This is a genomic window from Micromonospora sp. CNZ296 (assembly GCF_007827635.1).
Genome location: NZ_VISW01000003.1, coordinates 226,652 through 284,322, shown reverse-complemented (window position 1 = coordinate 284,322; position 57,671 = coordinate 226,652). Strand labels below are relative to the sequence as shown.

The window sequence follows — 57,671 nt, the reverse complement described above, 5'->3', positions numbered from 1 at the left end:
CTTGGCCAGCGGCAGCAGCACCTCACCTGCTGCGGTGAGTGTGATGTTGCCCCTTACCCGCTCGAACAGCGGTGCCCCCAGGTCGGTCTCCAGCGCGTGAATTTGCTTACTCAACGAGGGCTGGGTTATGCCGACAAGATCGGCCGCCTGGGTGAAATGTCGTACTTCGGCGACCGCCACGAAGTACCGAAGCTGATGGAGCTGCATCTACATAGCCTACGGCTATCAACGCTGCGATTTCGATGCATTGGACGCCTGATCGAAGTGCTCCTAGCGTCGACCGCGTGGTAATCACGAAAACTCGGTCGCCCATCCGCTCGAACGTCGGCCTCAAGGCCGTCATGGCGGTGACGGGCATCATCCTCGTGCTGTTCCTGATCGCGCACATGCTCGGCAACCTGAAGATCTTCACGGGTGAGACGTCGTTCGACCACTACGCGCACTGGCTGCGGGACATCGGCACGCCGCTGCTGCCGACGACGTGGTTCCTGTGGATCCAGCGCACCGTGCTCACCGTCGCCGTCCTCGGGCACATCGGCGCGGCCACCGTGCTCGCGATGCGGTCCCGGGCCGCCCGCCCGGTCCGGTACGCGCACCGCCGCAAGATCCACGTGAACTACGCGGCCCGCACGATGCGCTGGGGTGGTGTGATCATCCTGCTCTTCGTGATCTACCACATCCTCGACCTGACCACGGGTCACCTGAACCCGCAGGGCGACCCGGCCAACCCGTACGGCAACGTGGTCGCCGGCTTCGCGCCGGAGCGCTGGTACGTCACGCTCTTCTACACCCTCGCGCTGGTGACCCTCGGCTTCCACCTGCGCCACGGCGCCTTCAGCGCGTTCCGCAGCCTCGGCCAGCAGACGCCGAAGGGCGAGCGCCGGGCCCGGATCGCCGCGCTCGTCTTCGCCGTCGCGCTCGTCGGCGGCTACCTGCTGGTTCCGTTCGCCGTGATCACCGGATTGGTGTCCTGACATGGATCTCTACACCGAGGGCGACCCGATCGCCGACACCCGGGCCCCGGACGGCCCGATCGAGACGCGGTGGGACCGCCACCGCTTCGAGATGAAGCTGGTCAACCCGGCCAACCGCCGGAAGATGACGGTGATCGTGGTCGGCACCGGCCTGGCCGGCGGCTCCGCCGCCGCCACCCTGGCCGAGCAGGGCTACCAGGTGCGGTCCTACTGCTACCAGGACAGCCCGCGCCGGGCCCACTCGATCGCCGCGCAGGGCGGTATCAACGCCGCCAAGAACTACCGCAACGACGGCGACTCGGTGCACCGCCTGTTCTACGACACGGTCAAGGGCGGCGACTTCCGCTCCCGCGAGTCGAACGTGCACCGGCTGGCCGAGATGTCGGTGAACATCATCGACCAGTGCGTGGCCCAGGGCGTGCCGTTCGCCCGCGAGTACGGCGGCCTGCTGGACACCCGCTCCTTCGGCGGCGCGCAGGTGCAGCGCACCTTCTACGCCCGGGGCCAGACGGGCCAGCAGCTGCTGCTCGGCGCGTACCAGGCGCTGGAGCGGCAGATCGGCCTGGGCAACGTGGAGATGAACGCCCGCCACGAGATGCTCGAACTGGTCCTCGTCGACGGCCGCGCGCGCGGCATCGTGGTCCGCGACATGGTCACCGGCGAGATCAGCACCGAGATGGCCGACGCGGTCGTGCTCGCCTCCGGCGGCTACGGCAACGTCTTCTACCTCTCCACCAACGCCAAGGGCTGCAACGTCACCGCCTCCTGGCGGGCGCACCGCAAGGGCGCGTACTTCGCCAACCCCTGCTACACGCAGATCCACCCGACCTGCATCCCGGTCTCCGGCGACCACCAGTCGAAGCTGACCCTGATGAGCGAGTCGCTGCGCAACGACGGCCGGGTGTGGGTGCCCAAGGCCAAGGGCGACCAGCGCAGCCCGCGGGAGATCCCCGAGGACGAGCGGGACTACTACCTGGAGCGGATCTACCCGTCCTTCGGCAACCTGGTCCCCCGCGACATCGCCTCCCGCGCCGCGAAGAACGTGTGCGACGAGGGACGCGGCGTCGGCCCGACCGGCCTCGGCGTCTACCTCGACTTCGCCGACGCGATCAACCGGCTGGGCCGCAAGGCCATCGAGGCCAAGTACGGCAACCTCTTCGAGATGTACGAGCGGATCACCGGCGAGGACCCGTACGAGGTGCCGATGCGGATCTACCCCGCCGTGCACTACACGATGGGTGGCCTCTGGGTCGACTACGACCTCCAGTCGACGATCCCCGGCCTGTTCGTGATCGGTGAGGCCAACTTCTCCGACCACGGCGCGAACCGGCTCGGCGCCTCGGCGCTGATGCAGGGCCTGGCCGACGGCTACTTCGTGCTGCCGAACACGCTCGCCAACTACCTGGCCTCCAACTCGCTGGACAAGGTCGACGCCAGCCACCCCGAGGCGGTCGCGGCGCGCACCGAGGTCGAGGACCGGATCAAGCGGCTGCTGGCGATCAACGGCGACCGTACGGTGGACTCGTTCCACCGCGAGCTGGGCCAGATCATGTGGGAGCACTGCGGCATGGAGCGCTCCGAGGCCGGGCTGCGCAAGGCGATCGACGAGATCCGCGCGCTGCGTGAGCAGTTCTGGCAGCGGGTGCGCGTGCCGGGTGACGGCGAGGGCCTCAACCAGTCGCTGGAGAAGGCCGGCCGGGTGGCCGACTTCTTCGAGCTGGCCGAGCTGATGTGCATCGACGCCCTGCACCGCGAGGAGTCCTGCGGCGGCCACTTCCGGGCCGAGCACCAGACGCCCGACGGCGAGGCGCAGCGCGACGACGACCGGTTCGCCTACGTGGCGGCCTGGGAGTTCACCGGCACCGGTGAGCCCGTGCTGCACAAGGAAGACCTGACCTTCGAATACGTCCACCCCACGCAGCGGAGCTACAAGTGAACCTGACCCTGCGCATCTGGCGCCAGACCGGCCCCGAGGACAAGGGTCGGATGGTGACCTACCCGGTGCAGGACGTGTCCCCGGACATGTCCTTCCTGGAGATGCTCGACGTGCTCAACGAACGGCTCATCCTCGACGGCGAGGAGCCGGTGGCGTTCGACCACGACTGCCGCGAGGGCATCTGCGGCATGTGCAGCCTCATGATCAACGGTGAGGCGCACGGCCCGCAGCGCGGCACCACCGCCTGCCAGCTGCACATGCGGCAGTTCTCCGACGGCGACACGATCGACATCGAGCCCTGGCGGGCCCGCGCGTTCCCGGTCGTCAAGGACCTGGTGGTCAACCGCAACGCGTTCGACCAGATCATCGCCGCCGGCGGCTACGTCACCGCGCCGACCGGCAGCGCCCCGGAGGCGCACTCGGTGCCGGTGCCGAAGGCCGACGCGGACGCCGCGTTCGAGTCGGCTGCCTGCATCGGCTGCGGCGCCTGCGTGGCGGCCTGCCCGAACGGCTCCGGCATGCTGTTCACCGCCGCGAAGATCACCCAGCTCTCGCTGCTGCCCCAGGGCCAGCCGGAGCGCTACACCCGGGTGATCGGCATGGTGGACGCGCACGACGAGGCCGGCTTCGGCGGCTGCACCAACATCGGCGAGTGCGCGGCGGCCTGCCCGAAGGGCATCCCGCTGAACACCATCGGCCGCCTCAACCGGGACTACCTGAAGGCGACGGCCAAGCGCTCCGGCTCCTGACCGGACACCGCACGACCCCACGCGACCGCCGCGCCCCGCTTCCGGGGCGCGGCGGTCGCGCTTGTCCGGGGGTACGCCCCGGCGATTGGTACGGTGAAGCACCAACCGCGTCACCGTCTCTCCCGGGAGGGCACCCATGGCCCGGACCGCTCCCGCGCAGGCGTCCTCCCCCGAGGCGGGTCACGACGAACCGGCCGGCCGGCCCGAGTCGCTGCTGGAACGCGCCTTCACCGAGGCGTTGCACAGCGCCGACGACAGCGACGAGGTGGCGACCCGGATCCTCGACGCCGCCTACGAGCAGTTCTGCCGGATGGGCATCCGCCGCTCCACGATGGAGGACGTGGCCCGGCGGGCGGGCGTCTCCCGGATCACCGCGTACCGCCGGTTCGCCACCAAGGACCGGCTGGTCGAGCAGGTGGTCCGCCGCGAGTTCCGGCGCTACTTCGACCGGTTCCTGGTCGACATCCAGCAGGCGGCCACCGTCGGAGACCGGTTGGTGCTGGGCTTCGTCAGCGCGCTGGACGCGATCCGCCGCAACCCGCTGATCGGCGGGCTGATGAGCGTCGAACCGGACGTGCTCATCCCCTCGATGATCAGCGACGGCGGGCGGACCCTGGCCACCGTGCAGCGGTTCGTCGCCGGGCAGCTGCGCCGCGAGCAGCGCGCCGGCACCATCGCCGCCACAGTCGACGTGGAGGTGGTCGCCGAGCTGATGACCCGGCTGTCCTGTTCCTTCCTGCTCACCCCGAGCCACGTCATCGACCTGGACGACGCCGACGAGCTGCGGACCATGGCCCGCCGGTTCCTCGTACCCATGCTGGAGCCCGGCTCACAGGCCGAGTGACCGGCCGATCACCTCCTTCATGATCTCGGTGGTGCCGCCGTAGATGGTCTGGACGCGGGCGTCCAGGTAGGCGCGGGCCACCGGGTACTCGCGCATGTAGCCGTAGCCGCCGTGCAGCTGGAGGCACCGGTCCACGACGCGCTGCTGCAACTCGGTGCACCACCACTTCGCCATCGCCGCCGTCTCCGCGGTGAGGTCCGGCGCGACCAGGCAGTTGTCGACGAAGACCCGGCCCAGGCGCAGCTCGGTGGCGAGTTCGGCGAGTACGAACCGGTTGTGCTGGAAACTGCCGATGGGACGGCCGAACGCCTGGCGCTGCTTGCAGTAGTCGAGCGTCTGCGCGAACACCGTCTCGGCGCCGGCGAGCGCCGCGACGGCTATCGACAGCCGTTCCAGCGGCAGGTTGCGCATCAGGTAGGCGAAGCCCTCGCCCTCCGCGCCGAGCAGGTTCGCCGCTGGTACGCGGACGTCGGAGAAGAACAGCTCGGCGGTGTCCTGCGCCTTCTGCCCGAGCTTGTCGAGGTTGCGGCCGCGCTCGAACCCCGGCATGCCGCGCTCGACCACGAGCAGGCTGATCCCCCGCCGCCCGGCGCCGGGATCGGTACGGGCCACCACGACGACCAGGTCGGCCAGGATGCCGTTGCTGATGAACGTCTTCTGCCCGTTGAGGACCCAGTCGTCGCCGTCGCGTACCGCTGTGGTGGTGATGCCCGCCAGGTCGCTGCCCGCGCCCGGCTCGGACATGGCGATGGCGGTGACGATCTCGCCGGAGCAGAAGCCCGGCAGCCAGCGCTGCTTCTGCTCCTCGGTGGTCAGGTCGGTCAGGTACGGGCCGATGATGTCGTTGTGCAGGCCGAACGCGGGCCCGCTCGCACCGGCCCGGGCGAGTTCCTCGGTCAGGACGGCGTGGAAGCGCCGGTCGGTGACCCCGGCGCCGCCGTACCGTTCGTCGACGAAGAGGCCGAGCAGTCCGGCGGCGCCGGCGGCCCGCCACACGCCGCGGTCGACGATGCCGTCGGCCTCCCAGCGCTCGTGGTGCGGGGTGATCTCCTTGTCGATGAAGGCGCGCACCAGTTCGGCGAACGCGAGGTGGTCGGCGGTGAAGATCGCGCGGTCCATGTGTGTGGGCTCCTCCCCTGCGCTACCGGGCCATGTCCGCGACGGCGGCGACGAGGCGCCGCGGGTCCTCGCCCAGCGGCGCGACGTTGAGGATCGTCACGCCCGCGTCGCGGTACTCCTGGACCCGGTCACGCACGTAGCTCTCCGGTCCGATCAGGCTGGTGCGTTCCAGCAGTTCCGCCGGCACCGCGGCGGCGGCCTCGGCCTTGCGGCCGTCCAGGTAGAGGTCCTGGATGCGGTCCGCCTCGGCTTCGTAGCCGTAGCGGCACAGAAGGTCGTGGTAGAAGTTGCGGCCCTTGGCGCCCATCCCGCCCACGTACAGGGCGATCAGCGGCCGGGCGAGGTCGCGCAGCCCGGTCACGTCCGGGCCGATCGCCAGCGGCCCGCCGGCCACCACCTCCAGCGGCCCGAGGTCAGCCGGCCGTTTCGCCCGGCCGGCCGCCAGCGCGGCACCCCAGACGTCGCCCGCGCGCTGCGGATCGTAGAGGAACGGCAGCCACCCGTCGGCGATCTCGGCGGTCATCCGGACGTTCCGGTCACCGAGGCTCGCCACGTGGATCGGGATCCGGTCGCGGACCGGGTGGGTGAGGATCTTCAGCGGCTTGCCCAGCCCGGTGCCCTCGCCGGGCGGCAGCGGCAGCCGGTAGAGGCCGTCGTTCGTCAGCGTCTCGCGCCGCCACACCCGCCGGCAGATGTCGATCACCTCGCGGGTGCGGGCCAGCGGCCTGTCGTACGCGACGCCGTGCCATCCCTCGATCACCTGCGGTCCGGACGCGCCGAGGCCGAGGATGGCCCGGCCACCGGACATCGCGTCCAGGCCCGCGGCGGTCTGCGCGAGCAGAGCCGGGGTACGCGAGAAGATCGGCAGGATCGCGGAGCCGATGTGGACCCGGCTCGTCCGGGCGGCGAGGTAACCCATCACGGTGGGCGCGTCGAAGCCGTACGCCTCGGACACCCAGACCACGTCCAGGCCGTCCTGTTCCCAGGCGGCCACGTCGTCGGCGCCGCTTCTGGGGTCGGCGGCGTACGCCAGTGTCGTCCCGATACGCATCAGTGCGCTGCTCCCTGCTTCCGGCCGACGACGCCGTCGTCCAGCCATCGCGGTAGGTGTGCGCCCAGTCCCCAGTCGGTGAGGACGGGCTCGGTGTCGGCGCCGGGCGCGGGCGGCGGGCCGCCGACCCGGCCGGGTGTCCCGGACAGGCGGGGCGCCACGGCCGGCTGCCGGACGCCGAAGTGCTCCTCGTACGTGCCGCGCGCCGCCAGGTGCGGGTGGCCTGGCGCCTCGGTGAGCGACAGCACCGGCGCGACGCAGGCGTCGGTGCCGTCGAACACCGCTGTCCACTCGTCGCGGGTACGGCCGGCGAACACCTCGGCGAAGCGGGCTCGCAGCACCGGCCATCCGGCCACGTCGTGCTGTGCCGGCAGGTCCGCGCCTGCGAGCCCGAGCAGCCGCAGCAGTTCGGCGTAGAACTGGGGTTCCAGCGCGCCCACAGCCATGTGCCCGCCGTCGGCGGTGGCGTACACGTCGTAGAACGGTGCGCCGCCGTCGAGCAGGTTGCGGCCCCGCTCGGGTCGCCAGGTGCCCTGCGCGAGCATCCCGGCGAACGGGGTGGTGAGGTGGGCCGCGCCGTCCACGATGGCGGCGTCGACGACCTGGCCCCGGCCGGTGGCGGCGGCGACGTGCAGCGCGGCCAGGATGCCGACGACCAGGTAGAGCGAGCCGCCGCCGAAGTCGCCGACCAGGTTGAGCGGGATCTGCGGCGGCCCGCCGGCGCGGCCGATCGGGTGCAGCGCCCCGGCTACGGCGATGTAGCCGATGTCGTGGCCGGCGGCGCGGGCCAGCGGCCCGTCCTGTCCCCAGCCGGTCATCCGCCCGTACACCAGGCCCGGGTTGCGGGCCAGCGCGGCCTGCGGTCCGACGCCGAGCCGTTCGGCCACGCCGGGGCGCCAGCCCTCGATCAGGATCGCGGCCCGGCCGGCCAGCGCGAGGACCACCTCGGCGCCGTCGGGGTGCTTGAGGTCCACCACGATCGAGCGTTTGCCCCGGTTGAGCAGGTTCCGCCCGGGGTCACCGGCCGGGAGCGCGCCGGGCTCCGGCCGGTCGACCCGGACCACGTCGGCGCCGAGGTCGGCCAGCAGCATGGCGGCGAACGGGCCGGGTCCGATCCCGGCCAGTTCCACGACCCGGACGCCGGCGAGCGGGCCGCTCACGCGCCGCCCCGTGGGGCGAAGCGGGGTGCGCGGCCCTGGGCCCGGCTGAGCAGGGCCTCGCCGAAGTCGGCGCCGGCCAGGGACTCGACCATGAGCCGGATCGCGTCGGTGGCGGCCTCGGCGGCGCCGGTCTCCGAGCCCGACCACACCTGCCGCCGGATCACCGCCATGGACGCCGGTGAGCAGTGCTCGGCCAGGGCCACGGCATAGGCTTGTGCCTCGGCCAGCACCTCGTCGCGCGGGAGCACGCGTTGCACAAGTCCGATCCGGAACGCCTCCACGGCGTCGACCTTGCGGCCGGACAGCAGCAGGTCCAGCGCGGCGCCGACGCCGATCAGCCGGGGCAGCAGCCAGGCGCTGCCGTACTCGGCGACGAGGCCGAGCCGGCTGAACGAGGTGGACAGGCGCGCCTCCGCCGCCATGAACCGCACGTCGGCGTAGAGCGCGTGGACCAGGCCGAGGCCGGCCGCGCCGCCGTTCATCGCGGCGACGATCGGGGTGCCGAGCGTCAGCGGCAGGTGCGGTGGGTGGCCGAACTCGCCGGCGAGCAGGTCGCGGTTGCGTTCGTCGAGCAGCGCGGCGAGCGCCTCCGGGTCGGCGCCGGAGCAGAACCAGTCACCGGAGCCGGTGACCACGACCGCCCGGACCTCCGGGTCGGCGTCCGCCGCCACCAGGGCCGCGTAGTAGTCGCGGAACATCTCCAGCGACATCGCGTTGCGCCGGTCGGGCCGGTCGAACCAGATGGTGCGGACGCCGTCGCTGGTGGCGGCCCGCAGTCCGGCGCCGGCCGGTTCGGACTCCGGCACGGTCGAGCTCATCGGCGCTCCTGTTCTGACATTTGACATTTGATACTCTGGGCTGGTGGCGGACCGCGGCAGGATCCAGAACGTCTCTCAGCCCCAGCTCTCCGAGACCGTGGCGAGCCTGCTGCGCGACCGGATCATGTCCGGCCAGCTGCGCCCCGGCGAACGCATCCGGCTCGAGGAGGTGGCCCAGGAGACCGGGCTGAGCATCACACCGGTACGCGAGGCGCTGCTGATGCTGCGCGCGGAGGACATGGTCGAGCTGCAACCGCGCCGCGGGCACGTGGTGGCGCCGCTGTCGCGGCAGGACATCATCGACGTGTTCAGCCTCCAGGGCCACATCGCCGGCGAGCTGGCCGCCCGGGTCGCCGTCAGCATCACCCCGGAGCAGCTCGACGACCTGCGGCAGCAGCACGAGCGGCTGCGCCGGGCCGCCCAGGCCCGGCAGGTCAGCCGGGTCGAACAGCTCGAATACGAGTTCCACCGCCGGATCAACCGGCTCGCCGACGCGCGCAAGCTGTCCTGGCTGCTGCGCACCGTGACCCGCTACACGCCGTCGCGGTTCTACGCCGCGGACGCGGAGTGGCGGGCCGGCATGGTCGCCGATCACGAGGCGCTGCTCGACGCGCTCGCGGCGGGCGACCCGGAGGCGGTCCGGCCGGTCATGGCCCGGCACTTCACCGACGGCGCGGAGCGGCTGGTCAAGCACCTGGACGGCCTGGGCGTGTGGAACGAGTGAGTCACCGGCGGCCATGACGCCACGCGAACATCGCCAGCGAGCGCTTCATCGCGGCGGCGGACGGCTGAAGCGTCATCACCTCGATCAGCGGCCGGAACCGCTGCCACGTCACCGATCGCGCCCGGGCGAACTCGCGCAGGCCGTCCGCGCCGTGGACCCGCCCGAACCCCGAGTCGCCCACGCCGCCGAAGGGCAGTGACGGCACGCCCGCGTACCCCAGCACCGAGTTGACCGACACCGCGCCGGCCCGCAGCCGCCCGGCGAGCGCCAGGCCACGACGGCGGTCGCGGGTGAAGATCGAGCCGGAGAGGCCGTAGCTGGTCGCGTTCGTGCGGCGGACCGCCTCGTCCGCGTCGGCCACCGGGTTGACCACGAGCACCGGGCCGAACGTCTCCTCGGTGACGGCGGTGCTGTCCTCGGGCACGTCGGTCAGCACGACCGGCTCCACGAACGGGGGCCGGACCGAAGCCGCGTCACCGACAACCGCCCGGCCGCCCCGGTCGAGCGCGTCGGTGACGTGGCGCCGCACGACCTCGGGCTGGGTGGGCGTGGTCATCGGCCCGTACGGCGCGTCCGGCTCGGCACCCGGCCGGACCTGCCGCGCCAGTTCGGTGAGCGTGGCCAGGAACGGCTCGTAGACGGACCGTTCGACGTAGACGCGCTCGACGCCGGCACACGTCTGCCCGGCGTTGCCGAGTCCGCCGAAGACCGCCGCCTGCGCTGCCGCGTCGAGGTCGGCGTCGGCGGTGACGATCAGCGCGTCCTTGCCGCCGCCCTCGATCACCACCGGCGTCAGGCTCTCGGCGCAGGCGGCCATGACGGCGCGCCCGGTCGCTGCCGACCCGGTGAACGCGATCTTGTCGACCGAGGCGCGGCACAGCGCGGCGCCGGTCGTGCCGTCGCCGGTGACCACCTGGAGGACCGGGTGGTCGGGAAGCAGCTCGTGCCAGCGCTCGGCCAGCCACACCCCGACGCCCGGGGTGAACTCGCTGGGCTTGAACACCACCGCGTTGCCGGCGGCGAGCGCGTGCGACACCGCACCCATCGGCGTGTAGACGGGGTAGTTCCACGGCCCGATCACGCCGACCACGCCGTACGGCACGTACTCGACGGAGGCGGCCTGGTTGAACGCGAGCAGGCCGGAGGAGACCGACCGCCGCCTGAGCACCCGTGCGGCGTGCCGGGCCGCCCAGTCCAGGTGCTCGACGGCGAGCATCACCTCGAGTTGAGCCCCGGCGAGGCTCTTGCCGGTCTCGCTCCGGACGATGCCGGCCAGCTCCTCGATGCCACCGGCGACCGCCGCCTTGTACGCCAGCAGGTGCCGGCGGCGCTGCCTGGCGTCCAGACCGGCCCACCAGCCGGCCGCCTCGCGGGCCCGCGTCACGGCGGCGCGTACGGCGGCGTCGTCGGCGATGTCGTAGTCGGCGCGGTGCTCACCTGTCACCGGGTCGACGACGCGCAGCCGGCGGGGGTGCTCAACGAGGGACGTCATCGGCGGCCTCCTGACATTTGATATTCGATAGTTTAGCCTTGCTGTCAATCCCTCACGATGCGCTGGAGGTACCGCGGTGGAGTGGAGCGACGAGCAACTGTCACTTGTCGAGGCGGTGCGGGACTTCTGCCGCCGCGAGGTCGGCACCCGCGAGCAACGGCACCGTCTCACCGACGGCGGGCGGGAACCGCACAGCCCGGAGCTGTACCGGAAGATGGCCGAACTCGGCTGGCTCGGCCTGTCGCTGCCGGAGGAGTTCGACGGCGGCGGCGCCGGCATGACCGAGCTGTGCCTGTTCCTGGAGGAGACCAGCCGGGCGATGGCGCCCATCGGCGGGTTCACCACCTCGATCATCGTCGCCGCCACCTACCAGCGGTTCGGCACGCCGGAGCAGAAGAAGCTGATCCTCAGCGGCGTGGCCCGCGGCGTGGTCGAGGCGGTCGCGATGTCCGAGCCCGAGGCCGGCTCCGACGTGGCGAACCTGAGCTGCCGGGCCGAGCGGCGCGGCGACGGGTGGGTGGTCAACGGGCAGAAGACGTGGTGCTCCAACGCCCACCTGGCCGAGCACATCCTGCTCGTCGCGCGCACCTCGGGCCGGGCCGGCGACCACCAGGGCCTGACCATGTTCCTGGTCCCGGCCGGCGCGCCCGGCCTGACCGTGTCCGGCATCGACACCATGGGCGGCCGCGAGGTCAACGACCTCTACTTCACCGACTGCGTGCTCCCCGCCGACGCGGTGGTCGGCCGGGTCGACCACGGCTGGCGGCAGCTGATGGCCGGGCTCAACATGGAACGGCTGATCCTCGCCAGCGTGGTGCTCGGCATCGCCCGGCGCGCGTTCGACGACGTGGTGGCGTACGTGAAGGACCGCCGCCAGTTCCGCCGGCCGATCGGATCGTTCCAGGTGATCCGGCACCGCCTGGCCGACCTGGCCACCGAGATCGAGTGCGCCCGGCTGCTCGTCTACGACACCGCCGCGAAGGTCGACAAGGCACCGGACACGGTGCTGCCCCGGGAGAGTTCGATGGCGAAGCTCAAGGCCACCGAGACGGCCCGGCGCGTCGCGCTGGACGCGATGCAGATGATGGGCGGCTACGGCTACACCACCGAGTTCGACATGGAGCGTCTGGTCCGCTCGGCGATCGTGTCCACCGTGTACGGCGGCGCCAGCGAGATCCAGCGCGAGATCATCGCCAAGACGTACGGCCTGTCCGAGCAGATGTCCTGACCCACCCGGCCCTTCGGTCGATCGGAGGCACCGTGCACCTGTCCGACCGCCAGCGCGCCGCCCTGGCGAGCATCTGCGACACGTTCGCGCCGGGTGACGGCGCCGGGATCCCGTCGGCCAGCCGGCTCGGCGCGACCGAGGTGATGGCCGCACTCGTCCTGCACAATCCGCGCGCCGCCGAGGTCCGGCAGTTCCTGCGGCTGCTGGACCGGTGGGACTCCCCCGCCACCCAGTTCGTCCTCGGCGGTTCCGCGCGGCCGTTCTCCCGGCAGTCGCAGGAGCGCCGGGAGAAGACGCTGCTCGCGCTGGCCCACTCGCGGATCACCGCCAAACGGGCGCTGTTCCAGGCGCTCAAGGGCGCCGCCACCCTCTCCTACTACCTGACGCCGGGGCCGGCCGGGCACTCGCCCGTGTGGGACGCCATCGGCTACCCCGGACCGCTCGGGGTCCGGCCCGACGCGCCCGCGCCGCCGCTGGCCCCGGTCCACCCGTCCGCGCCGACCACGCTGGACTGCGACGTCGTCGTCGTCGGATCCGGCGCCGGCGGCGGCACTGCCGCCGCGGTCCTCGCCGGGCACGGCCTGGACGTGGTCGTCGTCGAGAAGGGCGGCTACTACGACGACCGGGACTTCGACGGCGGGGAGCTGTCCGGACTGTCCCGGCTCTACGCCCCGGGCCCCGCCGCCACCGCCGAGGGCCAGCTCAGCCTCCTCCAGGGGCAGTGCCTCGGCGGGGGCACAGTGGTGAACTACACCACGTCGTTCCCCACCCCGGCCCGGGTACGCGAGGAGTGGGCCGCGCTCGGCGTGCCGCAGTTCGCCACCGACGAGTACGACAGCTGCCTCGACGCGGTGTGGTCGAGGCTGGGCGTCAACCGCGAGCACGGCCGGATCTCCTCCCGGGACGCGCTGATGGAGCGCGGACTGAACCGCCTGGGCTGGCACGTCGACGAGATGCCCCGCAACGTCGACGGCTGCGACACCGGTGTCGAGTGCGGGCGCTGCGGCCTGGGCTGCCGGATCGGCGCCAAACGGTCCGCGACGAAGACCTGGCTGGCCGACGCGGAGCGCGCCGGTACGCGGCTCGTCGTCGGCGTCGACGTGCGGACCGTCACCGTCGAAGCGGGCCGGGCGACGGGCGTGACCGGCCATACCGCGAACGGCCACCCGGTCGCCGTACGCGCCCGCGCCGTGGTGGTCGCGGCCGGCAGCGTGCAGACACCCGCCCTGCTCCGCCGCTCCGGGCTCACCAACCCGAACATCGGCCGGCACCTGCACCTGCATCCGGCGACCGGCGTGTGGGGCGTGTTCGCCGAGGAGGTGCGGCCGTGGGAGGGCGGGATGCAGACCCGGTACTCCACCGAACACGCCGATCTCGACGGCCGCGGCTACGGCGTCATCTACGAGACCGCCGCCACCAACCCGGCCACCGCTGTGTCGTTCATGAGCTGGACGGGCGGACGGGCGCATCTGGACCGGATGCGCGCGCTGCCGCACCTCGGCGGGGTCGGCGTGATCACCCGCGACCGCGACAGCGGTGAGGTCCGGGTCGGCCGCGACGGCGAGCCGGTGGTGCACTACCGCCTTTCCCCGTACGACGCGGCCCATCTGCGAGCAGGGATCGCCGGCGCGGCCCGGATCGTCGAGGCGGCCGGAGCGCTGCGGCTCTGGTCCGGACACCAGCGCGGCCCGGTCTGGGAACGCGGCACGGGTTCCATCGACGAGTTCGTCCGGCACGTCGAGACGCTGGGGACCGCGCCCGGGCAGGTCGCCATGGCCGCCCTGCACATCATGGGCGCGGCCCGGATGGGCGGCAGCGCGGCGACGTCGGTGGCCCGGCCGGACGGCGCGACGTGGGAGGTCCCCAACCTGGTCCTCGCCGACGCGTCGACCTTCCCGGGGTCGCTGGGCGTCAACCCGATGATCTCCGTGGAGGCCATCGCGTACATGAACGCCCAGCGACTCGCCGCCGCGCTCTGACCGCCGCTACTCGAACCGTTCGCCCCGCTCGGCCATCGCCGTCAGCAGCGGCGGCGGGTCGAACCGCTCGCCGTAGCGCTCTGCGAGCACCCGGGCGCGGGCCACGAAGCCCGGCAGCCCGCCGTCGTACTGGTTGACGTACTGCAGGACGCCGCCGGTCCAGCTCGGATAGCCGATCCCCAGGATCGAGCCGACGTTGGCGTCGGCCACCGAGGTCAGCACGCCCTCGTCCAGGCACCGCACCGACTCGATCGCCTCGATGAAGAGCATCCGCTCCTTGAGGTCCTCGAAGGGCGTGTCCAGGTTCGTGCCGCCGAACTGCTCCCGCAGCCCCGGCCAGAGCCCGGCCCGCTTCCCGTCGCGGTAGTCGTAGAAGCCGGCACCGCCGGAGCGTCCGGTCCGGCCGCACTCGTCGATCATCCGGTCGATCACCGCGTCGGCGGCGTGCGGCTGCCAGGTGCCCCCGGCGGCCACTGTCGCGGCGGCCGTCTCCTGGCGGATCTTCCGGGGCAGGGTGAGGGTCAGCTCGTCCATCAGCGCGAGGACCGGCGCGGGATAGCCGGCCTGGCTGCTGGCCTGCTCGATGGTGGCCGCCGGGATGCCCTCGGCCAGCATCGCCACGCCCTCGTTGGTGAACGTGCCGATGACCCGGCTGGTGAAGAAGCCCCGGCTGTCGTTGACCACGATCGGCGTCTTGCGCAACTGGCGGACGACGCCCAGCGCGCGGCCCAGCGTGGCCTCGTCGGTCCGCTCCCCGCGGATCACCTCGACCAGCGGCATCTTGTCCACCGGGGAGAAGAAGTGCAGCCCGACGAACTCCTCCGGCCGGCTGACGCCCTCGGCCAGCAGCGTGATGGGCAGCGTGGAGGTGTTGGAGGCGATGAGCGCGTCCGGCGCGACCTGCTCGATCTCGGCGTACACCTTGTGCTTGAGCGCCGGATCCTCGAAGACCGCCTCGATGGCGAGGTCGACGCCGGCCAGGTCGGCGAGGTCGCCGGTGGCGTGGATGCGGCCCAGGATCTCGTCCCGCTTCTCCGGCGTGGACCGGCCCCGCGCGACCGCCTTGTCGAGCAGGCCCGCCGAGTACGCCTTGCCGCGCGCCGCACCCTCGGCGGTGACGTCCTTGAGCACCACCCGCATCCCGGCGCGGGCGCAGACGTACGCGATGGCTGCGCCCATCATGCCCGCGCCGACGACGGCGACGCTGCGTACCGGCTCGTGGTCGCCACCGGCGGTGCGGGACCGGGCGGTCTGGAGGTCGAAGAAGAGCGCCTTGATCATGTTCTTGGCGACCTGGCCGGTCGCCAGCTCGGTGAAGTACCGCCCCTCGATGACGAACGCGGTGTCCAGGTCCACCTGGGCGCCCTCGACGGCGGCGGCGAGGATGTTGCGGGGCGCCGGGTAGGGCGCGCCCTTGAGCTGCTTGCGCAGCAGCGCGGGCATGGCCGGCAACTGCACCGCGAGGCCGGGGCTGGACGGGGTGCCGCCGGGCATCCGGTAGTCCTTGCGGTCGTACGGCTGGGTCGCGTCCGGGTGGGCGGCGATCCACTCACGGGCGGCGGCCATCAGGGCGTCCCGGTCGGCGGCCAACTCGTCGACCAGCCCGTGCGCGAGCGCGTCCTGCGGCCGGCGGCGCTGGCCGCGCAGCAGCCAGTCGGTCAGCGCGGCGGTGACGCCGAGCAGCCGGACGGTACGCACCACGCCGCCGCAGCCGGGCAGCAGGCCGAGCGTGACCTCGGGAAAGCCGATCTCGATGGCCGGGTCGTCGAGCACGACGCGGTGGTGGCAGCCCAGGGCCAGTTCCAGTCCGCCGCCGAGGGCCGATCCGTTGACGGCGGCGACGACCGGGCGGCCGAGCGTCTCCAGCCGGCGTACGGCCTGCTTGAGCGCGGCCGCGTCGGCCGCTGACGCCTCGGCGTCGGCGGGCGTGAGCCGCACCAGGGTCTCCAGGTCGCCGCCGGCGAAGAACGTCTTCTTGGCCGAGGTGACGATCACGCCGGTGATCCGGTCACGCTCGGCTTCGAGCCGGTCCACGGTGGCCGCCAGGCTCGCGCCGAACTCCGCGTTCATCACGTTCGCCGAACGGCCGGGGTGGTCGAGGGTGAGCAGCACGATGCCGTCGTCGCCGTGCTCCCACCGGATGGTGTTTGCCATTCGTGCTCCTCAGATTCGTTCGATCACGGTCGCGATGCCCATGCCGCCGCCCGCGCAGAGCGTGGCCAGGCCGTAGCGGCCGCCGCGTCGTTCCAGTTCGTCGACGAGCGTGCCGAGGATCATGGCGCCGGTCGCGCCGAGCGGGTGGCCCATCGCGATCGCCCCGCCGTTGGCGTTGACGATGTCCGGGTTCAGGCCGAGGTCGGCGACGAACCGCAGGACCACCGCGGCGAACGCCTCGTTGATCTCCACCAGGTCGAGGTCGTCGACGCCGAGACCGGCCTTCGCGAGCGCCTTACGGGCGGCCGGGGCCGGGCCGGTGAGCATGATGGTGGGGTCGGCGCCGCTGAGCGCTGTGGCCACGACGCGGGCGCGCGGGGTGAGACCGGCGGCGGCGCCTGCCGCCTCGCTGCCGATCGCGACGAGCGCGGCGCCGTCCACGATGCCGGAGGAGTTGCCCGCCGTGTGGACGTGCTCGATGCGCTCGACCCAGTGGTACTTCTGCAACGCGACCGCGTCGAAGCCCGCCTTCTCACCGATCTCGGCGAACGAGGGGCGCAGCGCGCCGAGGCTCTCCGCCGTCGAGTCGGCCCGGATGTGCTCGTCCCGGTCCAGCACGGTCAGCCCGTTGCGGTCGCGGACCGGCACCACGGACCGGGCGAAGTAGCCGTTGGCCCACGCCTTCGCGGCCCGCGCCTGCGACTGGAGCGCGTACGCGTCGACCGTCTCCCGATCGAAGCCGGCGATGGTGGCGATGAGGTCGGCGCTGATGCCCTGCGGCACGAACCCGGTGGTGAAGTTGACCTCCGGGTCGAGCGCCCAGGCCCCGCCGTCGGAGCCCATCGGCACCCGGGACATCGACTCGACGCCACCGGCGAGGACGAGATCCTCCCAGCCGGAGCGCACCTTCTGCGCGGCGATGTTCACCGCCTCCAGCCCGGAGGCGCAGAAGCGGTTGAGCTGGACCCCGGCCACCGTGTCGGGCAGGCCGGCGGCGACGGCGGCGGTCCGGGCGATGTCGGCGCCCTGGTCGCCGAGCGGGGACACCACCCCGAGCACGATGTCGTCGATCAGCGCCGGATCGAGGCCGGGCATCCGCCGCAGGGTCTCCTCGATCAGGCCGGTGATCAGCGAAACAGGCTTCACCCCGTACAGCGATCCGGTCGGCTTGCCCCGCCCGCGCGGCGTGCGCAACGCGTCGTAGATGAACGCATCGGTCGTCATGCCAAGCTCCTCATTGCTCACCCGCATGCGAATTTCGCCTAACTTTTCTTGAGCCTGCCGCCGCTTGTCAAGACGCGTTCCGCGCTGTCCGGCTCCGACCCCGCCGGGGAAACGGCCGAGGGGCGTCACCGGATGCACGCGAGGGGGCGCTAACGTGTAGCTGTGCGACAAGCAGCCAGCGACACCGCCCCGGCACCGGTCAGACGGCCCAAGGACCGCAAGGCCCGGATCGCGCTCGCCGGGGCCGAGTTGTTCTGCGAGCGGGGCTACCACGGCGTCTCGGTGGACGAGATCGCCGCCGCCGTCGGCATCAGCGGGCCGGCCGTCTACCGGCACTTCCCGAACAAGTACGCGATCCTGGTGCACGCCACCCGGGAGGTCGTCGGCGCCCTGCTCGCCGCGACCGGACAGCCGGCGGCGAGTAACGCCGACGAGCTGCTCGACGAACTGCTGCGCGCGCTCGCCGAGGTCGCGGTGAGCAGGCGGCGGGTGGCCGGGCTGTACCAGTGGGAGGGCCGCTACCTGACGCCCGAGCACCGGCAGGAGTTCGCCGTCTCGATGGCCACGCTCGTCGGCCGCGTCGCCGCGCCGCTGCGCGAGTTGCGTCCCGAGCTGACCACCGCGCAGGCCGACCTGCTGGTGAATGCGGCGCTGAGCGCGTTCGGCAGCGTGACCACGTACCGGGCCGCGGCCACCGGCGCCGACACCGAGCACCTGCTCACCCGGGTCGCCTGGACGCTGCTGCGGACCGACGCGCCGACGGTGCCGCTCCGGCGGCGTACCGCGCCGCAGGACATGCCCGCCACCGGGCCGGTGCGTCCGGCGTCGCGGCGCGAACTGCTGCTCATCGAGGCGATGCGCCTGTTCCACAGGCACGGCTACCACGCAGTCGCGGTCGAGGACATCGGCCGCGCCGCGGGCATGCAGGCGTCCAGCGTGTACCGCTACTTCCCCGGCAAGGCCGACCTGCTCGCGGCCGCCTACTACCGGGCCACCGACCGGCTCACCGGGGCCACCACCGCGGCGATCGCCGAGGCGAGCGACCCGGCCGACGCGCTGCACCGGGTGGTGCGCGCCTACGTCGACTTCGCGTTCGGCCAGAGCGACCTGGTCGCGGTGTACCTGGCGGAGAACAACAACCTGCCGGACCGGGACCGCCACCAGTTGCGCGGCGCGCAGCGGCTGCACGTCGAGGAGTGGGTGGGCCTGGTCCGGGCGGTACGACCGGACCTGCCGGCCGCCGACGCCCGCGTGCTCGTCCACGCCGCGCTGAACGTCGTCACCGACGTCGGGCGGCTCGGCCGCTTCGACCGCACCGCCGGCTACGACGATCAGACCGCCCGGCTCACGCTCGCCGTCCTGCACGCCTGACCGGCGTCACCGCGAGCGCGCGGGCGGCGTGAGGCGCTGTGGTTGACTGACACCCATGGTCCCGTGCCCGTCCGCGTCCGCCCGGACGATCCGGTGACCACCGGGCCGGCCGCGGCCACCCGGCCCCGCAACCGCAGACAGGTCATCGTCGAGTCGGCCGGGCAGGTGTTCAGCGAGCGCGGCTACCACGGCGCGTCCATGGAGGAGATCGCCGCGGCGGTCGGGATCAGCGCGCCCGCGCTGTACCGCCACTTCCCGAACAAGTACGCGTTGTTCGCCGAGTGCGCCAACGTCATGGTGGACAACCTGGTCGGGGCCATCGACGAGTGGCCGCCGGACGCGGCGCTGGCCGACGTGCTGCTGGCCCTCACCCGGGTCACCGTCGCGCACCGCGCCTCCGGCGGCCTCTACCGGTGGGAGGCCCGCTACCTCGGCCGCGCGGACCGCCACCTGCTCCGCGCGAAGTTCGGCCACGTCGTGGGCCGGGTGACCGAGATGGTACGGCGGGAGTACCCGCTGCCCGACGAGCGCCTGCGGGCGGTGGCCGCGCTCGGTGTGATCGGTTCGGTCACCATGCACCACACCTCGATCGCCCAGCGCCGGATCGAGGATCTGGTGCTGCGGTCCGCGATGCGGGTGGTGGCCACCGATCCGGCCACCGCTGCCGGGACGGCGCGGCTGGTCGAGCTGCCCGCCCAGCCGGTGCCCCGGACGCGGCGTGCGGAGATCCTGGCCGCGGCCGTACCGCTGTTCGCCCGGGACGGGTTCGCCACAGTCACCAACGCGCAGATCGCCCAGGCGGTGGGGCTCGCACCGTCCGCGATCTACCGCCACTATCCCGGCAAGGTGGACATCCTCGTGGCCGCCTGCCTCCAGGCGGCGGAACTGCTCGCCCAGGCGGTGGACCGCAGCCTCCAGCGGGCGGCCGACCCACGGCAGGCGGTGGTCGCGCTGGCGGCGGCGTACGTGGCCTACTGCTTCGAGCACAACACCCTCAACAGCGTCGCCGAGGCGGAGGTGGCCGGCCTGCCGGACGACGTACGGCGTCCCCTCATCCTCGCCCAGCGGGAGCACATCGCGGTCTGGGAGCAGCAGTTGCGCGCGGTCCGGCCGGACCTGGACCGGCGGCAGGCCCGGCTGCTCGTGCACGCCGGGTTCGGCGTGGCGGTGGAGGCCGGGCGCGCCCTGCGCTGGCAGGACTCGCCCGGCCACCGGGACGCGGTCACCGCGCTGGTCACCGGCGCCCTGACGCTCTGAACCGGCACGGACTCAGGTGCCCGGCCGGTTCATGACCGGAATCGTGATCGGGGTGTGCGACGCGGACGAGCCGTTGTTGAGGAACAGCATCGCCAGCCCGCGGATGAACCTGTCGAACAGGCCGAACGTCTCCGGCATGAGCGGCGAGAGCCCTTCGCGGAACATCACGTACGTCGGCCAGCCGGCCTCGATCACGCCCCGGGAGATGTAGTCGCGGGGCAGCCGCAGCCAGTCGCCGATCCGGTCGGTGAGCACGTAGCGCGCGAACTCCCGCTGGAACCCCCGGGTGACGCCCAGGTCCACCGAGGACGTCAGGTTCAGCAGGATGTCGGCCAGATCGATGCCCTCGGGTGTCGGCGCGAGCAGCGGGGACAGCGCGTACCGGGACTGCTCCTCGGCGGCGGCCCAGCTGTTCGGGATGAACTCGTCGCGCACGCCGAGCAGGTGCAGCGCGACCTGCCACATGTGCAGGTAGGCCTCCTCCTCCGCGGCCGACATCCGCAGTCCCCAGCGACGCCAGTCGAGCAGCTTGCGGTGCACGTACGTGCCGAGGCTGTGGAAGGTGATGAGGATGTCGCCGTTGCTGATCGGGATCGGGTGGTCGGTGACGCCGCGCCACGGCGCGGACTGCGGCAGCAGGTGCCGCACGGCAGCGTGGGTGAGGCGCGTCTTGTGCGAGGTGACCACGAAGCTGCCGGTGGCCTTGAACGCGTCGGGGGCGCTCAGGTCGTACCCGTAGGTGAAGGTCTTCGCGGCGCGCGACTTCATGTCCGCGCCGCCCTCGGACCAGTAGACGTTGCGGGCCTCGCGCGGGATCACCGTGCTCATGATCCCGCTGCCCAGGCCGTAGAGCAGGAACAGGTACATGCTCATGCGCTTGTTGAACTGGGCGGCGCGGTCCAGCTTGGCCTGGTCGGCCCAGGACGGCAGCGTGTTGACCCGCCGCAGGTAGGTGGTGAGCGCCGGGGGCAGGCCGACGGGCAGCGCGTCGCCGTTGCGGATCCAGGACGCGAACGCGGTGTTCACCGCCGGGATCTGACCGGCGTCCAGCATCGAGGCGACGAGCGGGTCGGTGTCGTCGTCCCAGACGTCCCACGGGTCGGTGACCGTGTCGGTCCCGGCGATCGAGCCGGACGACGACCACGCCCACGCCTTCGGGGCGTCCGCCACCGCTACCAGTCCCAGCGCGGCGCCGAGCGTCAGGACGCTTCGTCTACTGAGATTCTCCATTAGCACCACTTCCCGGTTCGACCGGACATCGCCCTGAACACCGGCCCGTGAGGTGCGCACAAGCAGGTTTCGAGTTATCCGGGGATGTGATTTTCTATTAACATAGAGGAGCTTGACTGCATCGGCAAGGGTGGACGGTGGGGGTGGTGGCGATGGCTCGTGAGGGGCGGTACCGCTGGTTGCGCCGGATCGAGACGCTCGATCCGGTCCGCGACCACCACGAGATCTACCGGCTCTCCGCCGGCTACGAGTTCCCCTTCGACTACCAGCGGGCACTGGAGCTGGCGCTGCTGCGCACGTTCTGCGTGCCGAGCATCTCCGTGCTGCTCGACGCGACCGGCGAGTTCCGGCTGCGGGCGCAGCAGCGCTACGACGACACCGCGCTGCTGATGGCCGAGCTGCTGGAGCACGGGTACGACTCGCCGCGCGGCCGGGAGGCGCTGCGGGTGGTCAACCGGGCGCACGGCCGGTACGCGATCTCGAACGACGACATGCGGTACGTGCTGTCGACGTTCGTCTACGAGCCGATCGACTGGCTGGACCGGTACGGCTGGCGCCCGCTGCACGAGCACGAGCGGCTGGCCGCGTTCCACTACTACCGCGCGGTCGGCGCGCGCATGGGCATCCGAGACGTCCCGGCGGACTTCGACGCGTTCCGGGCGTTCAAGGACGCGTACGAGCGGGACACGTTCCGCCGTACGCCGAGCAACGAGCGGGTCGCGGCGTACACGCTGGACCTGTTCGCGTCCTGGTACCCGGCGCCGCTGCGCCCGGCCGCGCGGCTAGCGGTGCGCGCGCTGCTGCCGCCCGAGATGCGGGCCGCCTTCGGGCTGCCGGCCGCGCCGCGACCGCTGACCGCGCTGGTCGGCGGCGCGCTGCGCGCCCGGGCCGCCGTGGTGCGGCTGCTGCCCGCGCGGACCGTGAGCCGGCTGACCCGCGCGCCGCGCAACCGCACCTATCCCGGCTACCCGCGGGGGTACCGGCCCGCCGACCTCGGCGCGCCGCCACCCCCGCCCGGCATCGACCCGGCGCTACTCCGTGACGGGCTCCGCCACCGCGTCGCCCGGCCGGTAGAGGGCGTCGATCCGGTCGCCGTACCTGTCGACGATGACCCGGCGCCGTAGCTTCAGCGTCGGGGTCAGCTCGCCCGACTCCGGCGTCCACGCCGACGGCAGCACCTGGAACGTCTTGACCTGCTCCGGCCGGGCGAGGCGCGCGTTCGCCGCGTCCACGGCGGCCTGGATCTCGGCCAGCAGCACCGGGTCCGAGGCCAGCGTGGGCAGCTGCGGGTCGCTGACGCCGTGCGTGCGCGCCCACTGCGGCGCCACCTCCTCGTCCAGCACGATCAGCGCCGTGACGTACGGCCGCCGGTCGCCGATCGCGACCGCCTGACCGATGAGCGGGTGCGCCCGCAGCAGGTTCTCGATCTGCGCCGGCGAGATGTTCTTCCCGCTGGACGTGATGATGAGTTCCTTCTTGCGGTCGGTGATGGTGAGGAAGCCGTCGTCGTCGAGCGTCCCGACGTCGCCGGTGGCCAGCCAGCCGTCCGCGTCGACGACCGGCTCGACGCCGCCGTCCTCGCGCAGGTAGCCGGAGCACACCAGCGGACCCCGGACGAGGACCTCGCCGTCGTCGGCGAGGCGTACCTCCATGCCCACGTTCGGGCGGCCGACCGTCCCGGTGCGGAAGCGGTCGGGGGTGTTGAGGGTGGCGGTGCCGGTGGTCTCGGTCAGACCCCACACCTCCAGCACGTCGACGCCGAGCCCGGCGAGGAACCGCAGCACGTCCACCGGGATCGGGGCGGCGCCGCTGCCGGGCCAGGCCATGTTCTGCAGGCCGAGGGTGGCCTGCAACGGCCGCAGCACGGTGTCCCGGGCCTGCGCCACCCGGGCGGCCAGCTCGTCCGGCACCGGCTCTCCGGCCGCGCGCAGCTCGTACGCCTCCAGTGTGACAGCGCTCGCGGCGGCGACGGCGGCGCGGACCGCGGGCTCGGCGGTGGCCAGGTGGGCCTGGACGCCGGCGGCCATCTTCTCCCAGACCCGTGGCACCCCGAAGAACGAGGCGGGGCCGACGGTGCGCAGCGCCGCGACGAGCTGCGTGGCGTCGGGGCAGATGGTCACGTGCCCGGCGCGGTAGATCGGGTTGTAGATGCCGAGGAACCGTTCGGCGATGTGCGCGAGCGGCAGGTAGGCCACCGTCGGCGCGTGGTCGGGGACGGAAACCATCGCGTCCAGCGCCACCGCCTGGTGGATCACGTTGTGGTGGCTGAGCACGACGCCCTTCGGGTTACCAGTCGTGCCGGACGTGTAGAGCAGCGTCACCGGCTGCTCGGGCCGGATCGTGCGCCAGCGCCGCTCGAAGGCGTCCGGGTCCGCCTCGCGTGCGGCCCGGCCGAGGGTACGCACGCGCGACAGCGGCACCGCGTCGCCGGCCGGTTCGGCGGGCTCGTCCACCAGCACCACCCGCAGCAGGTCGGGCAGGTCGGCCAGGATCGGCCGCCAGCGCTCCAGCTCGGCCGGCCCTTCCAGCACGAGCACCTGGGCGGCGCTGTGCCGGGCCAGGTAGCGCATCTGCTCGGCGCTGAGCGTCGGGTAGATCGTGGACGGCACCGCGCCCAGGTGGACCGCCGCGAGGTCGACGAGCCAGTGCTCGGTGCGGCTGGACATCATGATCAGCATGTGCCGCCCGGCCTCCAGGCCGATCTCGGCCAGACCGGCGGACAGCTCGGCGACCTCGTCGCGCAGCGCGGCCCAGGTGCGGGTGTCGTCCCGGCCGAGCGTGGTCAGCGCGGGCCGGTCGGCGTACTCGGTGGCGTTGCGGTGCAGCAGCGCCGGGACGGTCAGGTCGGCGGCTTTCTTGGCGCAGTCCTCGGCGAGGACGTGGGCGGGGTCCATGGGCTACTCCTTCACACGCAACCGGGCCTGGTGGTGGCAGGGCTGGCCGCACCCCTCGCCGTGGTGCCCGCGCGGGTTCCGCAGCCGATGGCAGCACTGTAAACGAGGGTTAACTTCCTGGGAAGGAGTGGCCGTGATCTGGCGCGATATCGCGTCGTGACGGCAACCTGGCGACGAACGCCGACTAACCAAACGGCCCGCCGGTCACTGCGCGGTCCAGCCACCGTCCACGTGCAACACGCTGCCGGTGACGTAGCTCGCGGCGTCCGAGGCCAGGAACAGCACCGCGCCGACCACCTCCTCGGGACGGCCGAACCGGCCCATCGGGATACGGTCGCGCAGCCGCTTCGACCACTGCTCGTGGCCGCGCAACCCTTCGGTCATCGGGGTCTCCAGGTAGCCGGGCGCCACCGCGTTGACGCGTACGCCGACCGCCGCCCACTCCAGCGCCAGCGTGCGGGTGAGCTGCTCGACGCCGCCCTTGCTGGCGCTGTACGCGGCCAGGCGCGGGAAGCCGACCTGACCGTGCACGGAGGACATGTTGACGATGCTGCCCGCGCCCTGCTCGACCATGAGCGCGCCGGCCGCGCGGGCGCAGACGAACACCCCGGACAGGTTGGTGTCGATCACCTGCTGCCAGTCACCGAGGCTGAGCCGCTCGCTGCGGTGCAGCGCCGGGCTGATGCCGGCGTTGTTGACCAGGACGTCGAGCCGCCCCCACCGCCGCCGCGCCAGGGCCACCACGGCGTTCGCGGCCGACTCGTCGGCGACGTCACCGGCGACCACCTCCGCCGTGCCGCCGCCGGCCGTGATCCGGTCGCGCACCTCGTCCAGCGCGTCCGGCCGCCGGGACTGGAGGATCACCGACGCGCCGGCCCGGGCCAGCCCCTCGGCGACCGCCGCGCCGACGCCCTGACTGGCGCCCGTCACCCACGCCACCTTGCCCGACAGCATCCCCTCGACCAGCGCCACCGTGGACTCCCCTCATCGCAAACCATCGACAGTTGTCGTCATGAGCCTTGTGGACACCGTTACCACGTGCTCTCATGTGATACACGGGCGCAACATTCGTTTCACCGTATCAGCGGCCTCGACCCCGAGGAGTGAACGTGGAACCGGTAAGCAGGCGCAAGATGTTGAAGGCCGGTGGGGCACTGGGCGCGCTCGGCGCGCTCAGCGTCGCCGCTCCGGCACAGGCCCGGTCGGCGTGGACCTGGTCTCCGAAGGGATCAGTGGCCGGCGCCGGCGCGGGCGTGGACCCCCGCTGGGTGTGGGACGAGGAGGCCGACCCGCTCGTCGCCTCCCTCCTGGACCGGGGCGAGGCGCCACTGGTCAACCAACTGCTGCGGACGTGGACGAAGAACGGCCAGCCGCTGCCCTCCGGCCTCCCGGCGGACGTCCGCGCGTTCATCGAACGCGCACGCGTGCTGCCGTCCTGGGTGGACCAGGGCAAGCTGGCCACCGCCGTGCGCTTCAACGAGAAGCGCGGGCTCTACCTCGGCGTGCTCTACGGCCTGGCCAGCGGCATGATGAGCACAGTCATCCCCAAGGAGGCGCGCGCCGTCTACTACTCCAAGGGCGGCGCGGACATGAAGGACCGCATCTCCAAGACCGCCAAGCTCGGGTACGACATCGGCACCGCCAACGCGTACCAGCCCGACGGCTCGATGATCGTGACCGCCGTCAAGACCCGGCTCGCGCACGCCGGTGTGCGTCACCTCCTGCCGCAGTCGCCCGAGTGGGCCGACGTCGCGCCCGAGGACATCCCGATCAGCCAGCGGGACATGATGGTCACCTGGCACAGCCTGCCGACCACGGTCATGCGGAAACTGACCGACTGGCGGGTGCCGATCCCCGCCGCCGAGTCGACGGCCTTCCTGCACCTGTGGCAGGTGGCCGCGCACATGCTCGGCATCAGGGACGAGTACATCCCGGCCACGTGGAGCGAGGCGAACTCCCAGGCCGGCGAGGTCCTCGACCCGATCCTCGCGCCCACCCGCGAGGGCAACGCGCTCGCCGACATCCTGCTCGGCCTCGGCAAGGAGATCGACGCCGGGCTGCTCAGCAAGCCCATCCTCGGCTCGTTCACCCGGTTCATGCTCGGCAACCAGATCGCCAACTGGCTGGAGATCCCGCGCGACCTGCTCTGGGACACGCTGCTGCGGACGAGCTGGGGCCCGTTCATCGCGGTCCGGGAGGCGCTGCTGCCGTTCCCGCTCGCACCGGAGTGCTACTGGCTGTTCGACGAGTTCCTGCGCAAGCTCGCCCTGCTGTTCCTGTCCGAGGGGCAGTCCATCAACATCGAGATCCCGCTCGGCAACCGCGAGTTCTGACCACCGCGTCGCAGCCGGGGCACCTCCCGTCCCCGGCTGCGACGACGAGCGCCCGGGTGAGCACCATGACCGTGTCCCTCCCTCCGTTCCTGGGGTACGTGCTGGCCGCGCCGGTCCTGGTGGCCGCTGCCGAACTCACCGCCGCGTACCCGGCTGCCCGGACGCCGTCGCCGGACGTGGCCGGGCTGCTCGGACTCGGCGAGATCATGACGGCCACGGCCCTGCCCGGGGCGGCCCTGATCTCCGTCGAGGTCGCCCCGGACGGGACCGTGTCGTTCACGCTGCCGCCGGACCGGTACGACGGCGACACCTCGGCCGCCGAACTGATCGCCGACGGGCTCTCGGTGCCGCGCCGGCGCGTCCGTGTGCCACCGCCACGACCGGCAGCCGGCCGGACACGTGGCGCACCCCATCCGGCCGTCGGAACCCGTACCCCGCTCCGGGTCGCCGTGGCGGTGGCCCGGCGGCGGCTGCTGGAGGCCGCGTCGGCGACGCTCGGCACGCCCGTCGCCGGCCTGCAGCTCGCGGCCGGCGCCGTCACCGACCGCGCCGGCCGCCGCCTCGACATCGGCGCGCTGGCCGCCACCGCCGCCAGCACCAGCACAATCGCCGTGGCTGTCGACCTCACGCCACGGTGACCGGCGCCGCCGATTCAACGGCCCTCTGCCGGGTAGCAGTCCGATGGACGGCACCGGAGAGGGGACAGACAGGCATGAAGGCACTGACCTGGCACGGCAAGCGGGACGTCCGCGTGGAGGACGTCCCGGACCCCCGGATCGAGGAGCCGACCGACGCGATCGTCCGGATCACCTCGACCGCCATCTGCGGCTCCGACCTGCACCTGTACGAGGTGCTCGGGCCGTACCTGAAGCCCGGCGACATCCTCGGGCACGAGCCGATGGGCGTCGTCGAGGAGGTCGGGCCCGGCGTGACCCGGCTCAAGAAGGGCGACCGGGTGGTCGTCCCGTTCAACATCTCCTGCGGCTCGTGCTGGATGTGCGAGCGGCAGCTCTACGCGCAGTGCGAGACCACGCAGGTGACCAGCCAGGGCAAGGGCGCGTCCCTGTTCGGCTACACCTCGCTGTACGGCTCGATCCCCGGCGGCCAGGCCGAGTACCTGCGCGTGCCGCAGGCCCAGTTCGGCCCGATCACGATCCCGGACAGCGGCCCGGACGAGCGCTGGCTCTACCTCTCCGACATCCTGCCCACCGCCTGGCAGGCGGTGAAGTACGCGGACACCCCGCCCGGCGGCACGCTCGCCGTGTTCGGGCTCGGCCCGGTCGGGCAGTTCAGCGCCCGGATCGGCCGCCACCTCGGCGCCGGCCGGGTGATCGGGCTGGACCTGGTCCCCGAGCGGCTGGAGATGGCCCGCCGCCACGGCATCGAGGTGCTCGACGTCAGCCAGCTCGACGACGTACCCGGCGCGCTCATCGACCTGGTCGACGGACGCGGCCCGGACGCCGTGATCGACGCGGTCGGCATGGAGGCGCACGGCGCGCCGCTGGGCAAGATGGCCCAAACCGCCGCCGGGCTGCTGCCGGACAAGCTGGCCCAGGCGATGACCGACAAGGCCGGCGTGGACCGGCTCGTGGTGCTGCACGCCGCGCTCAAGGCCGTACGGCGTGGCGGCACCGTGTCGATCTCCGGCGTGTACGGCGGCGAGCAGGACCCGATGCCGCTGATGGAGATGTTCGACAGGGGCATCCAGCTGCGCATGGGCCAGTGCCACGTGCGGCGCTGGGTCGACGAGATCATCCCGCTGCTGGAGCGCGACGACGACCCGCTGGGCGTCGAGGACCTGCGGACCCACCGGCTGCCGCTGACCGACGCGCCGCGCGCGTACGAGATGTTCCAGAAGAAGGAGGACGGCTGCGTGAAGGTCGTGCTCGCGCCGTGACCCGGACGGTGGTCGTCACCGGCGCGACCAGCGGGATCGGCCGGGCGACCGCCAGGGAGCTGGCGGGCCGCGGGGACCGGCTGGTCCTCGCGGCCCGCTCCCCCGCCACGCTCGACGAGGTACGCGACGAGTGCCGGGCGGCGGGCGCGCGGGCGATCGCCGTACCGATGGACGTGACCGAGCCCGGCGCGGTGGCCGCGCTCGCCGACGCGGCGCGGGCCGAGTTCGGCCGCGTCGACGCCTGGGTGCACACCGCCGCGGTGATGTCCTACGGCCGCTTCGACGAGACCCCGGCCGAGGTGTTCGAGCAGGTGGTCCGCACCGACCTGCTGGCCGCCGCGGCGGTGGCCCGGGAGGCGCTGCGCCGTTTCCGGACCACCGGCGGCGGCACGCTCGTGCTCACCGGCTCGGTGCTCGGGCACATCACCGCGCCCTACATGAGCGGCTACGTGGCCGCCAAGTGGGGTCTGCAAGGGCTGGCCCGCACGCTCCAGCAGGAGGCGCGGGAGACACCCGGCGTCGCGATCTGCCTGGTCAACCCGGGCAGCGTCGACACGCCCGTCTACCGGCAGGCGGCCAACTACCTGGGCCGCGTCGGCCGGCCGCCGCCCCCGATCGCCTCGCCCGAACGGGTGGCGCGGGCCATCGTCCACTGCCTCGACCGGCCCCGCCGGGAGGTGTCGGTGGGCCGGCTCAACGTGGTCATGCGCTTCGGCTTCACAGTCCTGCCCGGCGTGTACGACGTGCTGGTCGGGCCGCTGATGCGCCTGGCCGGACTGACCCGGACGCCGGTCGCCGCGCACCAGGGCATCGTGTTCACGCCCAACCCGGCCGGTGAGGCGGTCCGGGGCGGATGGCTGCCCGACGTGTCCCAGGTGGTCCGGGCCGTGGGCGGACGCGCGTCGACCGTGGCGTCCGCGGTACGCCGCCGGCTGCCCTGACGTCCTGTGGGTGGCTGTCGTGCGGGCGGGCCGCCCCGTGGGCGGGCCGTCGCGCGGGCGGACCGGGACGAGGGTCGTTACCGTGTACGACGGGACACGGCGGAGGGACGAGCATGCGGGAACCAACGGGGCGGGAACCGGACCGGACGCGCGGCGGGCGGGTGTGGAAGCTCGCCGGGCTGGCCGCCGTCGCCGGGATGGCCTGGGCGGCGCGGGACGTACCGGCCCAGCTCGGCGGCCGGCTCACCGGCGCCCGGGCGGAACGGGCGGCCCGGTCACCGCGCTTCCGCGACGGCACGTTCCACAACCCGGCCGGCGCCAGCGCCACGATGGTCGCCGACCCGGGCCGCAACCTGCTCCGGGAGCTGGTCTTCGGCAAGCAGAAGCGGCGGCCGGGCAGCCCGGTGCCGCTGCTGCACCCCGGCGCCGCGCCGGCCGGCGACCAGGCCCGCGAGCTGAACGTCGTCTGGTACGGCCACGCCTCCACGCTCGTCGAGATCGAGGGGCACCGGGTGCTGCTCGACCCGGTGTGGAGCGACAGGTGCTCCCCGTCCGGGCTGGTCGGCCCGCGACGCATCCACGAGCCGCCGGTCCGCCTGACCGACCTGCCCCCGCTCGACGCGGTGCTGATCTCGCACGACCACTACGACCACCTCGACATGGAGACCGTCCGCACGCTGGCCGACCTCCAGTCCGCGCCGTTCGTGGTGCCGCTCGGCGTCGGCGCGCACCTGGCCCGCTGGGGCGTACCCGAGCACCGCATCGTCGAGCTGGACTGGTCGGAGAGCCACCGGGCCGGCGGGCTGACACTCACCGCGACCGCCGCGCAGCACTTCTCCGGGCGCGGACTGCGCCGCGACGGCACGCTCTGGAGTTCCTGGACGATCACCGGTACGCACCGGAAGGTCTTCTACACCGGCGACTCGGGCTACTTCGACGGGTACGCCGCGATCGGCGCCGACCACGGCCCGTTCGACGTGACGCTCATGCAGATCGGCGCGTACGACAGGGCGTGGCCGCACATCCACATGTTCCCGGAGGAGGCGGTCGCCGCCCACCTCGACGTGCGCGGCGGACTGCTGGTGCCGGTGCACTGGGGCACGTTCAACCTGGCCCTGCACGACTGGTCCGAGCCGGTGGACCGGCTCTGGGCCGAGGCGAAGGCGCGCGACGTACGGCTGGCCGTGCCGCGTCCCGGCGAGCGGGTCGTGGTGGACGAGCCGCCGGCGGTGGACGGGTGGTGGCAGTCGGTCGCCTGACGCGGCGCGGTCCCTGGGTGGCGCGGTCGCCTTCGTGCTCCGCGCCGGCTCAGAGCACGAAGGCGTCCGTCCACAGCGCGCCCGAGCGTCCCGACAACGCGTCGAGCATCGCCACCGCCTGACCGTCGGTGAGCTGCGCGACGAAGTCGATGATCGCCCGGCCCCGGGCCCGGCCGATCCGGTCCGGGGTACGCGGGTGCAGCTCCGCCTCGGCCAGCTCCACCAGGTCGTGCAGGCGGCGCGGCAGCCGGGACTCCTCGTCCGGGTCCAGCAGCCACTCCCACAGCGCCTCCACCAGCGTGCCCAGCAACCGGGCCTGGCCACGCTGGTGCAGGGCCAGGTCCGGGCGGGCCAGCACGAACCGGTGGTGCACGAACTTGAGCACCTGCACCTCGTGCCACTGCGCCTTCGCCAGCAGCACGTATCCGGAACGGACCCCCGGGTCCGGCGTCACCGCGATGGCGTCCACGAAGCGGGTCGACCAGCGGGCGGAGAACCGGGCCACGTACTGCTCCGCCTCGATCGAGCCGTCGAACGGCAGCGCCAGCAGCCCTTCCACCAGCTCCTCGCGGACGTGCTCGACGGCGGCGGCGAACGCCTCGTCGTCGGCGATCCAGCCGTCCTTGCGGTGCAGTTGTCGGCGCAGCCGCTCGATCGCGGCTCCCGGCCGCCGGCCCGCCCCCTCCAGCGCCGACGCCGTGATCGACCGCAGGTGCCCGCACTCGCGCTGCCAGGCCATCAGCTCGGCCGCCACGGCGCCCTGCTGGAGCACCCCGACGCGGTAGAAGTCCTCCACGTCGTGGATCGCGTACGCGATGTCGTCGGCCGTGTCCATCACCGACGCCTCGGGCGTCTGCTGCCAGTCCGGGATCCGCCCGGCGAACGGCTCCCGTGCCTGCCGCAGGTCGTCCAGCTCGGTGCGGTACGCGCCGAACTTCACCGAACCGCTCTCCGGGTCCTCCGGCGGCGCAGCCGCGCCCCGGGGCGCCGGGTCCAGGTGGCGCGGGTGCGGATCAGGATGGTCCAGCCGGGTCCACGGGTACTTCAGCATGGCCGCCCGGACCGCGGCGGTCAGGTCCAGCCCGGTGGTCGCCGCGCCGCGGATCTCGGTGCTGGTGACGATCCGGTACGACTGGGCGTTGCCCTCGAAGCCGTCGGGCAGCCCGAGGCGCTGCCGGGCCAGCCGGTCGAGCACCCGCTCCCCCAGGTGCCCGAACGGCGGGTGCCCGAGGTCGTGCGCGAGCGCGGCGGCCTCCACCACCTCCGGGTCGCAGCCGCCGAGCTTCTCCAGCAGGTCCCGGTGCGCCGGGTCGGCCGTCAGCCGCTCCGCGATCGCCCGGGCCACCTGGGCCACCTTCAGGCTGTGGGTGAGCCGGTTGTGCACCAGCAGCCCGGAACCACCAGGGCTGATCACCTGGGTCACGCCGCCCAGCCGGGCGAAGAACGGCGACCCGACGATCCGGTCCCGGTCGGCCCGGAACGGGCCGGCGGCCAGGTCGCCGAGCGCCCGGGCGCTGCCGCCGAACAGCCGCCGGGCCCGCGGATCCGCAGGTGCCTCCATGATCGCCACGCTAGCGCAGCCGGCGGCGGGGCGGGCAGGGTGTGCCTAGAGGCGCTCGACCACCGGCCCGGAGCACCGGTTGCGGGCGTCGAACACGTAGCGGGCGCGGCGGGAGACCATCTCGTAGTCGAAGACGTCGTGGTCGGTCGTGACGACCACCGCATCGGCCGCGTCGACCTCCTGCTCGGTCAGCGGCACGACGAGCACCCCACCCGGGATCTGGTGCGCCTCGGCGTACGGCTCGACGGCGCGGACGTCCGCGCCGAGGTCGCACAGCCGCCGGGCGACGTCCACCGCCGGCGAGTCCCGCATGTCTCCGGTGTTCTTCTTGTACGCCAGGCCGAGCATCAGCAGGCGCGCGCCGTTGACGGCACGGCCGGTGCGGTTCAGGCCGGTCATCACCCGCTGCGCCACGTGCTCGGGCATCTCGTGGTTGACGTCGTTGGCCAGCTCGATGAACCGGAACTGACGGCCGAGACGCCGCTTGACCTGCCAGGACAGGTAGCAGGGGTCGATCGGCAGGCAGTGTCCGCCGACACCGGGTCCGGGCCGGAACGGCATGAACCCGAACGGCTTCGTCTCCGCGGCGTCGATCGCCTGCCAGACGTCGATGCCCAGGTGGTGGGAGAGCACCGTGAGCTCGTTGATCAGGCCCAGGTTCACCTGACGGAAGGTGTTCTCGATCAGCTTGGTCAGCTCCGCGACCCGGGTGGAGGACACCGGAACGGTCCGCTCCACGATGCGGCGGTAGAAGCCGTCCACCCGTTCCAGCGCGGGCGCGTCAACGCCGGAGACCACCTTGGGCGTGTTCTCCAACCGCCAGGTCGGGTTGCCGGGGTCGATGCGTTCCGGGCTGTACCCGAGGTGGAAGTCGCCCGGCGCGTGCAGCCCGCTGGCCGTTTCGAGCAGCGGACGCAGCAGTTCCTCGGTGGTGCCTGGGTACGTCGTCGACTCCAACACCACGGTGCTTCCCGGCCGCACGTGCGGGCCGATACCCCGGCCGGCCTGCTCCACGTAGCTCAGGTCCGGCGTGCCGTCGCGCAGCGGGGTCGGCACCGTGATGACGCAGACGTCGAAGCCCTCGGCGTCTGCGTACTCGGTGCTCGGCAGGTAGCGGCCGCTGCCGAGCGCCCGCCCCAGCCGGTCGGCGGGGATGTCCTCCACGAAGGATTCACCGGAGGCGAGCCGCTTGACCCGGTCGGCGTCGACGTCCAGCCCGACCACGTCGAAGCCGGCCTCGACGGCCCGCATGGCCAGCGGGAGACCGACGTACCCCTGACCGATGACGACCACTTTCTCAGCGCTCACCCGGGCTCCAGACAACCGTAGGAAATCACCTGATTGGAGGCTAGAGGGGTTTCTGGGGCCGGAAGTCCGTTTTCGGGATATCGGCCCGGACCCGCCGTCCGGCCGGTGCGGCGCGTACGACGGCAACCGGCAGAATGCACGACGGAACCCACCCGAGAAGGCGGATCAGATCGTGACCCAGTCTGTGCACCAGCGGATCGCCGAGGAACTCGGCGTCGCCGAACGGCAGGTACGGGCGGCAGTCGAGCTGCTCGACGGCGGCGCCACAGTGCCGTTCATCGCCCGCTACCGCAAGGAGGCCACCGGCCTGCTCGACGACGCGCAGCTGCGCACGCTGGAGGAGCGGCTGCGCTACCTGCGTGAGCTGGACGAGCGGCGCGCGGCCGTGCTGGAGTCGATCCGGAGCCAGGGCAAGCTCGACGAGGCGCTGGAGGCGCAGATCCTCGCCGCCGACTCCAAGTCCCGCCTGGAGGACATCTACCTGCCCTACAAGCCGAAGCGGCGCACCCGCGCGCAGATCGCCCGCGAGGCCGGGCTGGAGCCGCTCGCGGACACGCTCCTGGCCGATCCGGCCCAGGACCCGAAGACGGTCGCCGCCGGGTTCGCCGACCCGGACAAGGGCGTCGCGGACGCCGCGGCCGCGCTGGACGGGGCGCGGGCCATCCTGATCGAGCGCTTCGCCGAGGACGCCGACCTGATCGGCACGCTACGCGAGCAGATGTGGTCGCGGGGCCGGCTGGTCTCCCGGGTACGCGACGGCCAGGAGACCGCCGGCGCGAAGTTCGCCGACTACTTCGACTTCGCCGAGCCGTACCCGAAGCTGCCCTCGCACCGCATCCTCGCCGTGTTCCGGGGCGAGAAGGAGGGCGTGCTGGACCTGACCATGGACCCGGAGGCCGAGGGCGACGCCGACGCGGCCACCGGGCCGAGCCGCTACGAGGCCGCCGTGGCCGGACGCTTCGGCATCAGCGACCAGGGGCGGCCCGCCGACCGGTGGCTGGCCGACACGGTGCGCTGGGCCTGGCGTACCCGGATCCTGATCCACCTGGGCGCGGACCTGCGGATGCGGCTGTGGCAGGCGGCGGAGGAGGAGGCCGTGCGGGTCTTCGCCACCAACCTGCGTGATCTGCTGCTGGCCGCGCCGGCCGGGGCACGGGTGACGATGGGCCTCGACCCGGGCCTGCGTACCGGCGTGAAGGTGGCGGTGGTCGACGCCACCGGCAAGGTGGTCGCCACCGACACCATCTACCCGCACGAGCCGCGCCGGCAGTGGGACGCGTCGCTGCACACGCTCGCCACGCTGGCCGCCGCGCACGGCGTCGAGCTGGTCGCGATCGGCAACGGCACCGCCAGCCGGGAGACCGACAAGCTGGCCGGCGACCTGATCAAGCAGCACCCGGAGCTGAAGCTCACCAAGGTGGTGGTCTCCGAGGCCGGCGCGTCGGTCTACTCCGCGTCCGCGTACGCCTCGCAGGAGCTGCCCGGTCTGGACGTCTCGCTGCGCGGCGCGGTGTCGATCGCCCGCCGTCTCCAGGACCCGCTGGCCGAGCTGGTGAAGATCGACCCGCGGTCGATCGGCGTCGGGCAGTACCAGCACGACCTGTCCGAGGTGAAGCTGTCCCGCTCGCTCGACGCGGTGGTCGAGGACTGCGTCAACGCCGTCGGCGTGGACGTCAACACCGCCTCCGCGCCGCTGCTCACCCGGGTGTCCGGCATCGGCGCCGGGCTGGCCGAGAACATCGTGCTGCACCGTGACGCCAACGGGCCGTTCCGCACCCGCGCGGAGCTGAAGAAGGTGCCCCGGCTCGGGCCGAAGGCGTTCGAGCAGTGCGCCGGCTTCCTGCGCATCCCCGGCGGCGACGACCCGCTGGACTCCTCCAGCGTGCACCCGGAGTCGTACCCGGTGGTGCGCCGCATCCTCTCCTCCACCGGGCAGGACCTGCGCGCGCTGATCGGCAGGTCGGCCATCCTGCGCGGCCTGCGCGCGACCGACTTCGTCGACGACACGTTCGGTCTGCCCACCGTCACCGACATCCTGGCCGAGCTGGAGAAGCCGGGCCGCGACCCGCGGCCGGAGTTCCGGACCGCGACGTTCGTCGAGGGCGTGGAGAAGATCAGCGACCTGACGCCCGGCATGGTGCTGGAGGGGGTGGTGACGAACGTGGCCGCGTTCGGCGCGTTCGTCGACGTGGGGGTGCACCAGGACGGACTGGTGCACGTCTCGGCCATGTCGCACACCTTCGTCAAGGACCCTCGCGACGTGGTGAAGTCCGGCGACGTGGTCAAGGTCCGGGTGCTCGACGTGGACGTACCGCGCAAGCGGATCTCGCTGACGCTGCGGCTGGACGACGAGGCGCCGGCCGGTGGCCGTCCCGCGGCCGGGGGGCCGGGCGGCGAGGAGCGCGGCGGCCGGCGCGGTGGCGGGCAGCGCGGCGACGGTGGCGGGCAGCGCGGCGACCGTGGCGGGCAGCGCGGCGACGCCGGCGCCCGGCGTGGCGGCCAGGGCGAACGGGGCGGCTCGCGCGGTGGTCAGTCGCCGCGGCAGGGACGAGGTGGCGGAGCGGCGGCGCCGGTGAACGACGCGATGGCGGAGGCGCTGCGCCGCGCCGGTCTGGCCTGACGGTCTGCGGCCGCCGGTCGGGCTGACGTCACGAACGAGTCAGCTCGACCGGTGCCCGCCCGACGACGGATCGGTCCGGGCGGACGCGGGGTCACGGTCGGCCCGCTGCCGGGGCACCGGCTGCCGGGACCGCCGCGCCACACGCCGCCACCAGGAGCGCTGGACCAGCAGCGTGAGCAGACCCGCCAGCACGATTGCGGCCAGGTTGACGACCAGCTGGAGCGCGGAACCGGCCGCCTCGTGCCAGACGCCGTACGCGGCGGCGACCGCCACGTTCGCGGCCGCCGGCACGGTGGTCACCGAGATCAGGACGCCGACCAGGGAGCCGGACTTCTTCGAGGTCAGCGACAGCATCCCGGCGATGCCGGCGAGCAGGCCGACCACCCACGACAGGGCGTCCGGGCGCCAGATGAAGTCCGTCAACGGCCGCTCGGCCAGCAGCATCTCCCGGCTCACCAGACCGGCCGCGTCCAGCGCCCAGGTGCTGACCACGGTGGCGAGCATCGCCGCCACGAAGCCGACGACGAGCGCCTGCACCGACCGGACGACGACACCCCCCTTGCCGCGCAGCAGCGCCACGCAGAGCGCCGCGAGCGGGCCGAACTCCGGGCCGACGACCATCGCACCGACGATGAGGATGGGCTGGTCGAGCAGCACGCCGATGCCGGCGATCATGGTGGCGACGACGATCAGCGCCAGGAAGATGCCGGTGAGCACGGTCTGCTCACCCGTCTTCGCGGCGACCTCGTCCCAGATAAGCGCGTCGTCACCGTGGCCCGGAGCGGCCTCGGCGGCCCGGTCCGCGGCGGCCGAGAGGGTCAGCTCCACGTCGTCGGCGGCGATCGCCCCGCGCGCCTCGACCCCCATCTCCCGCAGCCGGCGCAGGACACCGTCGGCGCTCTCCCGGACCACGTCGCAGGTGATGTAGTCGCCGGCCGGCTGACGCGCCGCGCCCGGCAACACCACCAGGTGGGTCACGCCGGGGTCCGCGGCAAGCATGTCGGCGATGTCGGACGAGCGGTCCGCTGGTGCGATCACCCGGATGTGCAGCACGAACCAGGCTCCTCGATGGACGCGACGGACGTCAGCACTCTAGACGATCAGCGCGAGGGCGGCAGGTGGTCGCGCGACGGCCCGGCACGCCCTTCTCCGCCCGGCCCGGGAGCGGCCGGGTCGGGCGGGCGCGGCGGTGGGCGTACCCTCGCGGTCGTGGGTGCCGACGACGACGAGCGGTGGCGGGAGCGGCGACGCCACGCGGTGCGGGCGCACGCCGAGGCCGACGCCCGGCAGCGCGCCGCGGAGCAGGCCGAGGCCGCGGAGCTGGTCGCCCGGTTCGCGGCCGAGGCCGCCGGGCGCGGCCTGCGCACCGAGCGGCTCGTGGCCACGCCCTACAGCGGACGCGGCCGCTACCGGACCCCGCTGGTCGGGTGGTACGTGGACCGGGCCCGGAGCCGGGCGGTGGACACCGAGGGCCGCTACTACCTGCTGACCGTGCCGGCCGGGCTGCGCGCCCGGCTGCTCGGCGCCCGGCCGGAGCCGTCCACGCCCTCACTCGTCATCGGCCGCGGCGGACGCGACGGGGAGTCCCTTCCGCTGACGGCGCTGCTCGGCGCGCGCCTCGAAGCGGGCGACGACTGGCCCTGACCCGGCCCGGCCACCTGTCGACACCGTCCCGGCCGATCCTCGTTACCCAGAACGGACGACACGTGGCCGGCCGCCATCGGGGCGGCCGTGGCCAGGCGACGGGGAGCGCAGATGCGACTGGAGATCCTGGACGCCCGCAAGCCGGCGGACGACGAGCGCTGGCGTGCTCTGCACCGGGACTGGGACCGGCGTGAGGTCTTCGCCCACCCGGCCTACCTCCGGCTGTTCGCCGGGCCGCAGGACGAGCCGCTGGCCGCGTACGCCCGGACCGAGCACGGTTTCGTGCTGTATCCGTTCCTGCTCCGCCCGGTCGACGCGCCGCACCTCGCCGAGCCCGGGCGACGGTACCGGGACGTCGTCAACGCGTACGGCTACGGAGGCGCCTTCGCCGAGGGCGCGACCGAACTCGACGCGAAGGAGTTCTGGGAGGCGTTCGACGCCTGGTGCGGGTCGCGTCAGGTGGTCTCCGAGGTCACCCGGCTCACGCTCTTCGACGAGGACCGGCTGCCCCCGCCGGGACCGGTCCGGCAGAAGCTGGTGAACGTCGTCCGCGACCTGCGCACCGGCGAAGAGGAGATGTGGCGCGAGTTCGACCACAAGGTCCGCAAGAACGTCAACAAAGCCCGCCGCAACGGCGTCATCGTCGTGGTCGATCTCGACGGGGGGCGGCTCGACGACTTCCTGGGCATCTACGAGCGCACGATGGACCGGCGCGCCGCGGCGAGCGGCTACTACTTCCCCCGCGAGTTCTTCGAGCGGATCGTCGACGAACTGCCCGGCCAATTCGCCTTCTTCCACGCCGTGTACGAGGGACGCGTCGTCTCGACCGAACTGGTGCTGGTCTCCGCGCTCAACCTCTACTCGTACCTCGGCGGCACCGACGAGGCGGCGTTCGACCTGCGGCCCAACGATCTCCTCAAATTCGAGATCTGCCGATGGGGACGCGCTCAGGGGCGGATCCGGTTCGTCCTGGGCGGCGGGTACGCCCCCGACGACGGCATCTTCCGGTACAAGCGCGCCTTCGCACCGAACGGTCTGGTCCCGTTCCACCTGGGCACGCGGGTGCTCGACGAGCCGGCGTACCGGCGGCTGTCAACGGCGCACCGGCGGGAGGGATCCCGGCGGGATCCGGCCTGGTCCGCGTCCTCGGACTACTTCCCCGAATACCGGTGCCCGCTGCCCGAGCCCGCCGGGCGGTGAGGCGTCGGCCGCAGTCGGCCGGCACACCGTAACGGCCGCCACGGTCGGCGCGTTGAACCAGTCGGTCCCGACTCGACGGGCCAGGTCGCAGCGGCGCGACGATCAGGTCCGCGCGTGCGTCCCCGTTTCCCTGCGCGTCGCCGGGTGACACCCACACTTCCATCGGAGACCAGCACCGTGGCACAGGACTACTCACTGATGGCTCGACCCGCCCATCAGCAGGACGGCACGAGTGTCAGCAGACGGATCTATCTCTCTCCGCCGGACGTCGGTCCGGCCGAGGAGGCGTCCATCCTGGCGGCGGTCCGTTCGGGCTGGGTCGCGCCGGACGGGCCCGACCTGGCCGCGTTCGAACGCGAGCTGGCGGACCGGGTGGGCAGCGGCCACGCCGTCGGCGTGAGCTCCGGGACCGCCGCCCTGCACCTGGCGCTGACGGTGATCGGAGCCGGGCCCGGCTCCGTCGTGGTGGTGCCCACCATGACGTTCGTGGCGACCGCCAACGTGGTGCGGTACACCGGGGCCGAGCCGGTCTTCGTGGACTGTGACGCCGCAACCGGGCACCTCGACCCCGAGCTGCTGCCGCCGCTGCTGCGCCGGCTGCGGGAGCAGGGCCGCCGCGTGGCAGCCGTGATGACGGTCGACCTGAACGGCGGCTGCGCGGACTACGACCGCATCCTGCCCGTCTGCGCGGACTTCGACGTCCCGCTGGTCGAGGACTCCGCACAGGCGCTCGGCGCGTCCTGGCGCGGCCGCAACGCCGGCACGTTCGGCCGGCTGGGTGTCTTCTCGTTCAACGGCAACAAGGTCATGACGACCTCGAGCGGCGGGATGCTCGTCTCCGACGACGGCGACCTGATCGACCGGGCACGCCACCTGGCGACCCAGGCCAGGGAACCGGTCGCGCACTACGAACACCGGCAGGTCGGCTACAACTACCGGCTGAGCAATCTGCTCGCCGCGCTCGGGCGGGCACAGCTACGGCGGCTGAACGGCATGATCGAGCGTCGCCGGGCGATACGGGAACGGTACGCCAAGTTCTTCGCCGCGGTTCCCGGCACCCGGATCCTCGGCGACGGCGACCCCGGGTCGAACTGCTGGCTCACCACCCTCGTCGTCGACTCCGCCCGGGCCGGGTGGCGGGCCGACGAGCTGGCCGCGCACCTGGCCCGGCACGACATCGAGACGCGCCCCATGTTCAAGCCCATGCATCAGCAACCCGCTCATCGCGGGCACGAGGCGGTCCTGAGCGGCGCGGCGGATCGTCTCTTCGCCACCGGCGTCTCCCTGCCCAGCGGGTCGACCCTGCTCGGGGCCGACGCGGACCGGCTATTCGGCGCGCTCGACGAATTCCTCGCCGCACGCTGACCAGCCGGAGAATCGCATCCGAAAGTGATTCGAATGCGTCGAGGAACGAGTGACGGGCGAACGGGTTACGGCACCGTCCAAGTCAATGCGATAGACGCAATCGCCGCCTATGGGAGACCTTTCCTGCTAGACATTTGAATGCAGCCGGCACGCATGTGGAGCGGAATCCGCTCTCGCCCCCGGCCGCTCCCGGTCCGGAGTGTCCGTACACCGATTTGGAGTCTCCGTGGAGCTGAGCACCACCACCGCGATATGGCTGACCCTCGCGGTCAGTCTGGCGATGCTGCTGGCCCTGTTCCTCCGGTCCGGTCGCACCGATCTCCTGCCCTATGTCTTCGCCTATCTCGCCTTCTTCGGCCTGGGACCGGCGATCAACTACGCCCTCGGCAACGAGATCTACATCGGCATCGTCACCGACAAGATCCCGGCCGCCTGCCTCGTGCTGGCGCTGGCGCTCGGCGGTGTGACGCTGGTCGGCCTGCTCATGCCGGTCCGGGACCGGCTGCCGGACCTGACCGCACTCGGCCGGACACCGCGCGAGAATCCGGTCCTTCCGGTGGTGCTCTACGGACTGGCCGCCTACACCCTCGCCATCCTGGTCACCCGTGGCCCGGCGATGCTGGCCGCCGACAAGCTCGGACGGATCGAACTGGCTGGTCCCCTGCACACCCGCTATCTGGTCGTCGAGATGTGCGCCTGCTCGATCTACTTCCTGGCCCGGGCGGTGCGCCCGGCCCGGATCGCCTACTGGGTGAACCTCGGCCTCTACGTGCTCTACTGCCTGGCCACCAGCGAACGGGACTTCCTCTTCGTCCTCTTCGCCGTCGTGCTGCACGTCCTGTTGCTGCAACGGCGACGGATCTCGCCGAAGTTCGGCATCGCCGGCGTCGCGTTCGTCCTGGCCGCCACCTATCTCAGCGCCGTTCGCAGCGGGGACGCGCTGAACCTCAGCAAGGTTCTCAACGAGGGCTCGACCCTCTTCGTGGACACCTTCGTCCTGACGAACGCGGCCGACAGCCTGCGACTGTGGCCCGGCGAGAGCTACCTCAACGGTTTCCTCACCGCGATGCCGTCGGCGCTGGTCCCGGAACGGCCGATGCTCATGTCCTGGCTGGTCGACGCCTGGCTGCCGGGCTCGTCGTCGGGTTTCGGCTTCTCGCTGACCGCGGAGGCGTACGCCAACTTCGGGTACCTCGGCGTACCCGTCGTCTTCGCCGCGCTGACCCTCGGGCACCGGCTGCTCTTCTTCCGCGCCGCGCAGGGCCACGTCTACGCCTACGCGAGCATCCTCTACACGATCAGCTGGATGTACGGGTTCCGCGGGGAGAGCGCCAGCCTGCTCGCCACTCTCCTGCACGGCGTCGCCTTCTACACCGTCATCTGGCTCGGCTCGTTGAAGGGCCGCTCCGTCCAGCCGACCGCGCGCCCCGAGGCGCGCGTCCCGCACGGCAACCTGGTTCCCGTAAACCGATAGGACATCTCGCGTGAGGCTCACCATCACCGAGGAGTGCCGGTACCTCCGCACTCCGGACAACCGATTCTGGGTGGACTTCGGCACCGGCTACGCGCTCTGGGCGCGATACCTGGCGGCCTTCGACGAGGTACGGGTGGTGGCCCGGGCGCGGGACGTACCGGAGATCCCGCCGAACGCGGTCCGGGTCGACGGCGACGGGGTGACCGTGGCACCCATCCCCCACTACCTCGGACCGCAGGAGTACCTGCGACGCCTGCCCCGCATCGACCGGGCCGTCCGCCGGATCGCCGCGGACGCGGAGGCGGTGCTGCTCCGGGCGCCGTCGTCGATCGCCACGCTGATGCACCGGCACATCACCAGTCGCGGTCTCGCCTACGCCATGGAGGTCATCGGCGACCCGTACGCGGTCTTCGCCCCCGGGGTGATCGAGCACCCGCTGCGGCCCTTCCTGCGTGTGTGGAGCACCCGCAACCTCCGGCGTCAGTGCCGTTCCGCCGTCGCGGTGTCGTACGAGACGAAGCGCTCGCTCCAGGAGCGGTATCCCACCCGCCCGGGGGCGCTCTCCATCGGTCTCAGCTCGGTGAACCTGCCGCCGGCGGCGTTCGTGCGGGAGCCCCGCCCGCCCCGGCTGCCGGCCGGGCCGGTGACCCTCGTGTCGGTCGGTTCCCTGGAACAGCTCTACAAGGGCATCGACACGCTCATCGAGGCGATCTCGTTGCTGCGGTCCTCGGCCCCGCCGGTACGGCACGTGCACATCGGCCCCGGGCGCTGCCAGCCGGTGCTGGAGGATCTGGCCACCCGCCTCGGGGTCCGCGACCGAATCACGTTCGCCGGCCTGATCACCGATGTCGAGGCGCTGCGCCGGCACCTCGACGCCGCCGACCTGTTCGTCATGCCATCCCGGACCGAGGGCCTGCCCCGGGCCCTGATCGAGGCGATGGCCCGCGGGCTGCCGGCCATCGGCTCGCGTGTCGGTGGCATACCCGAACTGCTGCCACCGGAGATGCTGGTTGCGCCGGACGACCCCGACAGCCTGGCCAACGCCATCCGCCGTACCCTCGCGGACCCCGACGCCATGGCTGCCGCCTCGCGTCGCAACCTCGCGGTCGCCCACGAGTTCGCCGCGGACCGGCTGACGCCGCGGCGCAGCGAGTTCTACCGGGCGGCCCGGGACCTGATGGCGAACCGCCGTCCGCTGCCGCAGTCCGCCGCCCCCGCCGTGGAGTCCGTCGAGCAGGAGAACCGACCGGTATGAGGACCGGCCGGCCCGACACGGGAGAGACGATGTCCAGCGCGAGCCACAGCGACCCGGCGACGACGAGCGCGTCCGGCGCGCCGGCCCCCCGGCCTCCGGAGATCCGCGTGGTACGGGTCCTCGGCGCGTTCGACATCGGCGGCGCCGAGCAGCGCACCATAGAACTGCTGCCCCGGCTCGCGGCGTCCGGGGTGCGGACGTCCTTCGTCACGCTCAGCGGCGTCAAGGGCGCGCGCGGCGACGAGGTGGAGCAGTTGGGCTCACGGATCCACCCGATCCGGCTGGACCGTCGGTTCCCGGTCCGCTTCTACCGCCTGCTTCGGCAGGTCCGTCCGCACGCCGTGCACTCGGACGTCGCGACGTTCTCCGGTTTCGTGCTGTTCCTCGCGGCACTGGCGCGGGTGCCGATCCGGATCGCGCACTTCCGGTCCGACCGCGACGGACATCCGGACAGCCTGCGCCGCCGGTTGCAGCGGGGCGTGATGGTGCGCCTCATCCACTTCTGCGCGACGGACGTGCTCGGCGTCGCCCCCGGCGCTCTCACCTCGTGCTACCGGCCGTCGTGGGAGAACGACCCGCGGTGCCGGGTGCTGCCCAACGGTCTCGACCTGGGCCGCCTGCACCGCCGGTCGACGCTGCGGCTCCGCGACGAGATCGGCGCCGCCCCGGACGACCTCGTCTGCGTGGTGATCGGCCGCCCGCACCCGCTCAAGCGGCGGTCGATGGTGCCGTCGATCGTCGCCGCGTTGCGCGAACGCGGGATCGGCTGCCGGGCCGTGTTCGTGGGTCCGCACGACGACCGGGACGACGACGCCGTCCGGCAGTCCGCCACCCGGCACGACGTACTCGACCGGATGCACCTGGTGGGTCCGCGGGCTGACGTCGGGGAGTTCCTGGCCCAGGCCGACCTCCTGCTGCAACCCTCCGCGCTCGAAGGTCTGCCCGGCACAGTCCTGGAGGCCCGCGCCGTCGGCACCCCTGTGGTCGCGTCCGACCTGCCCGGCGCACGGTTCATCGACGACCAGCTCGCCGGTGTCGCCCTGGTCCCGGTCGACGCCGACGCCGAGACCTGGGCTGACGCCGTACACCGCCTGGGCCTCGTGCCGGGACGGCCGAGGGGCGGCCGGCGGGCGCTGGCGGCCTTCCAGGACAGCGTCTTCACGATGGAGCGGTCGGTCGAGCAGCACCTGGCCATCTACGGCCGGAACACCGTGGCGCCGCGCGGCGGAGCGGACCGGCCGGCGGTGCCCACCGGATGAGCCGCCGCCATCTGGGCACTATCGTCCTGCTGACCGGCGCCAACGGCATCGCCGCCCTGAGCAGCAGCGGCGTCGCCGTCCTCGCCACCCTGGCGCTGGGGCCGGCCGACCGGGGCGTCATGGTGTTGGTCCTCACGGTCGCCGGCGTGGTGATGCTGGTCGGCCGCCTGGGCTGCGGCACCGCCATGCGCGCGCAGTTGCCGCAGGCCGCCTCCCGGCACCGCCGCGACGAACTGCTCTCCGCGTACTGCTGGATGACAGTGGTGGCCGCGGTCTGCACCGGGGCGGCCGCGGCCGCCGCGGTCCGTCTCTCCGCGCCGCTGCTCGGCCCCGCGCTGACCGATGTACGGCTGCTCGCCGCGGTCGCGCTCGGCGGCGCCGCCAACATCGCGCTCGACCAGCTCACCGATCTCCGGTTCGCGGACGGGGACTTTCGCCGGGGCGCGGTGTGGAACATCGCCGCCACCACCGCCGGCCTGATCGGGATCGCCATCGCGGTCGTCGTCTCGGCGCAGGTGTGGCTCCTCCTGATGTGCCAGGCCACCGCGCTGCTCGCGGTGGCGGTGACGCAGTGGACGCTGGTACGCGGCCAAGGGCTGGCGCGGTTCGCACGGGCGCGACGGCGGGACGTCACCGGGCTGATCCGGATGGGCGCCCCGTCTCTGGGGTTCTCCCTCGGGACGAGCTTCCTCCAGCGGGCCGACCGCTACCTGCTCGGTGTCCTCGTCGGTCCCGGCGCGGTGGGCATCTACGCCCTGGCCGCGACGCTGAGCAGCGTGGTCGGCCTCCTTCCGGCCGCCATCGGACAGTTGTCGCAGCGGCAGGCCGCGCAGCGCGACGGCGATCCCTGGCCCGTCCGTGCGATCGGCTACACGCTGCTGGCAACGCTCGTCAGCGGCGCCGTCGTCGCGGCCGGCGGCTGGCTGTTGGTGGTGCCGGTCTTCGGCGCGGAGTTCGGGTCCGCCCGCCCGTTGATCGTGCCGCTCCTGCTCGCCGAGTTGTGCCTGGCGCCCTTCGGCATCGCAAGCCGAGCCCTGCTCGGCACCGGGGGCACGAAACAGGCCGCCGGGGTCGGTCTGCTCGCCGCCGTGGCGTCGGTCGCCTGCTACGGCCTCGCCATCTCCCGCTGGGGAACGATGGGCGCGGCGACCGCCTCGATCGCGCTGTATGCGCTGCTCTCCGTCGTCGTTCTGGTCGTCCTGCGCGTACGGCTCAACCGGCGGGCCCGCGTGGCGGCACCTCTCACCGCACCGGCGCCGACGGCGGAACTGGTGCCGGACGCGCGCTGACCGTCACGTGGCGGGTGCCGGAGCCGGCCGTGACGTGGGAGCGGGCTGCCCACAACGCGGCCAGGGACTCGCCCAGCGGGTATCTCGGCGCCCAGCCGAGGGCGTCGCTGATCCGGCTGATGTCGGCGCACATCCACGGCACCGCCGCGGACCGGTCCGCAGTCGGCGAGCGGAGCCCGTCGACGAAGCGTCCGGTGAACCCGGCATGGCGGGCCAGCATCTCGACTGCCTCCCGGGTGGCGACCGCCTGTCCGCTGCCCACGTTGTAGATCGACTCCGGCAGCCGTCGGGCGTTGAGCGCCGCCAGCACCGCCTCCGCCACGTCCCGGACGTCGACGAAGTCGCGGTAGGAGTCGTTGAGCCCCAGTTCGATCCGCCGGTCCCCCCGGGCCAACGCCGCCTGGAGCAGCTCGGCTGCCCGTCCCAGCACGTTGCCACTGGTCGAGCCGGGCCCGACGGGGTTGAAGACCCGCAGCACCACCGCGTCGACCCGGCCACTGGCGGCGGCCAGCCGCACGAGGTCGGTCGCGGCCAGCTGGCTGATCCCGTAGTCGCTCACCGGCCGGGCCGGGTCGGTCTCGGTCGCGACGGCGCCGTGCGGGACGACCCCGTACTCGGCCGCCGAGCCGATCCGGACCAGCCGCACGCCGGGCGAGACCTCGGCCACGCAGTCGATCAGCTTGGCGGTGATCAGAGTGTGCGACTCGACGAACTGCGCGCTCGTCCCGGCGATCCGGCCGGCGCAGTTGACCACCCCGTCGGGTCGTGCCCGGCGCAGGAACGCGGCGAGCCGCGACCGGTCCGCGGCGACGAGATCGCATTCCCGGCGACTGGGCGCGACGACGGTGAAGTGCTCCGCGAGGACCGCTTCGACCGCCCGGCCGAGGAAGCCGGACGCGCCGAACAGCAGGATCCTGGCCATGAGGCTCCGATCGGGTCGGGATCAGCCGGACGTGCCGGACCCGACGGGCTCGTCGACCCGAAGCGACCGGAACCACTCGACCGTAGCCCGCAGCCCTTCGGCGAAGGGCGTCGGCGACGCGGCCGGGAACAGCTCGCGCAGTCGCGTGTGGTCGGCCTGGGACTCGCGGACGTCACCGGGCCGCGCCGGCACGTGCACGACGTCCAGCGGCCGCCCCAGCACGGTCTCCAGTTCGGCGATGAGGTCGAGCAGGGAGATGCGCGCGCCGAACGCGAGGTTCACCACGTCCGGGGCCGCCACCTGCCGCAGCACGGCGTCCACGATCACCGAGGTCACGCTGCCCACGTAGGTGAAGTCCCGGGACTGCCGCCCGTCGCCGTGCACCTGCAACGGCCGGTTCTCCAGGGCGGCGGTGACGAACCGCGGGACCACTGCGGCGTACACGTGGTTCGCCGCCTGCCTCGGTCCGAAGACGTTGAAGAAGCGGAACGGCAGGACGGCCATGCCGTAGCAGTTGGCGAACGCGATCCCGTACGCCTCGGTGGCCAGCTTCGACACCGCGTACGGGCTGACCGGCATGGGCCGCAGGCCCTCCTGGCGTGGCAGTACCGGGTTGGCGCCGTACACCGAGGACGAGGAGGCCAGCACGCACTGCGGGACGCCGTTGCGGTGGGCGGCGTCGAGGACGGTCAGGGTGCCGGTGGCGTTCGCGTGGTGGCTGCGCAGCGGGTCGTCGATGGAGCGGGGCACCGAGCCGAGGGCTCCGAGGTGGACCACGCTGGAGGCGCCGGCCATCGCGCGGTCGAGCAGCGCGGGGTCCAGGACGGTGCCGATCAGCACCTCCGCCGGCAGCCCGCGCAGGTTCTCCACCGACCCGGTGGAGAGGTCGTCGACGACGACGATCTCGGCGACCCGGCCCGTTTCCGACAGGGCCCGCACCAGGTTGGAACCGATGAAACCGGCGCCCCCCGTGACGACGACTCTCACGTGCGCTCCTACCGCTCGCCGGTGCTCTCTCCGCAGGGCCAACGAGGGAATCCGACGTTGGTTACTAAACACCACAAAGCTCGTTGCCCTGGGTGGAGCGGCGAACGACGTCGCGCCGACTGTTGGAGGCGAACACGTGAGGCACGATCCCCGGTCCGGCGTCGCCGGCGACCCGCCCGGGCGCCGGTCACTGCGCGTCGCCGTCATCGTCAAGACGAACTACGGCGGACTCTGGACCATCCCGCAGGCCTGCGCCCTGCGGGATCGCGGCCACGAGGTGGTGGTGATCTGCCCACCCGGCGGGCGCCTGAACGACCGCCTGGCCGAGGCCGGGATCCGGACGGTGGCGTCGCCGTTCTCGTTCCGCTTCCGCCCCAGCCTGAGCACGCTGTCCGAGCTGTGGCGGCTGCGCCGCCTCGTCCGCCGCCTGCGGCCCCAGGTGCTCTACCACCACCTGTACGCGGCCACGCTGGGCGCGCGGCTCGCGACCGTCGGCCTGCCCTTGGCGCGGGTGCAGTTCGTCGCCGGCCCCGCGTTCCTGGAGTCACGGGCGGTCCGGATGGTCGAGCGGCTGCTTTGGCGCCTGGACCGCACGATCATCTGCGGCACCCGCTACACCTCCCGCCTCTACGGCGAGCTGGGCGTACCGGCGTCGCGTCGCCCGGCCGTCACCAGCGGACTCAACCTGGCCTGGGCGACCGCGGACCTGCCGGACGACACGGCGGCGACGCGGGCGGAGGCCCGGGCGAAGTGCCGCGCGGATCTCGGGCTGAGCCCGGACCAGTTCGTCGTGATCATGGTGGCGTACGTCTATCCCCCACGAAAGCTCGCCGCCCACCGGGACCGCGCGTTCAAGGGCCACGACGTCCTGCTCGCCGCGTGGCAGGAGATCCGGTCCCGGCACCCCGAGGCGGTGCTGATGCTCGTCGGTGGCGGCTCGGACCAGGCCGGCGAGGACCACCGGCAGGAGCTGATCCGCCGGTTCGGGGTCGCCGACGACCACTCCGTCCGCTGGATCGACACCGCCGACGACGTGCGGCCCTACTACCGGGCGGCGGACCTCAGCGTCAGCCCGTCACTGAGCGAGGGCCACGGCGCGCCGCCCGAGGCGGCGCTGCTGGACGTTCCCAGCATCGTCAGCGACGCCGGCGGGCTGCCGGAGACGGTGGACGAGAGCTGCGGGTGGGTGGTCCCCCGGGACGACCCGGCCGCCCTGGCGCAGGCCATCGAGCACGCGTACGCCGAGTTCCGGTCCGGGCGTCTCGCCGAGCGCGGCGTACGCGCCCGCGAGCGGTCGCACCGGCACTTCGACAACCGGATCTCCGCGGTGCGGATGGCCGAGGTCATCGAGCACGCCGCGGGCGTCGGCGGACCACCCGGGGAGTACGCCCCGCAGGCCGCCGGGAAGGCGCACTCCCGGTGAGCCCCGCCCGGCGGTCGGTCGAGCTACGGCTCAAGCGGCTCGTCGACATCACAGTGGCGCTCGTCGTCCTCGTGGTGACCGCGCCGGTCGTGGCCGTCGCGGCGCTGCTGGTCCTGGCCCAGTTCGGCAGCCCGGTCTTCTTCCGGCAGGAACGCACCGGCCGGTACGAGCGCCGCATCCGGGTCCTCAAGCTCAGGACGATGTCCGACGACCGCGACGCGGAGGGCCGGCTGCTGCCCGACGGGGTCCGCTGCCGGGGCGTCGGCCGGACGCTGCGGCGGCTGAGCATCGACGAGCTGCCGCAGATGGTCAACGTGCTCCGGGGCGACCTCAGCCTGGTCGGTCCCCGGCCGCTGCTGCTGCGCTACGACCCCTGGTACACCGACCGGGAGCGCAAGCGGTTCGAGGTCCGGCCGGGCATCACCGGGCTCGCGCAGGTCAACGGCCGCAACGACCTGGCCTGGACCGAACGCCTGGAACTCGACGTCCGCTACGTTCTCGACTGGTCCCTCTGGCTCGATCTGCGCATCCTCGCGCGGACGGCGGGCAAGGTCCTGCGCGCCTCGGGCGTGGCGGTCGACCCGTCGGCGCAGATGCTCGACCTCGACCAGGAACGGCGCCTCACCGGCGTCCGCTGAGCCCGTCGGTGCCCCGCCCGCGCCGGGCGGGGCACCGACCGTATTCAGGCCGAGCCGGTGGGCACGCCGGACGGTCGCGGCGCCGAGGCGCCGCTCTGGGCCGGTGCCGCCGGACGTCCGGCAGGCGCGAGCGCGCCGCGCTCGGGGAGTGTGCCCAGCGCCCGCTGGAAGCTCGCGACCAGCGCCGGGTAGTCGGCCGGCGCGACGTCCTGGTGTACGGGGAAGTTGATGATCTGCCGGGACAGCCGTGCCATCGACGGATGGTCCCGCAACTGCGCGATGAGCGTGTGGTAGAGGCTGACCATGCCGAAGCCCTCGCGGTTCATCTCGGCATAGACATGGTCGCGGTTCTCCCGGCCGGTCCCGAGGATCCGCACCGGCAGCGTCTGCGGGGCGTCGTCCGGTGCCAGCTCGGGCCACATCAGCTCGAACGCGACGCCGAGTTCGGGCAGGTCGCGCAGCAGCGCGGTGAGGGCGCGGAAGTTCTCCTGCCGCCGCGCGGCGATGCCCAGCGTGTCGTGGTCGAGCACGTGCCGGGACAGGTCCGGCTCGGTCTCCCGCTGCCCGGTGAGCCGGCCCGGGTCGCGGTAGGTGATCATCCCGCCGCGTGCGCCGGGCATCGGCAGCATCTTGTGCAGGGAGTAGAGCGAGACCTCCCCGGTGCGGCCGGCCGGCCCGCCGAGCGCGTGGGTGAACCACGCGTGTGCGAGGTCTTCGAGCAGCAGCGCGCCGTGCCTGTCGGTCAGCTCCCGGATCCGGCCGATCGCCCGTTCGGTACGGCCGAAGTAGTGGATGACCACCACGACGTCGTAGGGACGCTCCGCGAGCCGTGCCTCCAGCGAGGACACGTCCACCGCGAGGTCCTCGGTCAGGTCGTAGAAGCCGGGGTCGAGCCCGAGTTCGGTCACCGGGTCGAAGACGCCGCTGCCCTCGTTGGCGGACCAGCCGATGAACGACGGCAGCAGGATGTCGCGCCGGTCGCCGCGCCAGACCTCGGGCTGGGCGAGCAGGTCGCGCATGCCCTCCCGGGCCGCCCGGTAGAACAGGCTCGGCGTGCGGAAGGCACCCGGGTCGGTGGCGGTCTTGGGGATCGTCTGCGTCACGGAAGCTCCAGTCTGGCGCGGATCTCGGTGGTGGACATCCTGAGCGAGCGGTTGACGGCCCGCAGCGGGCCGACCGCGCTGGGCGGCGCGTCCTCGCCGGGTGTCATGACCAGGACGCGGTCGATGCCGGGGAAGGCCCGGACCACGGCGGCGACCACCGCCGGCCGTCGCAGCGTCGCCGGGTCGAAGCACCGCAGCACCCCCGGGCTCGGCCGCCCCAGCACGTGGGTGGCGTCTCCGGCGACGACGGTGAGCTCACCGAAGCCGTACGTGTCGAGCCAGGCCCGGGCGGCGTGCAGCCCGTCGAAGCGGACGTCGGCGGCGGGCGCGACCCCGCCGAGCGCGAGGTCGGCGACCCACCACGTGGTCGTGGAGTCGCCGGCGAACCCGAGCCGGTCGTAGAGCGCACGGGCCGGGGCGTTGTCGGCGAACACGTCCAGCCGCATCGACCGGAGGTCGGGGTGGGCGCGAGCGTAGGCGCGCAGCAGCTCCCGGGCGACGCCGCGGCCACGGGCGGCCTCCACCACGCAGATGTAGGACAGGTGCGCCAGGCCCGGCTCGACCCGGGTCAGGTCGGCGAAGCCCAGCCGCCGGCCGTCCTGGTCATCGGCCACCAGGAAACACCGGCCGGGGAACGACTCCGGGTGTGCGAGCACGACCTCCCAGAACCGGCCGACGCCGGGCTGAGCCGAGGTCAGGTAGTCGTGCAGATGCCGCGCGAACGACGCCTGGCTGACCTCGGCCAGCCATTCCGCGTCCGCGACGATGGCCGGGCGCACCCGGAGACCCGGCGCGTCCGCACGGGACGGCACTCCCACGTCGGCGGCGGGGACGATCGACTGGACACCATACGGGACCGGCATGTTCACACCATAGTGGCCACTACCACCCCAAAGGGGGATTTCGGATCACGGCTGCCGGGTCCCGGCGTGGTCCGGTTCCGGTAACCGCTGCCGTGCGCCGCCGGTGTGATGAGCTGTAGTGGTGGCGGGTGACGTGCTGGGTCTGGTGCTGCACCCCACCCGGGACGTCTCCGAGGTGGTGGGGATCGTCGCGGACTGGGCCGCCCGGCACCGGATCACCCTCGCGGTACGCGCCGAGGACCGCGCCCGCGTACCGGCAGCGGTGGAGGCGATCGCGGCGGACGAGCTGGCCGACCGCTGCGCCGCGCTGATCAGCATCGGTGGTGACGGCACCATGCTCGGCGCACTGCGGATGGCCGTCCGCGACCCGAAGCCGGTGCTCGGCGTGCACCTGGGCCGGGTCGGCTTCCTGGTCGAGGTGGAACCGCCGGACCTGCCCCGGGCGCTGGAGCGGCTGGTGGAGCACGACTTCACCGTCGAGTCGCACGCCTGCCTGGCCTGCGACGTCTGCGGCGACGACGTGGTGGCGTTCAACGACATCGCCCTGGTCCGGCAGCCCGGCGCCGGCTTCGTCACGGCCACCCTCGCGGTGGACGGCCAGCGGTACGGCTACTACCGGTGCGACGCGCTGGTGGTGAGCACGCCGACCGGTTCGACCGCGTACAGCTATGCCGCGGGCGGGCCGCTGATCTCACCGGCCACGGAGGCGATGGTGGTGACGCCGTCGGCGCCGATGGCCGGGATCTCCCGCTCGGTGCTGCTCTCCGCGCACGAGACGGTTCACCTGGAGCTGCGCGCCGACTCGGCACCGGTGGCGGTGGAGATGGACGGCCTCCTGATCCGGCAGGCGGCGACCGAGGGTTCGGTGCACATCCGGTACGTCAAGGACGCCGGCCGCGTGGTCCGTCTCGACCCGCGCCGCTACCAGGAGCGCAACCAGCTCAAACTGAGCCTGCTGGACCTGCCGCTGCTGCCCGACCAGTTGCGGGAGCTGTTGCCGGACGGGTTGCGGGAGCAGCTCAGCCGCCGGGAGCTGCCCCCGCCCCGCTGAGCCGGTTCACGCGGTGGCCAGCACGCCGTCGACCAGCGCCTTGGCCTCCTCCTGGATCCGGGCCAGATGCTCTGGCCCCTGGAACGACTCGGCGTAGATCTTGTAGACGTCCTCGGTGCCGGACGGCCGGGCGGCGAACCAGCCCGACCCGGTGGTCACCTTGAGCCCGCCGATCGCGGCGCCGTTGCCGGGTGCGCTGGTGAGGATCGCGGCGATCGGCTCGCCAGCCAGCTCGGTGGCGGTGACCTGCTCCGGCGACAGCTTCGCCAGGACGGCCTTCTGCGTCCGGTCGGCCGGGGCGTCGATCCGGGCGTACGCGGGCGCGCCGAAGCGGTCGGCCAGCTCGGCCCAGTGCTCGCTCGGCGTACGGCCGGTGGTGGCGATGATCTCGGCGGCGAGCAGGCAGAGCAGGATGCCGTCCTTGTCGGTGGTCCAGGTGCCGCCGTCGCGGCGCAGGAACGACGCCCCGGCGCTCTCCTCGCCGCCGAAGCCGACGGTGCCGTCGAGCAGGCCGGGCACGAACCACTTGAACCCGACCGGCACCTCCAGCAGCGGACGGCCGAGGTCGGCCGCGACCCGGTCGATCATCGAGGAGGAGACGAGCGTCTTGCCCACCGCCGCGGCCGGGCCCCACTGCTCCCGGGTACGGAACAGGTGGCCGATCGCCACGGCCAGGTAGTGGTTGGGGTTCATCAGGCCGCCGTCGGGCGTGACGATGCCGTGCCGGTCGGCGTCGGCGTCGTTGCCGGTGGAGACCGCGTAGTCGTCCCGGGCGGCGATCAGCGAGGCCATCGCGTTCGGTGACGAGCAGTCCATCCGGATCTTGCCGTCGCCGTCGAGCGTCATGAACCGCCAGGTCGGGTCCACGAGCGGGTTGATCACGGTCAGGTCGAGGCGGTGCCGCTCGGCGATCTCGCCCCAGTACGCCACGCTCGCCCCGCCCATCGGGTCCGCGCCGATGCGCACCCCGGCGTCGCGGATCGCGTCGATGTCCAGCGCGGCGGGCAGGTCGTCCACGTACCGGGCGAGGAAGTCGTACTCGCCGGTGGTCGCGGCGGCGCGCGCCCGCGCGTACGGGATGCGTTTCACCTCCTTGAGCCCGGCGGCGAGGATGGCGTTCGCGCGGTCCTGGATCCACTTCGTGGCGTCGGTGTCGGCGGGCCCGCCGTGGGTGGGGTTGTACTTGAACCCGCCGTCGGACGGCGGGTTGTGCGACGGGGTGATCACGATGCCGTCGGCGAGGCCGCTGGTGCGCCCCCGGTTGTGGGTGAGGATGGCGTGCGAGACGGCGGGCGTCGGGGTGTAGCCGTCGCGGCTGTCGCGCAGCACGGTCACGTCGTTGGCGGCGAGCACCTCCAGCGCGTCGGCCTCGGCGGGCGCGGAGAGCGCGTGGGTGTCCCGGCCGAGGAACAGCGGCCCGGAAAGGCCCTGCTCGCGCCGGTAGTCGCAGAGCGCCTGCGTGACGGCGAGGATGTGGTCGGAGTTGAAGGCGTTGCGCAGGCTGGATCCGCGGTGCCCGGAGGTGCCGAAGGAGACCTGCTGCGCCGGGTCGTCCGGGTCCGGGTGCTCGGCGTAGTAGGCGGTGACCAGCCGGGGCACGTCGACCAGGTCGTCGGGCTGTGCGGGCTGGCCGGCACGGGGGTGGGCCACTGCGGGATCCTCCTCGGGGATGCGGCGGGAATGCTCAGGGCTCGACGCGCTGGCCCTTGCCGATGACGACGATGCCGTTGTCGGACACGGTGTAGCGCTGGCGGTCCTTCTCCAGGTCGACGCCGATCTCGGCGCCCTCCGGGACGTGGACGTTCTTGTCCAGGATCGCGCGCCGGACGACCGCGTGGCGGCCGATCTGGACACCCTCCATCAGCACGGCGCCGTCGACGTGCGCCCACGAGTGCACCTTCACCTTCGGCGCCACGATCGAGTTCTCCACCAGCGAGCCGGAGATCACCGAGCCGGGCGACACCATCGAGCTGACCGCGCGGCCGACGCGCTCGCCCCAGGCGTGCACGAACTTGGCCGGCGGGTACGGCGGCTGCTCGGTGTAGATGGGCCAGTCGAAGTTGTAGAGGTTGAACACCGGGTGCACGTTGATCAGGTCCATGTGCGCGTCGTAGAACGAGTCGAGCGTCCCCACGTCCCGCCAGTAGCCGCGGTCGCGGTCGGTGCTGCCGGGCACCTCGTTGTCCTTGAAGTCGTAGACGTTTGCCTCGCCGCGCTCGACGAGCATCGGGATGATGCTGCCGCCCATGTCGTGCTTGCTGGTCTTGTCCGCCGCGTCGCGCTCCACCGCCTCGCACAGCGCCTTGGTGGTGAACACGTAGTTGCCCATCGAGGCGTAGATCTCGTCCGGCGCGTCGGGCAGCCCTACTGCGTCGGTGGGCTTCTCCCGGAACGCGCGGATGCGCTTGCCGTCCTCGCCGACCTCGATCACGCCGAACTGGTCGGCCGTCGACAGCGGCTGGCGGATCCCGGCCACCGTGACCCCGGCGCCGGAGGCGATGTGGTCGTCGACCATCTGCCGGGGGTCCATCCGGTAGATGTGGTCGGCGCCGAAGACGATCACGTAGTCGGGCTGCTCGTCGTTGATCAGGTTGAAGCTCTGGTAGATCGCGTCGGCCGAGCCGGCGAACCACCACGGGCCGCGGCGCTGCTGCGCGGGCACCGGCGTGACGTAGTTGCCGAGCAGCGTCGACATCCGCCAGGTCTTGGTGATGTGGCGGTCCAGCGAGTGGGACTTGTACTGGGTCAACACGACGATCTTGAGGAAGCCGGCGTTCGCCAGGTTGGACAGGACGAAGTCGACCATGCGGTACATCCCGCCGAAGGGGACGGCGGGCTTCGCCCGGTCGGTGGTCAGGGGCATCAGGCGCTTGCCCTCCCCGCCGGCCAGGACGATCGCGAGCACCTTGGCAGCCATGCTCAGACGCTAACGACCCGGAACCGACTTCACCACTCGGACGCCCACACTTGCGCACCGCGTGGGACACCCGGCTCTGCACTAGGGTGCGGGCATGGCACCGATGCGCGTCGACCTGCTCACCCGCGAGTACCCGCCGGAGGTCTACGGCGGCGCCGGGGTGCACGTGGAATACCTCGCCCGTGAGCTGCGCCGGCTCGCCGACGTGCGGGTGCACTGCTTCGGCGCGCCCCGCGACGAGGAGGGCGTGACCGCGTACGCCGAGCCGGCCGCGCTCGCCGGCGCGAACGCCGCGCTGCGCGTCATGGGCGTCGACCTGGAGATGGCCGCCGGGACGGCCGGCACCGACGTGGTGCACAGCCACACCTGGTACGCCAACCTGGCCGGGCACACCGCGAAGCTGCTGCACGGGGTGCCGCACGTGGTGACCGCGCACAGCCTGGAGCCGCTGCGCCCGTGGAAGGCCGAGCAGCTCGGCGGCGGGTACGCGCTCTCCTCCTGGTGCGAGCGGACCGCGTTCGAGGCGGCCGACGCGATCATCGCGGTGAGCGCGGGCATGCGCCGCGACGTGCTCACCGCGTACCCGGCGGTGAACCCCGACCGGGTACGCGTGGTCTACAACGGCATCGACACCGCGCAGTACGCCCCGGACCCGGGCACCGACGTGCTCGATCGGCTCGGCATCGACCCGGTCCGGCCCAGCGTGGTCTACGTCGGGCGGATCACCCGGCAGAAGGGCCTGCCGTACCTGCTGCGCGCGGCCCGGGAGCTGCCCGCCGACACCCAGCTGGTGCTGCTCGCCGGCGCGCCGGACACCCCGGAGATCGCCGCCGAGGTGGAGGGTCTCGTGGCGGAGCTGCGGGCCACCCGGTCCGGGGTGATCTGGGTGGCGGCGATGCTGCCCAAGCACGAGGTGATCCAGGTGCTCACCCACGCCACGGTCTTCGCCTGCCCGTCCGTCTACGAGCCGATGGGCATCGTCAACCTGGAGGCGATGGCCTGCGAGACCGCCGTGGTGGCGACCGCCACCGGCGGCATCCCCGAGGTGGTGGCCGACGGCGAGACCGGGCTGCTGGTGCCGATCGAGCAGGCCGGCGACGGCTCCGGCACCCCGCTGGACCCGGAGCGCTTCGTGGCCGACCTGGCCGCGCGCATGAACGAGCTGCTGGGAGACCCGGAGCGGATCGCGGCGTTCGGGGCGGCGGGGCGGCGACGGGCGGTGGAGCACTTCTCCTGGGACGCGATCGCCCGCCAGACGATCGAGGTGTACCGCTCGGTGGGGGTGTAAGGAAGGGCACCTTGTTAACGCCTCCGGTAGAGGAAGGGCCCCTTCTTAACAGCCCGCCCGGTCGCGGTCGGCGGCGGATACAGTCCCCGGATGCCGGATGCGATCTTCGCCCATCCTCGGCTCGCGCCGGTCTACGACGCGTTCGACGGCGACCGGGACGACCTGGACGCGTACCTCGCGATCGCCGACGAGCTGGACGCGCGCGTGGTGCTCGACCTCGGCTGCGGCACCGGGAACCTGGCCCTGCTGCTCGCCCGGCACGGCCGTACCGTCGTGGGGGTCGACCCGGCCGGGGCGTCCCTCGCCGTCGCCCGGTCGAAGGACCGCGAAGGCCGCGTGCGCTGGGTGCACGGCGACGCCACGACGCTGCCACCGCTGCGCGCCGACCTGGCCGTGATGACCGGCAACGTGGCTCAGGTGTTCTGCGCCGACGACGACTGGGCGCGCACCCTGCGGGGCGTCCACGCGGCGCTGCGGCCCGGCGGGCATCTCGTGTTCGAGACGCGGCGTCCCGAGCGCCGCGCGTGGGAGGAGTGGGCGGCGGACAGCGCGCCGGTGACCCGGGACGTGCCGGGCGTCGGGCCGGTGGAACGACGTCTCGAGGTCACCGCTGTGGACCTGCCGTTCGTGTCCTTCCGGTTCACGTACCGGTTCCCGGCCGACGGCGCCGTCCTCACGTCGGACTCGACGCTGCGGTTCCGCGACCGGGACGAGGTCGAGGCGAGCCTGACCGCCGCCGGCTACCGGGTGCTCGACGTGCGGGACGCGCCCGACCGCCCCGGCCGGGAGTTCGTCTTCGTCGCCCAGCGGTCGACCTGAACGTCGCTGTCGGACAGGCCAGATCGCCCGGAGCCCGCCGACCCTGTGCCC

The 57,671-nt window shown here is 72.7% G+C and carries 48 protein-coding genes (1 of these 48 cut by a window edge); 28 read left to right on the top strand and 20 right to left on the bottom strand.

Annotation, left to right across the window (positions count from 1 at the left end; translation table 11 throughout):
* Positions 1-207: the beginning of a LysR family transcriptional regulator gene (locus FB455_RS06780; RefSeq protein WP_013285332.1), read on the bottom strand. The gene continues 723 nt to the left of window position 1, outside the view; only the first 207 of its 930 coding nucleotides appear in the window; the start codon lies at positions 205-207; its stop codon lies beyond the left edge, outside the window.
* Positions 208-290: 83 nt separating this feature from the next.
* On the opposite strand from FB455_RS06780, the gene FB455_RS06775 reads away from it, so the two are divergent.
* The 4 genes from FB455_RS06775 to FB455_RS06760 all read left to right on the top strand — a co-directional run bounded on the left by FB455_RS06775 (position 291) and on the right by FB455_RS06760 (position 4,503).
* Positions 291-974, top strand: a complete 684-nt coding sequence (locus tag FB455_RS06775; RefSeq protein WP_082171209.1) for a succinate dehydrogenase cytochrome b subunit — start codon at positions 291-293, stop codon at positions 972-974.
* A gap of 1 nt (position 975) precedes the next feature.
* On the top strand, positions 976-2,910 hold the full coding sequence (locus tag FB455_RS06770; protein ID WP_030270400.1) for a fumarate reductase/succinate dehydrogenase flavoprotein subunit: 1,935 nt from the start codon (positions 976-978) through the stop codon (positions 2,908-2,910).
* Positions 2,907-3,659, top strand: a complete 753-nt coding sequence (locus FB455_RS06765; protein WP_013285329.1) for a succinate dehydrogenase/fumarate reductase iron-sulfur subunit — start codon at positions 2,907-2,909, stop codon at positions 3,657-3,659. The genes FB455_RS06770 and FB455_RS06765 overlap by 4 nt, the downstream gene beginning before the upstream one ends.
* A 136-nt stretch (positions 3,660-3,795) precedes the next feature.
* Entirely contained in the window at positions 3,796-4,503 is a 708-nt protein-coding gene (locus FB455_RS06760; protein WP_030270402.1) for a TetR/AcrR family transcriptional regulator, read from the top strand.
* Here FB455_RS06760 and FB455_RS06755 read toward each other — a convergent pair.
* Genes FB455_RS06755 through FB455_RS06740 form a run of 4 tightly spaced genes read right to left on the bottom strand, consistent with a single transcriptional unit; the run spans position 4,489 to position 8,651 of the window.
* Positions 4,489-5,622, bottom strand: a complete 1,134-nt coding sequence (locus FB455_RS06755) for an acyl-CoA dehydrogenase family protein (protein ID WP_030270404.1) — start codon at positions 5,620-5,622, stop codon at positions 4,489-4,491. The two genes, FB455_RS06760 and FB455_RS06755, sit on opposite strands and share 15 nt — an antisense overlap.
* A 22-nt stretch (positions 5,623-5,644) precedes the next feature.
* On the bottom strand, positions 5,645-6,673 hold the full coding sequence (locus tag FB455_RS06750) for an LLM class F420-dependent oxidoreductase (protein WP_030270406.1): 1,029 nt from the start codon (positions 6,671-6,673) through the stop codon (positions 5,645-5,647).
* On the bottom strand, positions 6,673-7,833 hold the full coding sequence (locus tag FB455_RS06745; protein WP_030270408.1) for a CaiB/BaiF CoA transferase family protein: 1,161 nt from the start codon (positions 7,831-7,833) through the stop codon (positions 6,673-6,675). The genes FB455_RS06750 and FB455_RS06745 overlap by 1 nt, the downstream gene beginning before the upstream one ends.
* The gene (locus FB455_RS06740; RefSeq protein ID WP_030270410.1) at positions 7,830-8,651 is read right to left on the bottom strand and encodes an enoyl-CoA hydratase-related protein; all 822 of its coding nucleotides are present in this window, start codon (positions 8,649-8,651) and stop codon (positions 7,830-7,832) included. Before FB455_RS06740 ends, FB455_RS06745 begins: the two co-directional genes overlap by 4 nt.
* Positions 8,652-8,694: 43 nt before the next feature.
* On the opposite strand from FB455_RS06740, the gene FB455_RS06735 reads away from it, so the two are divergent.
* Positions 8,695-9,375: a GntR family transcriptional regulator gene (locus FB455_RS06735; RefSeq protein WP_013285323.1), complete on the top strand. Its 681-nt coding sequence runs from the start codon at positions 8,695-8,697 to the stop codon at positions 9,373-9,375.
* A gap of 1 nt (position 9,376) precedes the next feature.
* Here FB455_RS06735 and FB455_RS06730 read toward each other — a convergent pair whose 3' ends face one another.
* A complete protein-coding gene (locus FB455_RS06730) occupies positions 9,377-10,867 on the bottom strand; it encodes an aldehyde dehydrogenase family protein (protein WP_030270412.1) in 1,491 nt (496 codons plus the stop codon).
* A gap of 76 nt (positions 10,868-10,943) precedes the next feature.
* Between FB455_RS06730 and FB455_RS06725 the strand changes: the two genes are divergently transcribed.
* Positions 10,944-12,095, top strand: a complete 1,152-nt coding sequence (locus FB455_RS06725; protein ID WP_030270414.1) for an acyl-CoA dehydrogenase family protein — start codon at positions 10,944-10,946, stop codon at positions 12,093-12,095.
* Between the two features lie 32 nt (positions 12,096-12,127).
* Positions 12,128-14,074: a GMC family oxidoreductase N-terminal domain-containing protein gene (locus FB455_RS06720; RefSeq protein WP_030270415.1), complete on the top strand. Its 1,947-nt coding sequence runs from the start codon at positions 12,128-12,130 to the stop codon at positions 14,072-14,074.
* Between the two features lie 6 nt (positions 14,075-14,080).
* Here the strand turns inward: FB455_RS06720 and FB455_RS06715 are convergent, their stop codons facing one another.
* Positions 14,081-16,228, bottom strand: coding sequence for a 3-hydroxyacyl-CoA dehydrogenase NAD-binding domain-containing protein (locus FB455_RS06715; protein WP_030270416.1), 2,148 nt, complete (start codon positions 16,226-16,228; stop codon positions 14,081-14,083).
* 9 nt (positions 16,229-16,237) lie between these two features.
* A complete protein-coding gene (locus FB455_RS06710; protein WP_013285318.1) occupies positions 16,238-17,452 on the bottom strand; it encodes an acetyl-CoA C-acetyltransferase in 1,215 nt (404 codons plus the stop codon).
* Between the two features lie 162 nt (positions 17,453-17,614).
* On the opposite strand from FB455_RS06710, the gene FB455_RS06705 reads away from it, so the two are divergent.
* Entirely contained in the window at positions 17,615-18,823 is a 1,209-nt protein-coding gene (locus FB455_RS06705; protein ID WP_030270417.1) for a TetR/AcrR family transcriptional regulator, read from the top strand.
* A 63-nt stretch (positions 18,824-18,886) separates the two neighbouring features.
* The gene (locus tag FB455_RS06700; protein WP_232236646.1) at positions 18,887-20,080 is read left to right on the top strand and encodes a TetR/AcrR family transcriptional regulator; all 1,194 of its coding nucleotides are present in this window, start codon (positions 18,887-18,889) and stop codon (positions 20,078-20,080) included.
* Between the two features lie 12 nt (positions 20,081-20,092).
* Here FB455_RS06700 and FB455_RS06695 read toward each other — a convergent pair whose 3' ends face one another.
* Positions 20,093-21,310 carry an oxygenase MpaB family protein gene (locus tag FB455_RS06695; RefSeq protein WP_030270420.1) on the bottom strand — a complete coding sequence of 406 codons (1,218 nt, stop codon included), beginning with the start codon at positions 21,308-21,310 and terminating at the stop codon, positions 20,093-20,095.
* Between the two features lie 152 nt (positions 21,311-21,462).
* On the opposite strand from FB455_RS06695, the gene FB455_RS06690 reads away from it, so the two are divergent.
* The gene (locus FB455_RS06690) at positions 21,463-22,434 is read left to right on the top strand and encodes an oxygenase MpaB family protein (protein ID WP_036310577.1); all 972 of its coding nucleotides are present in this window, start codon (positions 21,463-21,465) and stop codon (positions 22,432-22,434) included.
* On the opposite strand, the gene FB455_RS06685 is transcribed toward FB455_RS06690, so the two are convergent.
* Together FB455_RS06685 and FB455_RS06680 are read right to left on the bottom strand one after the other, a co-directional pair.
* Positions 22,342-24,204 (bottom strand): AMP-dependent synthetase/ligase, encoded by a 1,863-nt coding sequence (locus FB455_RS06685; RefSeq protein ID WP_030270429.1) that lies wholly within the window; start codon positions 24,202-24,204, stop codon positions 22,342-22,344. The two genes, FB455_RS06690 and FB455_RS06685, sit on opposite strands and share 93 nt — an antisense overlap.
* A 204-nt stretch (positions 24,205-24,408) precedes the next feature.
* Positions 24,409-25,176, bottom strand: a complete 768-nt coding sequence (locus FB455_RS06680; RefSeq protein WP_013285312.1) for an SDR family NAD(P)-dependent oxidoreductase — start codon at positions 25,174-25,176, stop codon at positions 24,409-24,411.
* 137 nt (positions 25,177-25,313) lie between these two features.
* On the opposite strand from FB455_RS06680, the gene FB455_RS06675 reads away from it, so the two are divergent.
* The 5 genes from FB455_RS06675 to FB455_RS06655 all read left to right on the top strand — a co-directional run bounded on the left by FB455_RS06675 (position 25,314) and on the right by FB455_RS06655 (position 30,634).
* Positions 25,314-26,537, top strand: a complete 1,224-nt coding sequence (locus tag FB455_RS06675; RefSeq protein WP_013285311.1) for an oxygenase MpaB family protein — start codon at positions 25,314-25,316, stop codon at positions 26,535-26,537.
* A 65-nt stretch (positions 26,538-26,602) separates the two neighbouring features.
* A complete protein-coding gene (locus FB455_RS06670; protein WP_030270431.1) occupies positions 26,603-27,175 on the top strand; it encodes a hypothetical protein in 573 nt (190 codons plus the stop codon).
* A 74-nt stretch (positions 27,176-27,249) separates the two neighbouring features.
* Entirely contained in the window at positions 27,250-28,434 is a 1,185-nt protein-coding gene (locus tag FB455_RS06665) for a zinc-dependent alcohol dehydrogenase (RefSeq protein WP_013285309.1), read from the top strand.
* Positions 28,431-29,375: an SDR family NAD(P)-dependent oxidoreductase gene (locus tag FB455_RS06660; protein WP_030270433.1), complete on the top strand. Its 945-nt coding sequence runs from the start codon at positions 28,431-28,433 to the stop codon at positions 29,373-29,375. The genes FB455_RS06665 and FB455_RS06660 overlap by 4 nt, the downstream gene beginning before the upstream one ends.
* A 113-nt stretch (positions 29,376-29,488) precedes the next feature.
* On the top strand, positions 29,489-30,634 hold the full coding sequence (locus FB455_RS06655) for an MBL fold metallo-hydrolase (RefSeq protein WP_030270435.1): 1,146 nt from the start codon (positions 29,489-29,491) through the stop codon (positions 30,632-30,634).
* Between the two features lie 49 nt (positions 30,635-30,683).
* Here FB455_RS06655 and FB455_RS06650 read toward each other — a convergent pair whose 3' ends face one another.
* Both FB455_RS06650 and FB455_RS06645 read right to left on the bottom strand, forming a co-directional pair.
* Positions 30,684-32,195 (bottom strand): deoxyguanosinetriphosphate triphosphohydrolase family protein, encoded by a 1,512-nt coding sequence (locus FB455_RS06650; RefSeq protein ID WP_030270437.1) that lies wholly within the window; start codon positions 32,193-32,195, stop codon positions 30,684-30,686.
* A gap of 45 nt (positions 32,196-32,240) precedes the next feature.
* Positions 32,241-33,629, bottom strand: coding sequence for a nucleotide sugar dehydrogenase (locus FB455_RS06645; protein WP_332258966.1), 1,389 nt, complete (start codon positions 33,627-33,629; stop codon positions 32,241-32,243).
* Between the two features lie 46 nt (positions 33,630-33,675).
* Between FB455_RS06645 and FB455_RS06640 the strand changes: the two genes are divergently transcribed.
* Complete coding sequence (locus tag FB455_RS06640; RefSeq protein WP_030270440.1) at positions 33,676-36,123, top strand: Tex family protein; 2,448 nt, start codon at positions 33,676-33,678, stop codon at positions 36,121-36,123.
* Positions 36,124-36,162: 39 nt separating this feature from the next.
* Here FB455_RS06640 and FB455_RS06635 read toward each other — a convergent pair whose 3' ends face one another.
* Entirely contained in the window at positions 36,163-37,176 is a 1,014-nt protein-coding gene (locus FB455_RS06635) for a DUF389 domain-containing protein (protein ID WP_013285303.1), read from the bottom strand.
* 156 nt (positions 37,177-37,332) lie between these two features.
* On the opposite strand from FB455_RS06635, the gene FB455_RS06630 reads away from it, so the two are divergent.
* From FB455_RS06630 to FB455_RS06600, 7 genes are all read left to right on the top strand, one after another.
* The gene (locus FB455_RS06630; protein WP_013285302.1) at positions 37,333-37,767 is read left to right on the top strand and encodes a hypothetical protein; all 435 of its coding nucleotides are present in this window, start codon (positions 37,333-37,335) and stop codon (positions 37,765-37,767) included.
* 111 nt (positions 37,768-37,878) lie between these two features.
* A complete protein-coding gene (locus tag FB455_RS06625) occupies positions 37,879-38,967 on the top strand; it encodes a GNAT family N-acetyltransferase (RefSeq protein WP_052166141.1) in 1,089 nt (362 codons plus the stop codon).
* A 198-nt stretch (positions 38,968-39,165) separates the two neighbouring features.
* A complete protein-coding gene (locus FB455_RS06620; RefSeq protein WP_052166142.1) occupies positions 39,166-40,332 on the top strand; it encodes a DegT/DnrJ/EryC1/StrS family aminotransferase in 1,167 nt (388 codons plus the stop codon).
* A 226-nt stretch (positions 40,333-40,558) separates the two neighbouring features.
* A complete protein-coding gene (gene wzy / locus FB455_RS06615) occupies positions 40,559-41,806 on the top strand; it encodes an O-antigen polysaccharide polymerase Wzy (protein WP_030270446.1) in 1,248 nt (415 codons plus the stop codon).
* Positions 41,807-41,816: 10 nt separating this feature from the next.
* Positions 41,817-43,061 (top strand): glycosyltransferase family 4 protein, encoded by a 1,245-nt coding sequence (locus FB455_RS06610; RefSeq protein ID WP_030270448.1) that lies wholly within the window; start codon positions 41,817-41,819, stop codon positions 43,059-43,061.
* Between the two features lie 29 nt (positions 43,062-43,090).
* A complete protein-coding gene (locus tag FB455_RS06605) occupies positions 43,091-44,320 on the top strand; it encodes a glycosyltransferase (protein ID WP_013285297.1) in 1,230 nt (409 codons plus the stop codon).
* Positions 44,317-45,609: a lipopolysaccharide biosynthesis protein gene (locus tag FB455_RS06600; RefSeq protein WP_013285296.1), complete on the top strand. Its 1,293-nt coding sequence runs from the start codon at positions 44,317-44,319 to the stop codon at positions 45,607-45,609. Before FB455_RS06605 ends, FB455_RS06600 begins: the two co-directional genes overlap by 4 nt.
* Here FB455_RS06600 and FB455_RS06595 read toward each other — a convergent pair.
* Positions 45,563-46,531, bottom strand: a complete 969-nt coding sequence (locus FB455_RS06595) for an NAD-dependent epimerase/dehydratase family protein (RefSeq protein WP_013285295.1) — start codon at positions 46,529-46,531, stop codon at positions 45,563-45,565. The two genes, FB455_RS06600 and FB455_RS06595, sit on opposite strands and share 47 nt — an antisense overlap.
* A 21-nt stretch (positions 46,532-46,552) precedes the next feature.
* Entirely contained in the window at positions 46,553-47,518 is a 966-nt protein-coding gene (locus tag FB455_RS06590) for an NAD-dependent epimerase/dehydratase family protein (protein WP_030270454.1), read from the bottom strand.
* 136 nt (positions 47,519-47,654) lie between these two features.
* Between FB455_RS06590 and FB455_RS06585 the strand changes: the two genes are divergently transcribed.
* Positions 47,655-48,941, top strand: coding sequence for a glycosyltransferase (locus FB455_RS06585; protein ID WP_030270456.1), 1,287 nt, complete (start codon positions 47,655-47,657; stop codon positions 48,939-48,941).
* Positions 48,938-49,579 (top strand): sugar transferase, encoded by a 642-nt coding sequence (locus tag FB455_RS06580; protein ID WP_013285292.1) that lies wholly within the window; start codon positions 48,938-48,940, stop codon positions 49,577-49,579. Before FB455_RS06585 ends, FB455_RS06580 begins: the two co-directional genes overlap by 4 nt.
* Positions 49,580-49,623: 44 nt before the next feature.
* Here FB455_RS06580 and FB455_RS06575 read toward each other — a convergent pair whose 3' ends face one another.
* The gene (locus tag FB455_RS06575) at positions 49,624-50,682 is read right to left on the bottom strand and encodes a DegT/DnrJ/EryC1/StrS family aminotransferase (protein ID WP_013285291.1); all 1,059 of its coding nucleotides are present in this window, start codon (positions 50,680-50,682) and stop codon (positions 49,624-49,626) included.
* Entirely contained in the window at positions 50,679-51,545 is an 867-nt protein-coding gene (locus FB455_RS06570) for a GNAT family N-acetyltransferase (RefSeq protein WP_145752643.1), read from the bottom strand. The genes FB455_RS06575 and FB455_RS06570 overlap by 4 nt, the downstream gene beginning before the upstream one ends.
* Before the next feature lie 121 nt (positions 51,546-51,666).
* Here FB455_RS06570 and FB455_RS06565 point away from each other — a divergent pair, with 121 nt between their 5' ends.
* Complete coding sequence (locus tag FB455_RS06565; protein ID WP_030270460.1) at positions 51,667-52,596, top strand: NAD(+)/NADH kinase; 930 nt, start codon at positions 51,667-51,669, stop codon at positions 52,594-52,596.
* 6 nt (positions 52,597-52,602) lie between these two features.
* Here the strand turns inward: FB455_RS06565 and pgm are convergent, their stop codons facing one another.
* Both pgm and glgC read right to left on the bottom strand, forming a co-directional pair.
* Entirely contained in the window at positions 52,603-54,246 is a 1,644-nt protein-coding gene (gene pgm, locus FB455_RS06560; RefSeq protein WP_030270462.1) for a phosphoglucomutase (alpha-D-glucose-1,6-bisphosphate-dependent), read from the bottom strand.
* A gap of 34 nt (positions 54,247-54,280) precedes the next feature.
* The gene (gene glgC, locus FB455_RS06555) at positions 54,281-55,513 is read right to left on the bottom strand and encodes a glucose-1-phosphate adenylyltransferase (RefSeq protein ID WP_013285287.1); all 1,233 of its coding nucleotides are present in this window, start codon (positions 55,511-55,513) and stop codon (positions 54,281-54,283) included.
* Between the two features lie 94 nt (positions 55,514-55,607).
* Here glgC and glgA point away from each other — a divergent pair, with 94 nt between their 5' ends.
* Together glgA and FB455_RS06545 are read left to right on the top strand one after the other, a co-directional pair.
* On the top strand, positions 55,608-56,801 hold the full coding sequence (gene glgA, locus FB455_RS06550) for a glycogen synthase (protein ID WP_030270464.1): 1,194 nt from the start codon (positions 55,608-55,610) through the stop codon (positions 56,799-56,801).
* A gap of 90 nt (positions 56,802-56,891) precedes the next feature.
* Positions 56,892-57,620, top strand: a complete 729-nt coding sequence (locus FB455_RS06545; RefSeq protein ID WP_030270466.1) for a class I SAM-dependent methyltransferase — start codon at positions 56,892-56,894, stop codon at positions 57,618-57,620.
* Positions 57,621-57,671: the final 51 nt, after the last annotated feature.

Coding starts and splice junctions, on each gene's coding strand:
- FB455_RS06710 (WP_013285318.1), bottom strand. CDS start 17,452: ATGACGACCGATGCGTTCATCTACGACGCGTTGCGCACGCCGCGCGGG.
- FB455_RS06655 (WP_030270435.1), top strand. CDS start 29,489: ATGCGGGAACCAACGGGGCGGGAACCGGACCGGACGCGCGGCGGGCGG.
- FB455_RS06770 (WP_030270400.1), top strand. CDS start 976: ATGGATCTCTACACCGAGGGCGACCCGATCGCCGACACCCGGGCCCCG.
- FB455_RS06545 (WP_030270466.1), top strand. CDS start 56,892: ATGCCGGATGCGATCTTCGCCCATCCTCGGCTCGCGCCGGTCTACGAC.
- FB455_RS06740 (WP_030270410.1), bottom strand. CDS start 8,651: ATGAGCTCGACCGTGCCGGAGTCCGAACCGGCCGGCGCCGGACTGCGG.
- FB455_RS06620 (WP_052166142.1), top strand. CDS start 39,166: ATGGCTCGACCCGCCCATCAGCAGGACGGCACGAGTGTCAGCAGACGG.
- FB455_RS06730 (WP_030270412.1), bottom strand. CDS start 10,867: ATGACGTCCCTCGTTGAGCACCCCCGCCGGCTGCGCGTCGTCGACCCG.
- FB455_RS06715 (WP_030270416.1), bottom strand. CDS start 16,228: ATGGCAAACACCATCCGGTGGGAGCACGGCGACGACGGCATCGTGCTG.
- FB455_RS06690 (WP_036310577.1), top strand. CDS start 21,463: ATGGCTCGTGAGGGGCGGTACCGCTGGTTGCGCCGGATCGAGACGCTC.
- FB455_RS06570 (WP_145752643.1), bottom strand. CDS start 51,545: ATGCCGGTCCCGTATGGTGTCCAGTCGATCGTCCCCGCCGCCGACGTG.
- FB455_RS06755 (WP_030270404.1), bottom strand. CDS start 5,622: ATGGACCGCGCGATCTTCACCGCCGACCACCTCGCGTTCGCCGAACTG.
- FB455_RS06760 (WP_030270402.1), top strand. CDS start 3,796: ATGGCCCGGACCGCTCCCGCGCAGGCGTCCTCCCCCGAGGCGGGTCAC.
- FB455_RS06685 (WP_030270429.1), bottom strand. CDS start 24,204: ATGGACCCCGCCCACGTCCTCGCCGAGGACTGCGCCAAGAAAGCCGCC.
- FB455_RS06600 (WP_013285296.1), top strand. CDS start 44,317: ATGAGCCGCCGCCATCTGGGCACTATCGTCCTGCTGACCGGCGCCAAC.
- FB455_RS06595 (WP_013285295.1), bottom strand. CDS start 46,531: ATGGCCAGGATCCTGCTGTTCGGCGCGTCCGGCTTCCTCGGCCGGGCG.
- FB455_RS06750 (WP_030270406.1), bottom strand. CDS start 6,673: ATGCGTATCGGGACGACACTGGCGTACGCCGCCGACCCCAGAAGCGGC.
- FB455_RS06665 (WP_013285309.1), top strand. CDS start 27,250: ATGAAGGCACTGACCTGGCACGGCAAGCGGGACGTCCGCGTGGAGGAC.
- FB455_RS06695 (WP_030270420.1), bottom strand. CDS start 21,310: ATGGAGAATCTCAGTAGACGAAGCGTCCTGACGCTCGGCGCCGCGCTG.
- glgC (WP_013285287.1), bottom strand. CDS start 55,513: ATGGCTGCCAAGGTGCTCGCGATCGTCCTGGCCGGCGGGGAGGGCAAG.
- FB455_RS06625 (WP_052166141.1), top strand. CDS start 37,879: ATGCGACTGGAGATCCTGGACGCCCGCAAGCCGGCGGACGACGAGCGC.
- FB455_RS06650 (WP_030270437.1), bottom strand. CDS start 32,195: ATGGAGGCACCTGCGGATCCGCGGGCCCGGCGGCTGTTCGGCGGCAGC.
- FB455_RS06670 (WP_030270431.1), top strand. CDS start 26,603: ATGACCGTGTCCCTCCCTCCGTTCCTGGGGTACGTGCTGGCCGCGCCG.
- FB455_RS06605 (WP_013285297.1), top strand. CDS start 43,091: ATGTCCAGCGCGAGCCACAGCGACCCGGCGACGACGAGCGCGTCCGGC.
- glgA (WP_030270464.1), top strand. CDS start 55,608: ATGGCACCGATGCGCGTCGACCTGCTCACCCGCGAGTACCCGCCGGAG.